The sequence below is a fragment of the uncultured Pigmentiphaga sp. genome (assembly GCF_937950555.1).
Classification (GTDB): domain Bacteria; phylum Pseudomonadota; class Gammaproteobacteria; order Burkholderiales; family Burkholderiaceae_B; genus Pigmentiphaga.
The window spans coordinates 1-55,040 of sequence record NZ_CALFCW010000071.1; the positions used below are offsets into that span (position 1 = coordinate 1).

The window sequence follows — 55,040 nt, forward strand, 5'->3', positions numbered from 1 at the left end:
GCTTCAATCCGCTGGCGGAACTGCACGCGCGCGAGTTGGCATCGCTCGATCGCGTGCAGCGCCTTCAGGGTGGACAGCGTTTTCTGCAATGGTTCGAGGCGGTAGATGTGCCGGGCCACACGCCGGGCCACCTGGCCTATTACTTCACCGGCAACCCGCAGCACCTGTTGTTCACAGGTGACGCGGCGAAGAACCGCGCCGAACTGCTGTCCCAGGATGTGGCCATGACCTTCGATGCCGTGCAGAGCGCCCGGAGCATCGAGACGATCTGGCGCTACTGGCGCGCACACCCGGAGACGATCCTGATCCCGGGCCACGATCTGAGCATGCGGCTCGATGCCGAAGGACAACCTGAGTACCTGGGCACGCGCCGCGCGGGCATTGAGGCCTGGTTCTCGGAGACGTTGGAGTCCACGACCTTCTTTGACCTCACGGGAGGCGGAAAGGTGGGCGTGGGTTACCGCGATGCGTGACGTAGCGGCCCGCGCCACGTCACTCGTATCACAGGAGAAGGAGACAAATATGAAGATGATCCTCAAATCGCTGGTGGCCGCCGTGCTGGGGGCCTCCGGTTCCGCTGCGATCGCGGACTACCCCGTCAAGCCGGTCACATTGGTGGTGCCCTTTGCCGCGGGCGGCCCGAGCGACAAGATCGCACGCGATCTCGCCGAGGCGCTGCGCGAGCCGTTGGGCGTGGCCGTAGTGGTGGAGAACGCGGGCGGAGCGGGCGGTACCATCGGTTCCGCCAGAGTGGCGCGCGCCGCGCCCGACGGCTATACCTTGCTGGTGCACCACATTGGCATGGCGACGGCGCCCACGCTGTACCACAAGCTGAGCTCCAAGGTGCCCGGACCCGAGGATTTCGAAATGCTTGGCCTGATCAACGAAGCGCCATCAGTGGTGATCGGCAAGACCACGCTGGCTCCCAACAGCTTCAACGAACTGCGAGGCTGGCTCAAGGACAACGCCAGCAAGGTGAACCTGGCGCACGCGGGCCTGGGCTCGGCGTCGCATCTATGCGGGCTCATGCTTCAGAACGCCTTGAATCAGAAGCTCACCGCGGTTCCTTACAAAGGCACGGCTCCGGCCATGACGGACCTCATGGGCGGCAGTGTCGACCTGATGTGCGAACAGGCCACGAACGCGGTACCCCAGATCGAGGGCAAGCGCGTCAAGGTCTACGGCGTGACCAGCACGCAGCGCCTGTCCATCCCTGCGCTCAGGGGTACGCCAACCCTGGACGAGGCCGGCCTCAAGGGATTCAACGTGCAAGTCTGGCACGGCCTGTACGCCCCCAAGGGCACGCCGTCTGCAGTGCTGAGCAAGCTCAATACTGCGCTGCGCACGGCGCTGAAGGGCCCGCAGCTCATCCAGCGCCAGGAAGCTCTTGGCCTCACCGTGGTCAGCGATGATCGGCTGTCGCCCTCGGGGCACCGCAAGTTCGTCGAACAGGAGACGATGCGCTGGGCCAAAGTTATCCAGGAGGCCGGCGAGTACGCCGAATGAGTTGCGGCTCTGTGCTGTGCCAGATGCTGCCGGCACAGCACAGAGCGCATGCCGCTACCCGCAATGGGTACCTCAGTGGCGAATCAGGGTGCCATCCGAGGCGCGGCTGTACTTCGACAGCATCTCATCCCACATCTTGCGCGCCTGACCCGGATGCCAGAAGTGCGGCACATTGTCGGTGACCTGCCAGCGGTACTCGGCCAGGCCATCGTTCCAGATCTCCGTCTTGCGCCGGCCATCGACCTGCAGGGTGAAGGGGCCCATGTTGCGGTTCACCGTCTCGCGCCAGAAGTTGCGTGCGGCCGTTTCCCCCGCCGTGCCACCCGGGAAACTGGTGGGCGGTTCATCTTCACCGCGGCATTGCCAAACCGGCAGCGGCACATTCGTTTTCACGATCGGATTCTGGTAGCTCGCCGGGCTCAGGTGACCTGAATAGCAGGGCGCAATGGCCGCGAACAACTCGGGGTATTGGACTGCGATGCGGTTGGTCATCGCCGTACCCGCAGATGAGCCATTGAGGAACAAGCGCGTGCTGTCCACTGCGTAGGTAGCCTGGATGTGAGCAAGAAGGTCCAGGAAGAAGCGCACGTCGCGGGCGTCCGGGTCCATCGGTACGCTCCAGGTCGCGCCGATGCCCTGTGGGTACACGACGATGAATCCCTCCTCCTCCGCTACCTTGTTCCAGTCGGTGATTAAAGCCTGGTAGCGCGCCGATCCGTTACGGCCATGGAAGGAGAAAAGCACAGGCAGCCGTTGGCCGCGTGCCACCAACGCGTCGTAGTTGGACGGCAGGTAAGTCAACCAGCGCCGCGGACCGCCCGAGAATTCCTTGGTGGTTTCGATGAGCTTCATCGACGTGATGGACTCGTTGCGGTGCAGGGTTCCGTTGGTGCCCGTGTGGTCCAGGAAACGAATGGTGCGATCGAACATCTGCGTCCAGATCTGTTCGCTCACCGCCTTGGAGTCGCCTTTCGAACCCGTACGCAGGTTCGACACCTTGACCGCCTGTACTTCGTTGCCGGGATGCGCGTACGTAATGGTGTCCAGCGCTGCCGACGAGTCGGTACCGGTGGCCGTCGACGCGCCGTTGGCAGTGCTCCAGTAAGCGACCTGCTTCATCTCGTTCAAGCTGAGCGACGAACTGCTGTCCCGGATGATCCACGCGGCCATCGCCGAAACGGGGCGCCGGTCGGCTGGCAGCTCAAAGGTCGAGGCAGGAGCAACCTCGCCAACGCCGGCCACGGCCGCGGCGAGTTCCGGCGCAACGATCGCCAGATGATGCGCATAGGCTGCACCCGCGCCTATACCCGTCAGGTACATCTGGGCATTGGAGGCAAGCGAGAACTTCGTCTTGACCGCGGCGGATGCGGCCTTGATATAGTCCAGTTCCTCGATCCCGCCGATGTTCCAGGTATTGCCCACAGCGTTGGGGAAGAGAACAATGAAGCCGTACGCATCGGCGACCTCGCTCCAGCCCGTGCGATCGGCGTTCTCTTGACCGTCCTGGCCGTTGTCGTGCAGAGAGATCACCACGCGCACGCCGCGCGCATCATATTCCCTGAGTTCCGCAATGTTGGCTGGCGCATAGACGAAGTAATCGCGTTCCACGCCATTGACCGTCACCGTGGCCCGTTCGAGTGCGACGTGACTGGCTGGGCTGTCCGGTTGCGCTCCAACCGGCGGCGGGTCGCTGGCCGGCGGTTCGGCGCCACCGCCTCCGCAAGCGGCCAGAGCGATTGCGATGGCCAGCGGGCCAAGGCAGGTAACTCGATGCCAGTGATTCGAATGGGTGCTTCTCATGTCTGTCTCCAGTGGTTTTTCTGTCGTGGCTACCCACGCGCCTGGATCGGCGATGCGATAGGCCGCGCGCGTTAGTCGTAGTTGGATGCGATCGGCACGTTGTGGCGTGGCGTGCCGGTTGTTACGGCTCACTTCACGAGTGTCGAGGTCTTCTGCGGCTCCTGTCTCGTTGAGTCTGGAGGCGCATCGTCGCAAACCGGTTTCTGCTTGGACAATGCCGTTTTTCTTGCTTTTGATGCTTTGAAAGCATTGACGTCGATCTGCTGTGGCTCAATGTTTCCTGGCGCTCGCTGCGGGCTGCCAGTGCGGCGCGCCGACCCTGCTGGGACGGGTCCAGGCTGTTGATGCTGCAGCCAGCCGCGATTCCAAGCGAGGGTGAAGATGATCTGCGTCTGTTGCGAGATAACGAGAAATTCCTGAGCGTATTCACCTGAAGCGGGAGCCGGCATGGAAGACTGGACGCGCATCACGCGCGAGCTGACCCTCGATGCCGTCCGCACGGCGCTGGACGCGGTGCGGGAAGGTCGGTGCAGCTTCTCATATGCATCGATGGTCCATATACCGGACCAAAGGCGCCCAATTCTGAAAGAGCCCGAATAACATCTGTGAATCGTTCATCACGGATGTTCCGTTTTCCGGACTCGTTCAGATCATGCCCACCATCCCCCGCCTTCCGGCCGCACTTTCATGACCGGCCCCGCGCTTTACCTCATGTACGCCGAGGACGTGGACCACAGCGAGGCGCTGCGCGCCCCCTTGCGCGAGGCGCACATCCGCCGCCGCTCGGAGCTGGCCGCACAAGGCCGCGTGGTCGTGTCGGGTCCCTTGCGGGACTCGGACGCCGCGCAAGGCGACTACTGCGGCAGCCTGCTGGTGGCCGCCTTCGATTCCCTGGCAGAGGCGCGGGCCTGGGCCGACGCCGACCCGTACGCGCAGGCCGGCATCTATCGCCGCATGGTCGTGCGCCGTATCAATACCCACTTCCTGGGCCGGGAGTCTTCGCCATGATCACGCGCCGTGCCTTTGGCCTGGCTTCCCTGGCCACGCTGGGCCTGCCCGCGCTCGCCGCTTTTCCCGACAAGCCGATCCGCACCCTGGTGGGCTTCGCCGCGGGCGGCCCGGCGGATACCTGCGCGCGCCTCGTCGCGCGCCTGCTGGGCGAGAGCCTGGGCCAGCAAGTGGTGGTGGAGAACCGGCCAGGCGCCGGCGGGGCGCTGGCGACCCGGGCGGTGAAGAGCGCGCCCCCCGATGGCCATACCTTGCTGCTGTGCGCGTTTGCCGACGTGCTCAATCCCATCATCAATCCCGCGGAGACCGGCTACAGCCTGGTGGACGATTTCGCGCCCATCACGCGCATTACCGGCGTGGGCAACGTGCTGGTCGTGCATCCCTCGCTGCCGGCGAAGACGGTGTCCGAACTCGTGGCGTATGCGCGTGCCCGGCCGGGAGAGTTGAACTACGGCTCGGCCGGCATAGGCTCGGCCAGCCACCTGGCCGGCGAATTGTTCGGCGGGCTGGCGCGGATCAAGTTGACGCACGTGCCCTACAAGGGCACGGCGCAGGCGCAGGTAGACATGCAGACTGGCACGTTGGCCTTCATGTTCGACAGCCTGATCAGCGCGCTGCCCAACATCCAGGCGGGCAAGTTGCGTGCGCTGGCGGTCACCACCGCCGTGCGCTCGCCGGGCGCGCCCCAGGTGCCGACGATGGTGGAGGCCGGCGTGCCGGAGTATGACCTGACTTCCTGGTTCGGCCTGGCGGTGCCCAAGGGTACGCCGGCGCCCGTGGTCGAGCGGCTGGCCCGCGCGGTGCGCCAGGTGCTCAAGCGGGACGAGGCCGCCGAAGCCTTGCTGCGGTTGGGCGGCGAGCCCGACGACATGGACAGCGCCGGTTTCGAGCGCTACCTTCGCAGTGAAGATGCGCGGTGGAAGAAGCTGTTCGCAGCGGGCACGGTTCGCATCGACAAATAAAGGAAGTCCGCAAGGAAATACCCCGGGGGGCGGACCGTCGCCATCGTTCCAAAAATGGAACTCTGATGGCAAATAAAGCCGTCTAGCGGCGCCATTGTGGCTTATTCATACTCTATTCCACGCCACGTTGGAACGCGTGAGCGGCACTTCCCCCGGCCTTCGCCGGATTTCCAAGGAGAAGGCATCATGAGCACACCTGCCAACTTCAATGGCCAGAAACCCGCCATCAACCCGTCCGATGCGGCAATGCTGCTGATCGACCACCAGAGTGGTCTTTTCCAGACTGTCGGCGACATGCCCATGCCCGAGCTGCGGCTTCGCGCGGCCGCGCTGGCCAGGATGGCGACGCTGGCGAAGATTCCCGTCATCACCACGGCGTCGGTGCCGCAAGGTCCGAACGGCCCGCTCATTCCCGAGATTCACGAAAATGCGCCGCATGCCCAGTATGTTGCGCGCAGGGGCGAGATCAACGCCTGGGACAATCCGGATTTCGTCGCGGCGGTGAAGGCCACCGGCAAGAAGCAGCTGATCATCGCCGGCACCATAACCAGCGTATGCATGGCCTTCCCCTCCATCAGCGCGGCCCATGACGGCTATCAGGTCTTCGCCGTGGTCGATGCCTCGGGCACCTACAACAAGATGGCGCAGGAAATCACGCTGGCCCGGGTCGTGCAGGCCGGCGTCGTGCCGATGGACACGGCGGCGGTGGCCTCGGAACTCCAAGGCTCGTGGAACCGTCAGGATGCGGCGGAGTGGGCCCAGGTCTACACCAAAATTTTCCCCGCCTATCAACTGCTCATGGAAAGCTACGCAAAGGCGCAGGCCGTGGCCAAGAACAACGAAGTGCTGGATTCCCAGCGCAAGTGAAGGGTTTTTCCCTCCGCCTTGAATTTCCGGCTGGAGTCGCGCGTTTGACGGGCGATTCCAGCCGGTTCGCGGGCCTGGATCGTTTGAAAAGGGATTTCTTTCTCCGAAAATGGAAACGGGAAAAGGATCTTCTTGCCAGGGAGCCGTACGACCCATAAAAAGCAAGGCTATTTCCGCCCTCCTGGAAGATACTATCGGTCGTATCCGTATCAGCATCACCACACTCAGGAGCGGCTCATGGGGCGGCAAGACGACAACAAAGCGAAAGTGGCGATCATCGGCTCGGGCAATATCGGCACGGACCTGATGATCAAGATCCTGCGGCATGGCAAGTACCTGCAAATGGGCGCCATGGTCGGGATCGATCCCAATTCCGATGGCTTGGCGAGGGCCCAGCGACTGGGCGTGCCCATCACGGCGGAAGGCATTGACGGCCTGCTGGCCATGCCCAATTTCGACGAAATCCGGATCGCCTTCGATGCGACCTCGGCCGGCGCCCACAAGCGCCACAACGAGCTGCTGCAAGCCAAGGGCGTACAGGTGATCGACCTGACGCCGGCGGCCATCGGGCCTTACGTCATCCCGGCCATCAACATCGACGAGCACCTGGATTCGCCCAACATCAATATGGTGACCTGCGGCGGCCAGGCGACGATTCCCATCGTCAAGGCCGTCTCGCGCGTGGCGAAGGTGCACTATGGCGAAATCATCGCGTCCATCGCCAGCAAGTCGGCCGGGCCGGGCACGCGCGCCAACATCGACGAGTTCACCGAAACCACCTCCAAGGCGATCGAAGTGATCGGCGGCGCGGCGCGCGGCAAGGCCATCATCATCCTCAACCCGGCCGAGCCGCCCCTCATCATGCGCGACACGGTCTACACCCTTTCCGACATGGCTGACACCAAGGCCATCGAGGACAGCATTGCCGAAATGGTGGCCACGGTCCAGAGCTACGTGCCTGGCTATCGCCTCAAGCAACGCGTGCAATTCGACGAAATTTCCCCGAACGCGCCGCTGAACGTGCCGGGCCTGGGCAAGCTGTCGGGCCTGAAGACCTCCGTATTCCTGGAGGTGGAGGGCGCCGCCCACTACCTGCCCGCCTATGCCGGCAACCTGGACATCATGACCTCGGCCGCCCTGGCGTGCGCCGAACGTTTCGCCCAGACCCACCTGATGGCCGCCGTCTAAGGATCGCATCATGAGCAACAAGAAACTCTATATTTCCGACGTGACGCTGCGCGACGGCAGCCACGCCATCCGTCACCAGTACAGCATCCAGAACGTCCGCGAGATCGCCAAGGCGCTCGACGAAGCCCGCGTAGACAGCATCGAGGTCGCCCACGGCGACGGCTTGTCCGGTTCGAGCTTCAACTACGGCTTCGGCGCCCACACCGACCTCGAGTGGATCGAAGCGGTGGCCGACACCGTCAAGCACGCCAAGGTGGCGACCCTGCTGCTGCCCGGCGTGGGAACCGTGCACGACCTGCGCAACGCCTATGACGCCGGCGCCCGCGTCGTGCGTGTGGCCACTCACTGCACCGAGGCCGACGTCTCCAAGCAACATATCGAGTACGCCCGCAACCTCGGCATGGATGCCGTGGGCTTCCTGATGATGAGCCACATGAACACGCCGCAGAAGCTGGCCGAACAGGCCAAGCTGATGGAGAGCTACGGCGCTACCTGCGTGTACGTGGTGGACTCCGGCGGCGCGCTCAACATGAACGACGTGCGGGATCGTTTCCGCGCCTTCAAGGACGTGCTCAAGCCCGAGACCCAGACCGGCATCCACGCCCACCACAACCTGAGCCTGGGCGTGGCCAACTCCATCGTGGCGGTGGAAGAGGGCTGCGACCGCATCGACGCCAGCCTGGCCGGCATGGGTGCGGGTGCGGGCAACGCCCCGCTGGAAGTGTTCATCGCCGCGGCCGACCGCATGGGCTGGAACCACGGCTGCGACCTGTACAAGCTAATGGACGCTGCGGACGACATCGTGCGTCCGCTGCAAGACCGTCCGGTGCGCGTGGACCGCGAGACGCTGGCACTCGGTTATGCCGGCGTGTATTCCAGCTTCCTGCGCCACGCTGAAGCCGCCGCCGCCAAGTATGGCCTCAAGACGGTCGACATCCTGGTCGAGCTGGGACGCCGCAAGATGGTGGGCGGCCAGGAGGACATGATCGTTGACGTCGCGCTCGACCTGACCAAATAAAAGCAGATAGGCGAATCAGCTGTGCACGTGGCGCCGAAAGGCGCATTGACAGCCCGGGACGGGGTACCGTCCAGGGCTTTTTTGTTTTCGCTTTCCGGTGCCGGCCGGGTGCCCGGCTCGGACTCAGATGCCTTGCCCGCCCGAGGGCGTCCCGGGCGCAGGCTCGGACGGCCTCTTCTCCAGTGCCGCGAGCCGCGCCTCGAGCGCCTGGACTTGCGCCTCCAGCGCATCGACCTTGGCGCGGGTGCGCGCCAGTAGCTCGGCCTGGATGTCGAACTCTTCCCGGGTAATCAGGTCCAGCCGGGAGAAGGTTTGCCCGAGGAATCCCTTGACGTTGCGTTCGATATCGGCCGCCGGGCTGCGGGCGATTAGGTCGGAGATGTTTTTCTGCAGGTCTTCGAACCAGTCGGAGCGGTTGATCATGATGCTGTTCCTCTTGAGCGGCTGGCCTCCAGTGTAGACCGGCGGCGCGAAATCCGCCCGCCGTCCGATGTGGTGCGCGAGATGGTGCGTGGCCCGCACATGGTGGCGGCGGCCGCACCAAATTGGTTCGAAACAGTCCCAGGCATGGTGCACTGATCGGGATTGCAAGCTGGCACGGGAAATGCTCAGTAACAGGTGGAGCCGCTGTTCGTGGCTCTTGGCACAGGTTTTTGTCGATGCCACGACGTACTGGCTGATAACCCCGCTTCGGAACGAACCATGAAAAAGACCTTGCTTGCGATCGCTCTGGCCTTGTGCGCAACCTCGACTGCCCTGGCGGCAGAGCCCGACTTCACCATCACCGGCAACGCTGGCCTGTTCAGCGACTACCGGTTCCGTGGATTCAGCCAAACCAACCTGAAGCCGGCTTTCCAAGGCGGCTTCGACTTTGAACATAAGTCCGGCCTGTACCTGGGCAACTGGAACTCCAACGTCGATAGCGGCCTGTTCAGCGGCGGCAGCCTGGAGATGGATTTCTACGGTGGCTATAAGTTCAATTATGGCGATTTCAATTTCGACGTGGGCGGCCTCTATTACTACTACCCTGGTTCCAAGCTGAACGGCAGCACGATTGACAACTTCGAGCTGTACGGCGCCGTGGGCTGGGGCCCCTTCACGCTGAAGTACTCGCACGGCTTGACCGATTTCTTCGGCACGCCGGACAGCAAGAACAACTACTACCTGGACCTGGGCGCTGACTTCGACCTCGGCAACGGCTGGGGCGCCAACGCCCACGTCGGGTACCAGAAGCTCAAGAACGACCCCTCGGGCTTGGGGCACTACTACGACTACAAGGCCGGCGTCACCAAGGACGTAGACGGCTGGATCTTCGGCCTTTCGCTGGTCTCGACCAGCAAGAAGGACTGGATCGTTACGAACAGGGGCAAGAACGCCGGCCGCTTTGGCGCGGTGCTCAGCGTCAGCAAATCGTTCTAACCCCGGTGGCGGCCCCCGGCCGCCTGCCGGCAAGCCATTTCGTTTCAACAACATGTGGGGTTCGTCATGAAACTCATCACCGCAATCATCAAGCCCTTCAAGCTTGACGAGGTACGCGAAGCCCTCTCCGGCATCGGGGTCCAGGGGATTACCGTCACCGAGATCAAGGGCTTTGGCCGCCAGAAGGGCCACACCGAGCTCTACCGGGGCGCGGAATACGTCGTCGATTTCCTGCCTAAGGTCAAGGTTGAGATCGCGCTCGACGACGATCTCGTGGATCGCGCCATCGAAGCGATCGAGAATTCGGCCCGCACCGGCAAGATCGGCGACGGCAAGATCTTCGTGTTCCCGCTCGAACAAGTCATTCGTATTCGTACTGGGGAAACCGGCAAGGATGCCCTCTGATAGGACGACTCAAAAATGAAAAGAATGCATTCTCTTTCCATGAAGAAGGCACTTGGGGCGGTGCTGGCGCTCGCGCTGGCCTGGTTCGCCGGCCCCGCGCTGGCTGAAGAAGCGCCTGCGCTGGTCGGCGCCGACTTGGCCTGGCTAAGCACCTCGACTATTCTCGTGCTGCTGATGGTGGTGCCGGGCCTGGCGCTCTTCTACGGCGGCCTGGTTCGCAGCAAGAACGTGCTCTCGGTCTTGATGCAGGTCCTGGTCACGTTCTCCCTGATCGTGGTGCTGTGGTTCGTCTACGGCTACTCGCTCGCCTTTACGGAAGGCAACGCCTTCTTCGGGGGCCTGGACCGCCTGTTCCTGAAAGGCCTCTTCGATGCCGAGACGGGTGAGTTCCCGCTGTCGGGCACCGTTCCTGAACTCAGCTTCGCCGCGTTCCAAGCGACCTTTGCCGGCATTACCTGCGCGCTGATCGTGGGTGCCTTCGCGGAGCGTGCCCGTTTCTCCGCCGTGCTGCTGTTCATGGTCTTGTGGTTCACCTTCGCCTACATTCCCATCGCGCACATGGTGTGGTTCGGCGGCGACGTGAACGGCTTCCTGTTCGAGCGTGGCGCGCTGGACTTCGCGGGCGGTACCGTGGTGCACATCAACGCCGGCGTTGCGGGCCTGGTGGGCGCTTATGTGATCGGCAAGCGCCTGGGCTTCGGCAAGGAAGCGCTGTCGCCCCACAACCTGCCCATGACCCTGATCGGCGCCTCGCTGCTGTGGGTGGGCTGGTTCGGCTTCAACGCCGGTTCCGCGCTGGCTGCCAACAACATCGCCTCGCTGGCCTTCATGAACACGCTGGTTGCGACCGCTGCCGCGGTGCTGGGCTGGGTGGCCACCGAATGGGCCGTCAAGGGCCGTCCCTCCATGCTGGGTGCTGCGTCCGGCGCGGTGGCTGGCCTGGTGGGCGTGACCCCGGCTGCAGGCGTGGTCGGTCCTGTGGGCGCGCTGGTCATCGGTCTGGCTGCCGGCGTGATCTGCGTCTGGGGCGTGAATGGCCTGAAGCGCATGCTCAAGGCGGATGACTCCCTGGACGTGTTCGGCGTCCACGGCGTGGGCGGTATCGTCGGCGCGCTGCTGACCGGTATCTTCAACGCCAAAGTGCTGGGCGGCCCGGGCGTCGACGGCATGACCATCATGGGCCAACTGTGGGTCCAGATCGAAGCCGTGGTCATCACCATCGTTTGGACCACGATCGTCGCCCTGATCGCGTACAAAATCGCCGATGCCCTGCTTGGCCTGCGCGTCTCCGAAGAGGACGAGCGCGAGGGCCTGGACATCACGACCCACGGCGAAAGCGCGTATCACTCGTAACTCGGCCTTGCATCGCCTTCTCGGGGGCGATGACGAGAACCGCCGCACCTCTCTTGGGGTGCGGCGGTTTTTCTTTGCGCGTGGCCGGCGACACGGGTGCGGGCGCTGCAGGGCGAGCTACGCGAGGCTGTATACCTACCCTGGCGTTTTCCCTAGTGCCGCGGCGCAGCTCTTGTTAATGTCGAGCTATTCTGTATACAGTTTGTATCCAGAATAATTTCCCTAGCCACCTAGACGGAGACATGATTCGCTTTTGCCGTTCTGCCGGACGCCCAGGGTGTCTTGCACGCGCCGCTTCGCCGGCCCGCCGGAATTTTCCAGAGGTGGCCCCATGACCGAGCGTACCCCAACAGTCGTTCGCGTTGAAAGTAACAAGACCAAGTCGGGCGGAGCGCAGACGATCGCGGCGGAGCTGGGCTTGCGCGAACTCATCCTCTCGGGCGAGCTCACGCCCGGCGCGCGGCTGTCCGAACCTAGCGTGGCCGAGCGGCTCGGCATTTCCCGCACGCCCATACGCGCTGCGATGGCGAGACTGGAAGACGAAGGGCTGCTGGAGCTCATTCCTTCGGGGGGCTATGCGGTCAAGGCGTTCACGGAGGCGGACATCCGCGATTCCATCGAGGTGCGCGGGACCATGGAAGGCCTGGCCGCGCGCATGGCCGCCGAGCGGGGCGTGTCTTCCACCGATCTCGACGCGATGCGCGATTGTCTGAACGACATCGACAAGGCCCTCAAGGGGCGGGACAAGGGCGTGGCCGACCTGTCGCGCTACATCGAGCTCAACGATCGCTTTCACCGCATGCTGCATTGCCTGCCGGGCAGTCCTGTCTTGGAGCGGCAAATTGCGCGCGCAACCAATCTACCCTTCGCTTCGCCCAACGGCTTTCTGCAGGCGCAGGCCGAAGACGAGACGGCCTGGGTGAGCCTGACGGTCGCACAGGACCAGCACTGGATGGTGTTGACCGCCATAGAGAATCGAGAGGGCGCGCGCGCCGAGGCCATCATGCGGGAGCACGCACGCATCGCCTTCCGCAACATGCAGTTGGTGCTGCGCAATCAGCACATGTTCGAGCAACTGCCCGGGGCGCGGCTGATACGCCGGCGCATGCCGCGGTGAGCGCGAGTTCCGGGCTGTCTTTTTTCGGAGTGGCTGCTAACGATCAAGCATGACCCATGGCGGCGGGTTGGCCGCTAAAGAAGGACGACACTGAAGTGATCAGTGAGATGGCAAGGAGACACGCATGAACAAGAAACGCTATTTGCTCAAAATGACGGTCGCGATGGTGCTGGCGGGCGCTTCGGCGCTGCCGGTGCAGGCGCAGGACGTCGTGAAGATCGGGCTCATCCTGCCCATGACCGGCCCCTTCGCCTCGACGGGCCGGCAGGTCGAAGCCGCGGCGCGGTTGTATATGGCCCAGCATGGCACGACGGTCGCGGGCAAGAAAATCGAACTCATCGTCAAGGACGACACCAACGTCGCCGACATGACCAAGCGCTTGGCGCAAGAGCTGGTCGTCAACGACAAGGTGGCCGTGCTGGCGGGATTCGGCCTGACGCCGCTGGCATTGTCGACGGCCCCCATCGCTACCCAGGCGAAGGTGCCCATGGTGGTGATGGCCGCCGCGACGGCGATGATCACGGAACAGTCGCCGTACATCGTGCGTTCGGGCTTCACCCTGCCCCAGGTCACCCTGGGCATCGGCAAGTGGGCACCGCAGAATGGCATCAAACGCGTCGTAACCCTGGTGTCCGACTACGGCCCGGGCATCGATGCCCAGAACTCCTTCAAGAAAGTGTTCACGGAAAGCGGCGGCGAGGTCGTGCAAGAGTTGCGCGTACCCGTGCGCAACCCCGATTTCGCGCCCTTCCTGCAACGGGTGCGCGACGCCAAGCCCGATGCCGTGTTCGTGTTCGTTCCCTCGGGTGTGGGTTCCGTGTTCATGAAGCAATTCGCCGAGCGCGGCCTCGACAAGGCGGGGATCAAACTCATCGGCACGGGCGACGTGACCGACGACGACATCCTCAACGACATGGGCAACGTGGCGCTGGGCGTCGTGACCTCCATGCACTACAGCGCGGCGCTCGACAACCCGGCCAACAAGAGCTATGTCGCCGGCATGGCCAAGGCCAACAACGGCCTGCGCCCCAATTTCCACAGCGTAGGTGGCTACGACGGCATGCACCTCATCTATAAGGCGCTGGAGGCGACCAAGGGCGACACCAACGGCGACAAGTTGGTGGCTGCGATGAAGGGGCTGAAGTGGGATAGCCCGCGCGGCCCGGTCATGCTCGATCCGGAAACGCGCGAAATGGTGCAGAACGTCTACATCACCAAGGTCGAGCGCGTGAACGGCGGGCTCTATAACGTGCCCTTCGATAAGATCGAGGCCGTCAAGGACCCCGCGAAGATCAAGTAGTCGTCCGCTTGCCCGCGCGCCGATGCGCTGCCTTGCGGCCGCCCCGATGCGGGCCGCAAGGCAGGCGTCTCTGGCGGCCCTCAGGCGGGCGGGAGCGTTCAGGGAGAGCTTTCCTTGTTGACCATTCTGTTTGACGGTATCGCATACGGTATGCTGTTGTTCGTGCTGGCCTGCGGGCTGGCCGTCACGCTGGGGTTGATGAACTTCATCAATCTTGCGCACGGCGCTTTTGCCATGGCGGGGGGCTATGTCACGGTGCTGGCCATGTCGCGCCTCAACGTGCCGTTCCTGCTTTGCCTGCCTTTGGCATTCGTGGTTTCCGCGTTGTTGGGCGCCATCCTCGAGCGCACGCTGTATAAGCGCGTGTACGGCCAATCGCACCTGAACCAGGTGCTGTTTTCCATCGGGCTCACCTTCATGGCGACGGCGGCCGTCGATTACTTCATGGGGTCGCAGCAGCAGTTCCTGCAGTTACCCGAATGGCTAACGGGGCGGTCCGAAATCGCCGGCATAGGGGTCGGGCATTACCGGCTCTTCGTCATCGTCATCTGCCTGGTGCTGGTGGTGGCCTTGCAGCTGATCCTGAGCAAGACCCGTTTCGGCAGCCGCCTGCGTGCCGCAGTGGATGATCCCCGCGCGGCCAGCGGCTTGGGGATCAACATCAACCTGGTTTTCCTGTCGACCTTCGCCTTCGGTTCCGGGCTTGCCGGCTTGGGCGGTGCGCTCGGTGCCGACCTGCTCGGGCTCGACCCCACCTTTCCGCTGAAGTTCATGATTTATTTCCTGGTCGTAGTCGCCGTGGGTGGCACGACCACCATTACCGGGCCTTTGTTGGCCTCGCTGCTGCTGGGCATCGCCGACGTTGCCGGCAAGTACTACATCCCGACCTTGGGAGCCTTCATTATTTATTGCGTCATGATCATCACCTTGATGCTGCGCCCGCAAGGGCTGTTCGCCAGGGCAGGGGGTAAGTGAAAATGGCCGTTGCGACGCAAATCCCCCGGCAGGAAGCGGCAGCGGCGCCCTCGGCGATACGCGCGTTGGGCGCACGGTGGTCGCGCATCCGTTGGTTCGAAATCGTTTTCTGGGTGGTGGCGATCGGCGCCGCCTTCGTCTTGCCCCGCGGCTTCCTGCTCTTGAACGAGTTGGCCATTTTGGCGTTGTTCGCGGTGTCGCTGGACCTGATCTTGGGTTACGCCGGCATCGTGTCGCTGGGGCACGCCGCTTTCTTCGGCCTGGGCGCATATTGTGCAGCCTTGCTCGCCAAGCACTTCGGCATGGATCCTTTGCTGGGGCTCGCGATATCGGCCCTCGTGAGCGCGCTGCTGGGGTTGGTGACCAGCGTGCTGGTCATGCGCGGGTCCGACCTGACCCGGCTGATGGTGACGCTGGGCGTGGCGCTCATACTTTACGAACTCGCCAACAAGCTCGACTGGCTCACCGGCGGCGCCGACGGGCTGACCGGCGTCACCATGGTGCCGCTGTTCGGCCGGTTCGAATTCGACCTGTTCGGTCGCACGGCATACCTGTATTCGATCACCGTGCTGGCCGTCCTCTTCTTCATCGCCCGGTTCATCGTGCATTCGCCCTTTGGCATGTCTTTGCACGTCATCCGCCAGAATCCCTTGCGGGCCGCCATCATGGGCGTGCCGGTGAACCGCCGGCGGGCCGCGGTCTACACGCTCGGGGCGGCGTACGCCGGCGTGGCGGGAGCCCTGCTGGCGCAAACCACCGGATTCGCTTCGCTCGACGTCCTGGATTTCCACCGCTCGGCCGACGTGATGCTGATGCTGGTCATGGGCGGTGCCGGCTATTTGTATGGCGGCATCATCGGTGCCGTGGTCTTCAAATTCATGCAAGACTGGCTGTCCAGCATGACGCCACAGTACTGGCAGTTCTGGATCGGCCTGCTGCTTGTCGTCATCGTCGTCGTGGGCCATGAAAAGCTGGTGCGCCCGTGGACCTGGTTCCGTCGCGGACACGGAGGCAAGCGATGACAACGGTGCTGCAAACCTTCGACCTCACCAAGCGATTCGGTGGCCTGGTCGCGACCGACAAGGTCTCGCTCAAGGTCGAGCGTGGCGCACGGCAAGCCCTCATCGGCCCCAACGGCGCGGGCAAGACCACGCTCATCAATTTGCTCACGGGGGTGATCGCTCCCACTTCGGGCCGCATCGAGCTCGAGGGTGAGGACATCACGGGCCTGCCTGTCCATGCGCGGGCGTCGAAAGGCCTGGTCCGGACGTTCCAGATCAATCAGCTGTTCGCCGAAATGACGCCGGCCGAAGCCATGGCGGTGGCGATTGCCGAGCGGGAAGGGCAGGGCTGGCGCTTCTTGCGGCCGCTCGGGCGTCGCGGCGAAATCATGGACGAATGCGCGGCAGTGCTCGAACAATGCAACCTGCTCGATGTGATGGACCGCAAGACGGCAGTCTTGCCTTACGGCAAGCAGCGCCTGCTGGAAATCGCCCTGGCGCTTGCAGCCAAGCCGCGCGTTCTCCTGCTGGACGAGCCCGTGGCCGGCGTGCCCGATGGGGAGCGGCGCGAGATTCTCCAGACCGTCGGCGCCTTGCCCGATGACGTCACCATTCTGTTGATCGAGCACGACATGGACCTGGTTTTCAGCTTTGCCGACCGCATTTCGGTGCTGGTCAATGGCGGGCTCTTCGTGGAGGGGCCCAATGCCGAAATTGCGCGCGACCCACGCGTGAAGGCTGTGTACCTCGGCGAAGAAGCGGTGGGAGGGGCGCATGCCTGAGCTGTTGAAACTCGAGGGCATCGTCGCCGGATATGGCGAAGCCAAGGTGCTGGCGGGCATCGACCTCGCCTTGGACGAAGGGCGCGCCCTCGCGCTGTTGGGGCGCAATGGCACTGGCAAGACGACCCTCATCAACACCATCGTCGGGCATACCCGCCGCTTTGCGGGCCGCATCACGCTCGGCGGCAGGGACCTGACCACGCTGCGTCCCGACCAGCGCGCCGCGGCGGGCATCGGCTGGGTCCCGCAGGAGCGAAACATTTTCAAGTCGCTCACGGTGGAGGAGAATCTGACGGCGGTGGCCCTGCCCGGTCCCTGGAATCTGCAGCGCGTCTACGACATGTTTCCCCGGTTGCGGGAGCGCAGGGCCAACATGGGGAATCAGCTCTCCGGCGGAGAGCAGCAAATGCTGGCCATCGGCCGGGCGCTGATGTTGAATCCGCGGGTGCTGCTGCTGGACGAGCCGCTGGAAGGCCTGGCGCCCATCATCGTCCAGGAGTTGATGAACGTCTTGCAGCGCATCATCCGCGACGAAGGCATGTCGGCCATCCTCGTCGAGCAGAATGCGCGCAAGGCGCTCGGCATCACCCACGACGCCATCGTGCTGGAGCGGGGAAGCGTCGTGCACCGCAGCCCTGCCCGGGACCTGCTGGCCGACGGTCCGACGCTCGACCGCCTGTTGGGGGTGGCCAAGCACTGACGCCATGACCGACGCCACGACGTTATTCGCCCGTCTGCGGCCGCGCCTGCACGCGATCGCCTATCGGATGCTAGGCACCGTGGCAGACGCGGAAGATGTGGTCCAGGAGGCGTGGTTGAGGTGGAATGAGGTCGATCGGCCCGCGCTGGACAGTCCCGAGGCCTGGTTGGTAACGGTGGCGACCCGCCTGTCCATCGATCGCCTGCGCAAGCTCAAGGCCCAGCGCGAGAGTTACGTCGGCGTGTGGTTGCCCGAGCCCATCCTGACCGAATCGCCCGAGACGCCGGAGGAGATCCGCGAGCGGCGCGACGACGTCTCCCTGGCGTTCCTCATGCTGCTGGAACGCCTTTCTCCCGATGCCCGCGCGGCCTTCTTGATGCGCGAGGTATTCGACGCGGATTATGGGGAAGTCGCCCGCATCCTCGGGAAGACCGAAGCGGCCTGCCGTCAGCTCGTGCGCCGCGCGAAGCAACAGCTGCGGGAAGCGCGGCCGCGGCGGGCCGTGCCGCAGGAGATCCATCGGCGGCTCCTGGGCGCATTCGCAGATGCCATGCGGCGAGGAGATTTCCACGAGCTGCGCGCCTTGCTCAGCGAAGATGCCGAGCTGATCGGTGACGGCGGCGGCAGGGTGCCGGCTTTCGCTCGCCTGGCGGGCGGCAAGCGTCTCGCACAACTGTTCTACGCGGTCAAGCGGCGCCATGGCGAGGGCTTGCGGGTGGAGGTCGCGCAGGTCAATGGGGAGTGGGCGCTCCTGCGTTTCATCGACGGCGTGCTGGAGTCGGTCCAGGCCTTCGAGACCGATGGCGAGCGCATCGTCCGCGTGTTCGTGCAGCGCAATCCGGACAAACTGGCGGTCGTCGCTACCGCCTGGGGCAAGCGATAAGGCGGCGCGCCGGGGCCGTGTCACAAAACGGCTACTTCGTTCGTCTTATGGGCATGGACGCGAACATTTTTTCCGGCGGGGCTGCCAGGGCCCTGCCCATGCGTGTCGGCCCACCCGACGCCCTGGCTTCCAATTTCGCTGCGAGCCATGCCGGCGTGCTGGCGTTCATCGCGGTCGCGATGGAAGGCAGTTTCGCCAAGGCGGGCGAGCGCCTGGGCATAGGCCGCTCGGCCGTCAGCCGCTCCGTCAGCAAGCTGGAAACCCAATTGGGCGTGCGGCTTTTCGTGCGCACGACGCGCCGGACCACATTGACTTCCGAAGGCGAACGATTCTACGAAAAGTGCCGCGACGGCGTGGAACGGATTGCGCAGGCGGTCGAGGAAATGCGGGAGCTGCGCGCGGGTCCGCCGTCGGGGCATTTGCGCGTGGTCTGCCCCACCGGGTTCGGGCGTAAGGTCGTCGCGCCCCTGCTGCATGGGTTCCGCGCCGCCCATCCGGCGGTTTCGGTCGAGCTGCTGCTCGACGATAGGCCTGCCGACTTCACTGCAGGCCGCATCGACGTGGCGTTTCGCAATGGACGCATGGAAGACAGCTCGATCATCGCCCGGCAACTGATGCCCATGGCGATGTTCCTGTGCGCCGCGCCCGCCTACGTGGCTGCGCATGGACTGCCGCGGAACCTCGAGGACCTCTCGAACCATCGTTGCGTGGGCTTGAGATTGCCATCCGGACACGCATGCGAATGGGAATTCAAGGTCGACGGCGGGGTCCGCAGGTTGGCACCGCGCGCCATGCTGTCCTTCAACGACGAAGACCTCGTCTTGCAGGCGGTGCTTGCCGGGGAAGGCATCGCGCAGCTGGCGGGTTACCAGGTGGACGAGCACTTGCGCACGGGTGCGTTGGTGGCATGCTTGTCGCAGCATGCACCCGCGGACCGCGGGCATTACCTTTGCTATCCGAGCCGCCAGCATTTGCCGGGACGCATACGTGCGTTCGTCGACTACATGATCGAGCACATGGGCGCGCGTGGGCGGCCGCGACGGGATGGCCCGCGCTTGCATTTACCGTCTTGCGGACAGTCGGCAGATGCCTGGCCGCGCGCCGGGGCTACCTGGGGCGCCAGGGCTGCCTGACAGCGCGGTCACGCGAGCCCGGCCTTGTCGAGGCCGTAAGCCTTGTCCGCCGTGCCGTGCAGGGTACGAAAGCCCACGTTTAGCCGGTTCCAGGCATTGATGACCATGATCGCGAAGCTCAGGTCGGTGATTTCTTTTTCCGAGAAGTGCTCCCGCACGTGCTCGTAGATTTCGTCGGGTACGCCCTCCGCGGGCAGGCGCGTCAGGACTTCGGTCCAGGCCAGCGCTGCGCGTTCACGCGGGGAGAACAGCGTGGACTCGCGCCAGACCGCGACGTGGTGCAGCCGCAACTCGCGCTCGCCATGGATCTTGGCTTCCTTGACGTGCATGTCCAGGCAGAAGCCGCAGCCGTTCATCTGCGACGCGCGGATGTCTACCAAGCAAAGCGTGGAGCGCTCGATGGAACAGGTTTTCAAGAAAGCGCTGAGATCGACGAGTTTCTTGAACAATTCGGGCGATTGCTCGAAGGCATTGATGCGTTGGGTCATGCGATTGCCTCATTCGGAAAAGGTCTGTCCGGAACCTCCGGAAGATCGGGAGCCGCATGGCGGCTGACGATGGGACCATCCTAGGCTCAGGGCACGCTTGGCGGTAGATACCCGAGAGTGAACAGCGTGTTGCGTGGGAGGAAGCAATGCCGGGATGGGAGTATCTGGAAAAGCCAAAAAAATCGCGGCGCTTGGCACGCCGCGATTCATCTTCATTTCCAGGCTACATGGCTTCAGGGGGAGCGTTGTCGGGCCGGTTGGCGCGCGGCGATTCAAACGGAACGAAGAGAGGCTCCGAAGCAGGGATCAGCTCCTTGGCCCGGGCATTCATGGCATCAGGACTCAGGTCGGGCCAGATGCCGGTGTTGATTCGCGACAGTAGGGCGTCGACGGCGGCAGCGGACTCGGAGGGATCGAATGAGCAATGTCCCGGCCGGTCCACTACCGTGGTTCGGTAGAGGGCGGTGTTCCCGCCATTAGCCTCCATTTTTTGTACATAAGCATCCATGATGGTGGGCGGCACAAGACTGTCTCCGGTAGTGTGGAACCGCAACACAGGAATCGTCGGTGTTCCATGCACGGTCCTTCCCGGTGCAGCCCAGAATGCGATTGCCTCAGGATCTGCTTCGATGCGTTCGGCGGTTGCCAGCTTGTCGAGATCTTCTTTCATATCGAGGCCGGCATCTGCGTACAAGGCCTGCACGAGCGCGCCCAGCATGGGTTCCGCGTTACCAAGGAAGTCTTCGTAATGGATTCCCTTGTTCCAAGAAAGTTGTCTTGGCACCGGGGAGCCGCCCGCGTGTTCGGACATAAATCGGGATTGTCCGCCTGGTTGACCGGCGTTGAAAAGGACGGTCTCGAAAATCGCCTCTTGTAGTGCCGCCTTATCTTCGGGGTCTGGCTTCGGAACGGAGGTGGTTCCCCACGCCGGCCATTGGCCTATGGCTGCTGCCAATGCAATTCGAGCCCGGCCTTCAGGCGTCTCTTGTGCGGCACTGAGCGCTTCTTTCCATTTCGCGGATTGTTCGCTCACGGTATCGAGATCATCAAAGCCTACGATTTTCAATTCAGGTGCAATCAGGGTTTTTAGGACGAACCACCCATCCATCATCATGTTCATTAACGGGACTTGCTCATGCGCACAGCCGGCCACCACGCCGTCGACGCGATCCCCAAAGCGTTCGGCGATATTGAGGGCGTCAAACCCGCCGCCGGAGTGCCCGTACTGCACGACGGTCTTCGGTTTGCCGTACCGTTCCGCGAACATGTCGATGAGTTGCATCAGTTCATCTTGCTCCCTCGCGGGGTCGTAGTTGTATGTCCTCTGGGGGTTGCGCGCCGTCCCCGAGAGCCCATAACCATTCATGAGCCAATAGCAGCTTCGGGCACTGTCTTTGGCGCCCACGTAGTCCAGGTCGTTGATGAGTACGCCGTTCCACTTGGTGGGGCGCCGCATGTTCCACGGTGTTCCGCTGGCGAAGGTGCCTTCCGTTTCAGCGAACGTAACGGTACCGTCGCAACCGGCGATTTCCTCTTCTTGCGCCGGGGGGCCGTCATTGTCACTGCCGCACGCTGCGAGGAGCCCCATCGCCAATGCGCTGGCAGCAAGAGAAACTCTCTTTCGCGAACGAAGCAGGCCATAAGCACGCGGACGCTGTTGGGGTTTGGGCATGGTCGTCTCCTCGACATGTTTTGGGGATGTGGTCCTTGGCTATTCGTTCGCCATAGCGTTCGGACTCTGCTTAGCCGCCAAAATAATTAGAGCGCTAAGTATCGAGGATCCTATAGTTGCCCAGGGGTCGCGAGCAACGAAGCAAAGATAAGAAACGTAAGGGCTTGTGTGCGCATGGGACGAGATGCTAGCCGCGGGTGCCCGGGGTGCTGAACGCGCCGGTGAAGCGGTCATCCCCGTTTCATTTTGTTGCCTTGTCTTGACTGCAGAACCGTTGCAAAGGCACGGCCTCGCAAGGCTTAGTCGTCGCAGGCTACTGTCAGAAAAGGAGCGAGGGACAACCCATTGCCCGGAACGTCCGAATGCCTTAAAAGCGATCCATGCGTGTGCTCTGGACTTACCTCACTCCCCACCGCACCCTGGCTTGCGTTGCGCTGTTGCTGGCCGGTGCTTCTCAAATCCTGGCGCTCGTCGACCCGATCATCTTCGGCCGGATCATCGACGAATATGCCCTCAACCGGGCCGGGAAGACCGAGCGGGAACTCGTGACCGGCGTCATGGCCCTGCTTGGGCTGGCGGTGCTGGTCGCCGTTCTTTCGCGCCTGGCCCGGGCGATCCAGGAGTACCTCACCCGCTTGGTGGTGCAGAAGCTGGGTACGCAGCTGTTCAATGACGGCTTGCGCCAGGTGTTGCGCCTGCGATTCCAGGAGTTTGAAGATTTGCGCAGCGGCGAGGTCCTCTCTTTGCTCCAGAAGGTCCGGGCGGACAGCGAACGGTTCATCAATACCTTCATCAACACGGTTTTCGCGGCCGCGGTGGGCGCCGGTTTCCTGACCTGGTACGCCGTGACGAAAAACTGGCTGCTGGTGCCGGTGTTCTTGGTGGGCGTCGTGCTGCTGGGCGGCCTGACGGGGTGGCTCAGCCGGGAGATCAAGGCCCAGCAGCGCTCCATTGTGCGCGAGACCAACCGCAATTCGGGCTTCATCACCGAATCGCTGCGCAATGTAGAGCTGATCAAGAGTCTTGGCCTGACTTATCCGGAGATACGTAGGCTGCAGGCGCAGACGGAGGCGATCTTTGCCATGGAGATGGAGAAGGTCAAGCGGATAAGGGTGCTGTCGTTCCTCCAGGGGATGACGCTCAGCCTGCTGCGCCTTTCCATATTGTTTGCGCTGTTGTGGCTCATTTTTCGCGACGTGTTGAGCCCGGGTGAGCTGATCGCGATGCAGTTCATTTCCGTGGCGATATTTGCGCCGCTCCAGGAGCTCGGCAACATCATTCTTGCCTACCGCGAAGTGGACGCCTCGTTGGCGAACTTTGCGGCGTTGATGAAAAAGCCGGTCGAGCGCAGGCCTCCCGGCGCGGTGGACGTCGGGCCGGTGAGCGACGTTCGGTTCGACCACGTCAGTTTTCGCCACAAGGGGGCAGCGGATTACGCGCTCGAAGACGTGTCGTTCGAGGCCCGGCTCGGGGATACGATCGCCTTCGTCGGCCCGTCGGGTTCCGGGAAATCGACGTTGGTCAAATTGCTGGTGGGCTTGTATCCGCCCGCCGAAGGCACGGTTTCGTACAACGGCCAACCGACGACTTCGCTGCGCTTTAACCGCGTGCGGCGGCAGATTGGGTTCGTGACGCAGGAGGCTCACATGTTTGCCGGCACGATCCGGGAGAACCTGCGCCTGGTCAAGCCCGACGCCACCGACCAGGAAATGATCGCCGCGATGGAACAGGCATCTTGCGCTTATTTGCTGGAGAAGTCGCCCGACGGGCTGGATACGGCCATAGGCGAGATGGGAATGAAGCTGTCGGGCGGGGAAAAGCAGCGCCTGTCCATCGCGCGCGCCCTGATCCGCCAGCCGCGGCTGCTGATATTCGATGAGGCGACCTCGGCGCTGGATTCCCTCACGGAAGAGCAGATCAACGAAACGGTGCGCCGCATCTGCGCCCGCCGCACGCAGATCACGGTCTTGATCGCGCATCGCTTGTCCACCGTGATGCAGGCCGACGTCATTTTCGTGCTGGAGAAGGGCCGCATCGTAGAGCGCGGCAGCCATGCCGAGCTGCTCGAGCGCAAGGGCCTCTATTACGCCATGTGGAGGCAGCAGATCGGTGAGCGGCCCGGCGTGAAGGCCGAGCCGGCGACGCCTTTACCGGAAGCCGCTGCAGACCTCTAGCGCGGGCGGTCGCCCTGGGGAGTCATGCAGGCGCTGCCATGAATTCGAGGACCTGGCGCCCGAGGTACTCTTCGGCCGTATTGAAATGCGCGACGATCGACGTGTGGTTGTGGCCGGCCAGCCAGACGAACCGCGGCGCGCGCCGCCTCAGGCGGGCCAGGGCGTGGAAGAGTTCCGCGCAGTGCACGTCGATGAGCGGATTCTCGTATTCCGCCACCGCGATCATCGTCGGCGGGACGGCTGGCGTGACGTGGTTCACGGCCGAGCCGTCTTCCATGACCTGCGGATCCTTGCCGTAGTAGGCCTCGACGCGGCTGGCGTTCGGGTTCTCCGGCGTGTTTTCCGCCCGTACGCGCCCGGACACCACGATCAACCCCGCCAAGCCGTGCCCGTCGGCGGGTTGGAAGCGGGCATCGTAGGCGTAATGCGCTGCATGGGCGCCGCCGGCGGAATGCCCCATGAGGAAGATCCGGTTCGGGTCGGCGCCGAGTTCGGCCGCGTTGCGGCGTACCCAGGCGACGGCCGCGGCGATGTCTTGGGTTCCGCTGGGATAACGGTGCTCGGGTGCGAGCCGGAATTCGACGTTGACGCCGATCACGCCATGGCGGGCGAAATACCAAAGCACATTGCCGTAGATTTCCTCCGTGCGGTCTTTCTCGCCTTCGACGAAGGCGCCGCCGTGCACGAACATCAGTACGGGGCGGGGTTGGTCGCTTGGCTGCTGCGGGAAGTAGACGTCCACGCACTGGCGAGGGTCCGTCCCATAGGGAAGATTGCGCCGGACGGTGCCGAGCTTGGGCGCGTCGCGCAGCACTTGGGTGAAGCCGTCGACCATTTGCTTGACGTGCGCCTGGACGCTGGTGCCCCAGCGGGGGCCGACCTCCGCCATGGACTGGCGGAGCCACGCGGGAATCTCGGGCAGCGCGGGAGAGGAAATGGTGCTCACGGTCTATCCTCGCAACGATGAGCGCATGCAGCGCGCGGGCAGGGAACGGGGGCAGGGGCGCCGCAGCGTCTTTCGTCGCCCCTTTCCCTCATCGGGAAAGCTGCCATTATGATGCGGGTTGCGGCAGTACGCGATAGTCTTGCGGCCGCATCCGTATTCCCGATGCCCGAGGACGCCCATGACGCCATGTCCCCCAACGGCTTCCGACCCCGCCAGCCCGCGTTTCGCGGCCGGGCGGCACGCCCTGCGCGGCGGGATGCTCAGCTTCCACGCCGACCCGTTCCTGGCCGAGCCGGCCGAATCGTTCGTCCATTTGCCCGATGCGCTGGTGGTGATCGAAGACGGCAAGATCCTCGAGGCCGGGCCTTATGACGGGCTGCGGGCGCGGGTGGAAGGGTCCATGCCCGTCGCGCACTATCCCGACGCGCTTATCCTGCCGGGCTTTATCGACACCCATATCCACTACCCACAGACGCAGATGATCGGCGCCTGCGGCGAGCAATTGCTGGAGTGGCTGCACAAGTACACCTTCGTGACCGAGCAACAGTTCGCCCATCGCGCCCACGCCGAAGTGGTGAGCGAGCTGTTCTTGCGGGAGTTGCTGCGCGCGGGCACGACGACCGCGGCCGTGTATTGCACGGTGCACCCCGAGTCGGTGGATGCGTTTTTCGAAGTTTCGGAGCGCTTCGGGACGTGCATGATCGCCGGCAAGGTGCTGATGGACCGGAATGCACCGCCTGCCCTGCTCGATACCGCGGAGTCCGGGTACGCGCAGTCCAAGGCGCTGATAGAAAAATGGCACGGCAAAGGGCGGCAGCTCTATTGCATTACGCCCCGCTTCGCGGGGACGTCGTCCGAGGCGCAACTCGCGGCAGCGGCCCGTCTCTGGCGCGAACATCCCGGGACTTACGTCCAGACCCACCTGAGCGAGAACCCAGGCGAGGTGGAGTGGATCGCGTCGCTTTTTCCAGAAGACGAAGACTACTTCGGCATCTATCGGCGCGCCGGCTTAGCCGGCCCGCGCGCCATCTTCGCCCATGCCGTGCACGTGTCCGAGGCCGAGTTGTGCGCCTGCCACCACTGCGGCGCGGCACTTGCGCACTGTCCGACCTCGAATCTTTTCCTCGGCAGCGGGTTGTTCCGGCTGTTCGACGCCAAGCGCGCGGATCGGCCGGTACGGGTCGGCCTGGGCACGGACATTGGCGCAGGCACGGCATTCTCACCCCTGCAGACGCTGAACGAGGCATACAAGGTCGCGGCCATGAACCGGACCAGGCTGACCGCTGCACACGCTTTCTACCTCGCTACCCGGGGCGGGGCACAAGCCTTGTATCTGGACGATAGGCTCGGTGCCGTGGAGCCCGGATACGACGCGGACCTGGTCGTGCTGGATTTGAAGGCCACGCCCCTGATGGATTTCCGGATGCGCTATTGCACGGATGTGATGGAACGCCTGTTCGTGCTGATGACGTTGGGCGACGATAGGGCGGTGCGTGCCACCTACGTGGCCGGTCGACCGGTGTACGACCGTGCGCGGCAACCGCAGCCTTTCTGCTACGCCGACGGCATGCCGGTGCGTGCTGATGCGTGATCCAGGGTGCCGTGCGGCCTGTTGCCGCGGGAGGAAACGCGACGGCAGCCCGCCAGATTTGTTACAACGCGACTTATCGGCCCCTGCGCACCAGCCGTCATGCGGCTGTCGCGGGGCTTGCTAGAATCGACCTCCTTTCCGCGCTCGCCTTTCGCGGGCAAACAAGGCCATCATGCACGTACTTTTCATCATTGACCCACTTCCAGCGCTCAAGGCCTACAAGGACACGTCCGTGGCTATGATGCGGGCGCTCGTGGCGCGCGGCCACAGGCTGAGCGTCGCCATGCAGGGGGATCTCTACGTCATCGACGGCGTGGTGCGCACGGCGTCGCGGCCCATCGAGCTTGTGCCCGGTGCGGACCTGCGCGGACACGCGTGGTGGCAGGAAGGCCCCGAGGGCGACCAGCCGCTCACGGCGTTCGATGCAGTATTGATGCGCAAGGACCCGCCGTTCGACATGGAATACGTGTATTCCACGCATCTGCTCGAACGGGCCGAAGCGCAGGGCGCACGGGTGTTCAATTCCGGCGCGGCCATACGCAACCACCCCGAGAAACTGGCGATTGCGGAATTCCCCCACCTGACCGTGCCCACGCTGGTGACCCGGGACATGCCACGGCTGAAGGCTTTCCACCGGGAGCATCACGACGTCATCGTCAAGCCGCTCGACGGCATGGGCGGCACGGGCATTTTCCGCATCGGGCCCAAGGAACCCAACCTGAACGCCATCCTCGAAATGCTGACCGACAACGGCCGGCGCAGCATCATGGCGCAGCGCTACATTCCCGAGATCGTCCACGGCGACAAGCGGGTGCTGCTGATCGGCGGCGAGCCGGTGCCCTATTGCCTGGCGCGCATTCCCCAGGCGGGCGAGACGCGGGGGAACCTGGCGGCAGGCGGGCGCGGGGTGGCGCAGCCTTTGTCCCAGCGCGAGCTCGCGATCGCGCGCGAACTCGGCCCCAAGCTGGCCGCGCGCGGATTGCTGCTCGTCGGGCTGGACGTGATCGGCGACTATGTCACCGAAATCAACGTGACGAGCCCGACGACCTTCTGCGAAATCACTGAACAGACCGGATTCGACGTCGGCGCCATGTTCACGCAGGCGCTGGAGGAGGCCGTCGCTGCGTCGCAGGGAGCGCGCTAGGCATGGCCGGAATCGTCATCGTTGCGCACGAGCCGCTCGCGTCCTCGCTGTTGTCGTGCGCGTCGCATATCTTCGGCGAACTGTCCGGCGTGCAAGTCTACGACGCGGGGGCGGACGAGGATCCCGACCACATGTATCGCGCGGTGCTCGAGCGCATCCAGGCCTTGTCCGGAGAGGGCGGAGTCCTGGTGTTGACCGACGTGGTGGGGGCCACCCCTTCCAACCAGACCCATCGCGCCGCGCGCGAGGCCGCCCGCCTGGGAACGCCGACGACCGTGCTCGCGGGCGTCAACATCCCGATGCTTTTGCGTACCTTGCCGTATAGGCACCTTTCCTTGGAAGATTTGGCGCAGCGCGCGCTATCAGGCGGCGCACAAGGTGTCTTGCGCGTCGAAGGCGACTCCGAAGACCACTGAACATGCCGAGTATCGACATTATCGTTAGTAACAAGCTGGGCCTGCACGCGCGGGCGTCCGCCAAGCTCACCCAGCTCGCCACCAAATTTCGCAGCGAGATCCACATCAGCCGGGGCTCGCGTCGCGTCAACGCCAAGAGCATCATGGGGGTCATGATGCTGGCCGCCGGCATGGGCAGCAAGGTGACGATCGACGCCGAGGGCGAGGACGCCCAAGAGGCCTTGGACCAGATCCAGGCCCTGTTCGAGCAGAAGTTCGGCGAGGCGGAGTAGTCCATGGAAACCTCGATGTTGGCTTTGCACGGACTGGGAGTGTCGCGCGGCTATGCCATAGGCCGCGCCGTCATCATTGGCGCGGCTGCACTCGAGGTGACCCACTATCGCATTGCCGAGGAGGACGTCCAGGCCGAATGCGCCCGCCTCGAAGCTGCCATTCGCGCCGCCTCCGACGAACTGGCCCAGCTGGCCGCCCACCTGCCCGCGGACGTGCCCCGCGAACTCGGCGCCATCCTGCAGGTTCACAGCATGATCCTGGCCGATCCGATGATCTCGCAGGAGCCGCTGCAGATCATCCGGAGCAGGCATTACAACGCGGAATGGGCGTTGACTGCACAAGGACAGCTCCTGGCAGAGCAGTTCGAGCAGATGGACGACGAATACATGCGCGAACGCGGGGGGGACGTCCGGCAGGTGATAGAGCGCATCCTGCATGCGCTGGCCGAGGCCGACGGCCGTCCGCGCAAGCTCAAGAGCGAGGCGATCCCCGACAACGGCGACCCTCTCATCGTCGTGGCCCACGATATTGCCCCGGCGGACATGCTCAAGCTGCGGGGCGCGCGCTTTGCCGCCTTCACCACGGACCTGGGCGGTGCCACCTCCCATACCGCCATCGTTGCGCGCAGCATGGGCGTGCCGGCCATCGTGGCGCTTGGCGTGGCGCGCACCTTGGTGCGCGACGGCGACATGGTCATCGTCGATGGCGAAGCAGGGGTACTCCTGGTCAATCCGCCCGCCGCGGTCATTGAGGAGTACCGGGTCCGGCAGGCCGATTATGTGCGGGAGCGCGCCACGCTGGCGTCCTTGCGGGACGTGCCGGCCATCACGCTGGATGGCGTGGCGATCTCCATGCTGGCCAACATCGAGCTGCCCGAGGAAGCACAGGCCGCGGTCGATGCCGGGGCGGAGGGCATTGGGCTGTTCCGCAGCGAATTCCTCTTCATGGGGCGCGACGACCTGCCCAGCGAGGACGAACAATATGAGGCCTACGCGTCCGTCGTGCGTACGCTGGGCGGACGCCCTGTCACCATTCGGACGCTGGACATCGGCTCGGACAAGGCGCTCGACGGCGAAGCCACCGTGGCCACCAACCCGGCCCTCGGCAAGCGCGCCATCCGTTATTGCCTGGCGCATCCCGAGCTGTTCGCGACCCAGCTGCGCGCCATCCTGCGGGCTTCCGCACATGGGCCGGTGCGGATACTGGTCCCCATGATCGCCCACTTGCGGGAGGCGCGCGCGGCGTATGCGGCGCTCGCGGCAGCCCGGCAGGAGTTGGACGCGCGCGGGCAACCTTATGGCAAGGACATTCCGGTGGGGGCCATGGTGGAAGTGCCGGCGGTCGCCATCGCGATCGAGCCCTTCGTCGATGCGTTCGATTTCCTGTCGATCGGGACCAACGACCTCATCCAGTACACGCTTGCGATAGACCGGGCTGACCCGGAGGTGGCGGACTTGTACGATCCCCTGCATCCGGCCGTACTGCGCCTGGTCGCCAATACGATCAACGCCGGCGCGCGGGCCGGCAAGCCTGTGTCGGTGTGCGGGGAAATGGCCGGGGACACCGAGCTGACGCGCCTGCTGCTGGGCTTGGGCCTGACGCAGTTCTCCATGCACCCGCAGCAGTTGCTGGACGTCAAGCGCGAGATCCTGCAGGCGCATTCCAATGCGTTGCGCACCAAGGTGGCAGCCGTCCTGAACCGCGCAGCCGAGATGGACCTTTCTCTGCTGCGTCAATAGGCAATAAGTGCGCCCTTTTGAGCGCAGTCCGTGCTATTCCCCACCCGGTGAGTATGTCATATTAAGTTACAAAACTTACATCGCCAGGTGGAATGAAAGGTCCCGTGCACACCTCGAAGCCGCCGCGTCGCGGGGCGGTCCGGGGCCCGGAGAGCCAGGAAACGGCGACCCGTGCGCTCAGTACCCTGCGACCTCTTTTCGAGGCTTCGTCCGTCGCGGATCTCAAAAAGGTGGTGCAGGAATTTACGGACGAACTCGGCGCGCGGCGCCATGCATTCAGTGTGATCGAACGCGCCCAGGGCGGTCCCTCGCTGCGCTGGTTGTGCGAAGACGTGCCCAGGTGGTGGAGCGGCTTCCGGTCCGAGCTGCTGCCGCTGGTCACCCGCAGTGGCAGCCGGCCGGGCCACATCCGGACCCTGCGCTGCGCGTTGGACGATACTCCGCCTTCCTCGCCGTTCCACCGGGAGCTGCGCCGCCTCGGCGCCCATAGTGCGTTGTTCCTCGTCGCCGAGGCCCAGCATCCTGGCGCCACCGCGGCCTGCTTTTCACTCTTGTTCGGAGCAGGTAGCGGCTACGCGCCGCCGCTGGGGCCGGGCCAGTTGACGAGCCTCTGCCATCATGCCGCGTCGCTCCTGCTTGACGCCTACCTGAGGTTGCCCCCGCCCACGCCCAAGTCGGCCCGGCTCTCGGCGCGCGAGCTCGAATGCCTGCGCTGGGCTGCGGTCGGGAAAACGAGTTGGGAAACAGCGCACATCCTGGGCGTTAGCGAGCGCACCGTGAACTTCCATTTCAGCAACGTGTTCGGCAAGCTCAAGGTGAACAACAAGCAGGCCGCCATCGCCCAGGCCATCTTCCGGGGGCTGTTGTAGGGGGAGCGTTTTCCGGCGGAGTCGGGGCCTTAGTCGGCAACGATGTTGGCCGCCTTCACGACCTTCGTCCAGCGAGCGAGCTCTTCTTGGATGAGCGATCCCAGATCCTCTGGCGTGCCGCCGCCCGGTATCAGCCCTTGGTTCTGAAGCGCCGCGATGATTTCTGGCGACCGCAGCAGCTCATTGAGTTCCCGGTTCCACTTGGCGATGATGGCGTCGGGCGTGTTTGCGGGCGCCAGCATGCCGTACCAAGTATCGACGACAAGGTCGGGATGCCCTTGTTCGACGACGGTCGAGGAGTCGGGAAGTTCGGGTACGCGCTTCTTGCTCATGACGGCGAGCACCTTGAGCTGTTTGCTCTGCAGGAAAGGTGTGGCCGCGCCAAGGCTGGTGACCATCGCCTGGGCATGGCCCCCCATCACGTCAGTCAGTGCGCCAGCCGTTCCCTTGTACGGCACGTGGACCATGTTGATGCCGGCGCTTTGCTTGAGGAGCTCCATGGCCAAATGCTGGGCCGTTCCCACCCCGGGTGAAGCGTAGTTGAGCTTGCCTGGCTGGGATTGGGCGAGTTGGATCAAGTCCTGCACGGAGTTGGCGGGCAGTTTGCTTGGCGCCACGAGCGCCATGACGCTCGTGGCGGCCAATCCGACCGGGCGAAAGGACTTGATGGGATCGAAAGGCGTGTTCTTGTTGAGCACCGGGGTCGTCCCGAATGCGGTGGCGGTCATGAGCAGGGTGTACCCGTCCGGCGCCGCGCGTGCCACATATTCTGCGCCAATGTTGCCGCCGGCACCGGGGCGATTTTCCGTCACCACTGCGACTTTCCACCGTTCCGATACCTTGGGCCCGATCAGGCGCGCGAAGATGTCCGCGCTGGTGCCTGGGGTAAAGGGAACGACCAACGTAATCGTTCGCTGGGGATAGCCGCCAGGGTTTTCCGCCGCATGGACGAGCGAAGGCGCTGCCGCGGAGGTGCCGGCGGCCAGGAGCGCGCATCCGGCGAGAAATGCCCGCGGCCGTGCGGGCGAGTGGATTCCAAGCATGGGTGTCTCCTTTGGGGGTGGAGCCACTGGCGTCTTGCGCCCAGCGGCCGACGAATAGTTCTTATGGTCCCAAAATATGGGATGAATAGATTACTCTGCAACGATCGAAATTCCAGATTCAATACGTCGAATCTAGGGATATCCATAATCAAGTATCGATACTGTCCCAAATAGTGGGTTTATGTGATTGAATACGTTTGAGCACTGTCTGCTGTTATGGGAAAAGAATGCAATACATCATCGACGATGTCGAAAACCAACGCTTCCTGCTGCACCGGGGAGCGCTGGTCTCCCCCTCGGTCCTCGCCGAGGAGATGGAGAAAATTTTTGCGAAGTGCTGGATCTACGTCGGGCACGCCTCGGAAATCCCCAACCCGGGCGACTTCGTGACGCGGAAAGTGGCGGGGCGTCCCGTGATCTTCGTACGCAACGAGCAAGGCAAGATCGATTGTTTCTTCAACACCTGCCGCCATCGCGCGGCGATCGTCGAAACCAAGCGCGAGGGCAACGCCCGCCGGTTCTTTTGCGTCTACCACGGATGGAGCTACGGCATCGACGGCAAGCTGGCGCGCATTCCCGGGGAAGAGGCGTACGCCGCCTCGTTTGATCGCAATGAGTACGGCCTGAAGCGGCCCCCGCTGCTCGATCACTACCGCGATTTCTGGTTTCTGTGCCTGGACCCGAACGGGCCTCCGCTACGGGACTACCTGGCACGGGCCGTCGAATACATAGACCTCGTGATCGACCAATCACCTTCCGGGGTCATGCAAGTGATATCCGGCACGCAGGAATACGACGTTGCGGCGAACTGGAAGCTGATGGTGGAAAACAGCGTGGATGACTATCACCTGCCCACCACGCACTCCACCTGGTTGAGGTTCATGGCCAATTCCGGCGTCACGATCGAGCGGACACCGCGCGAATCGGGGCAAGTCCTTCCCACCAAGGGCTACGCGATCAGCCTAGGCAACGGTCATTTCACGACGGATAACGTCAACTTCCGCGGGCGGCCCGTCGCACATTGGATTCCTCTCTATGGGGAAGAGGCGCGCGAGGAGATCGCCGAGATACGGCGGGAGCTGGAAGAGCGCCTCGGGCCCGAACGTGCGGAACGCGTGGCCAACACCAATCGGAACTTGGTGATTTTCCCCAACCTCGTGATCAACGATGGCTCGTCGGTCACCATACGGACCTTTTTCCCGGAGGGTCCGGAGCGCATGCACGTCACGGCCTGGGCGCTGGGGCCCGCGGACGAGAGCGAATCCGCGCGGGCGCGTCGGCTGGATGCCTTCCTGACGTTTTATGGACCGGGAGGATTCGCCACGCCGGATGACGTGGAGGCGCTCGAGCTCGTTCAACAGGGCTTGGCCAACTGGCGCAGCGACGAGTGGTCCGAGATGTCACGGGGCATGGGTAAGCCCGAATCGGACCAACTCAACAGCGACGAGCACCATTTGCGCACGTTCTGGCGCCACTGGAACAAACTGATGCAGGAGAACGCATGAGCCAGACGACTGCGGTAGGGCGCCTGACCAGAGCGGAGGCGGAGGATTTCCTGTATTACGAAGCGGCGTTGCTGGACGAATGGCGGCTCAAGGAGTGGCTGGAACTATTGACCCCGGACGCCAGGTACCTCATTCCCCCCAACGACAAACCGGATGGAGAACCGCACAACACGCTCTTCATCATCGCGGACGACGCCGAACGCATCCGGCAGCGGGTGATTCGGATCCTGGATCCCAATTGCCATGCCGAGGCGCCGAAATCGCGCCTTCGTCGCTGCATCAGCAATGTCCGGGTGCTTGGCCAGGAGGGCGACCTCGCCACGGTGGCGGCCAACTTCGTTTGTTATCGCTTTCGCCGGTATGAACGGGTTCGCGAATACGTTGGCGGCTTGACCTACCAGTTGCGCCTGACCCCGGAAGGCCTGCGCATTCGGGAGAGAAGGGTCGTCATCGACGCCCATGAGCTCGGTTCGCTGGGGTCGGTGAGCTTCATTCTCTAAACCCACCGTTCTAAGAGGAAAGCATGGCCACACCGCAAGCGTTGCTAGAGGAGCTGGTCACCGCCAACCACATTCTCGCCTCAGAGGGAGTGGTTGACGCGTTTGGGCACATCAGCGTGCGAAGTCCAGACAACTCGGAGCGTTATTTCCTGTCCCGGGCGCGCTCCCCCGAGCTAGTGGAGCTGGACGACATCATGGAGTTCACGCTCGCGGGGGAGCCCATCGATGCGCGAGGGCGGAAACCCTACCTCGAGCGCTTCATCCATGGCGCCATCTACCAGGCGCGGCCCGATGTCCAGTCCGTGGTGCACAACCACAGCCGCAGCGTCGTGCCTTTTGCCGTGACCGGAGCGCCGCTGCGCCCGATCGTCCATAGCTGCGCGACGATCGGCTTTCATATCCCGGTCTGGGATGCGCAAGACAAGTTTGGCGATACGACGCTGTTGGTCAGCGACATGGAGATGGGGCGCGACCTGGCGACTGTGCTGGGAAGGAACCGAAGTGCGCTGATGCGCGGGCACGGCTGCACGGTCGTTGGGAATTCCATCAAGGAGGCCGTGTACACGGCGGTCTACCTGGAGGTGAATGCGAACCTGCAGTTGCAGGCCAGCCGGCTCGGGCCGATCACATTCCTCACGGCAGGGGAAGTCGAAAAGATTAGTTCCCGCCTGCGCGACGCCAAGCCGGGCGAGGGGTATGACCGGGCATGGGAGTACTGGCGCAGCCGGGCGTACCGCACAAAAAACAACGCAAATGAAACCAGTCAGGGGAGCGTCTGAGCCATGTCCGGCGATCGAGTCATACACATAGGAACCACGCAGTCTTTCCATGCGCAGCCCCTTCTTTCCGGGCAAGTGGCGGTGCCGGGCCTGCAATACCGCGCCACGCCGACGAAGACGATTGACGAGTGCACGCTGAAGGCATTGCGCGGGGAATTCGATGTGGCGGAAATGTCGCTCGCCACGTTCTTGAAAGTGCGGGAGCGCGACGAAACCTTGGTCGGCTTGCCGGTCTTCGCGCGCAAGCTTGTGTCGCAATATGCGTTTTGCCGCGAAGGCGCACCGTTGTCCGGTTACGAATCCCTCGCGGGCAAGCGCGTGGCAGTTCCCCAATACTGGCTGACGGCCGCGGTGTGGCATCGCTGGTATATGGCCTTCCACGGCGTCGATCCGGCTTCCGTGGTGTGGTGCCCCTTGGCCGACGACAGGTTGGAAGGCATGCCGTATCCCAAGGAAGTGCAAATCGATTGGTCGTTGAAGGGACGCGCACCTGCCGAAGTGCTGCGTTCGGGCGCGGCCGATTGCTTCATCTTCGCTCGCCGGCCGCTGGAGATGGGCGGCCTGCGCTATCTATCGCCGGATCCGGCCGGGCAGGCCCTGGACCTGGCGCGGCAGACCGGGTTTGCGCCCGTCACGCACGTGGTTGCCGTGCGGGAGGCGCTGCTCGATGAGCATCCAGGCCTGGCCCAGGCGTTGGTCGACCTCTATGCGCAAGCCCTGCGCCACGGCTCTCACGAGGTTGCGCACGAAGCCGCGCAGTACTTGCCGTTGGCGGACCTGGAGCAAGACAAGATCCAAGCGACGCTTGGGCGCGGATGGAACGGCTACGGGTGGGACGCGAGCGAGCGCGCCGTGCGCAGGTTCTGCGAGGCTGCCCTCCAGCAGGGCATGGTCAAGGAAGTCGACATCGACAGGGCTTTTCTGCCCCTGGAACCCAAACAGTAAAGAGGCGAGCCGTGTTGCGATTCAAGAAACTGAGCCATTTGGCATTGAATGTATCGGACCTGGACCGTTCGGTCGCGTTCTACCGGGACATGGTAGGCCTGGACTTGGTCGAACAGGCAGGAGACACCGCTTTTCTTTCCTGTGATGGAGATCATCACAATCTCATGCTGCACGCGGCATCCGCCCCCAGCCTCAAGCGCATCGCTTTCGAATTGGAGTCCCCGGCCCAAATCGAGGTTGCGCGGCGGGTGCTGGATGAGGCCGGGGTGCGCCACCGCAGGATCGACGCCGGCGAATGCGCTGCCATGTACGTCGAGGATGGGGTTCGGCTTGCGGATCCGGACGGCATCACGCTCGACCTCGTGGTCGGGATGACGCGACGTACCAGCGCGTTCGTTCCTCATCCGATTCGTTTGGTGCGGCTGAGCCACGCCGTCATACGGGTGCCGGATTTCCAGCGTAGCTTGAAGTTCTATACGGACGTCATGAATTTCCGCGTTTCGGATTTCCGCCATGAAGACGAAGGCGCGCCGTATTTCGCCTTCATGCGCTGTTTTCCGAACCCGTACCATCACTCCTTCGCCATCCAGCAGGGAGCCAAGGCTGCGTTCTTTCACGCCGCTTATACGGTCGAGAGCCTTGACGACCTGATGATCGGTCGCAACCGCTTGCTGGAGGTGGGGGCCATCGTGGCGCCGGCGCCCGGGAGGCACAAGGCGTCTGGCAGCATCTTCCAGTATTTCGCAGACCCGGACGGATTCACGGTCGAATTTACGGTCGGCATGGAAGAGTTCCCGGAGACCTCGCCGCGGCCGCCGCGCAACTTGGACAAGCGCTACAGCACGACAGACATTTGGAACGGGCCGAAGCCCGTCAATTTGCCCAATTTCGGCGCGATCGAACCTGCGACGATTTGAGCCGGGAGGCTGTCGAGGGTAGCTCGGGCCAGCGCTATGTCCGACGTGCCCGCGAATGGGAGGGAACGGTGCGCAGCGCCAAGTCGCGCGCGCGTGGGCTGTCGCTCGCGATGGTCTTGCTGACGATGCCGGCGCAGAAAACGATGCGATCGGCTGCCGCCGCGGTTTCTTCGGCGCCCAGCCGAGGACGGCCGATGGTCACGCTCAGGCTGCCGATGACGTTTTCATGGCTATCGAAGATCGGCGCGGCAATGCCGGTCACGCCGTGGGTGACCTGACCGCTCGTCGCGTCCCAGCCGCGTTGGCGTATGGCGGCGAGAGAAGCCTTGACCGCCTCGAGCGTGTCTCCCAGGCCGGCGTCGGCGAAGGCCGCCGGATCGGCCTCGTAGAGCTTGGCGACGGTGCGCGCGGGGCTGTACGCCAGGATGATGCGCGACGCTGAGCCGCGCACGAGCGGCCGGGCATATCCGCGCTCATAGCTGCTGTGGAACGCGTCAGTGCCGGATTCTTGGTGAACGCAGAGCACCTTGTCTTTGTATTTGCGGCAAAGCAAGGCAATGCCCGGAATCGCCTTCACCAGTTCGACCATGACGGGGCGGCTGGCGATGATCAGCGGATCGCGCACCCGCATTTTGTAGTCGAGTTCGGAAATCCTGGGGCCCAACGTGTAACCGACGTTGGGGAGCGAGGTCAGTAGTCCCGAATCGGTCAGGACTTTGAGGTAGCGATAGAGCGTCGATCGGGTGAGCTGCAGTTTTTCCGAGAGCTCTTCATACGTCAGGCCGCCGTCGCTGTCTTCGACCAAGTCGAGGATGTAGAGCATTTTCTCGAGACTGGTGGCCGGCAGATCGGATGGCATGGCTTTGTGGAGGAGCAGGGACGTATTTCAGGACCAGGACTAGATCATAAATGCAAACCCAAGCCGGACGGCAGGTCCGGGACGATAGGAGGAGACATGAGCGATATCCTTTGCAGTAAGGAGGTCCAGAACGTTGCAGCCGTGCCCGGGCGCAGGGCGTTCATGGGGTGGGCCTTGGCGACGGTGGGGATGGTGGCATTCGGCGAGACCCAGGCCCAGGGATTGGCAGACAGGCCTGTGCGAATCTTTGTCCCGCAGACTCCGGGCACGACGCCCGATTCTGTCGCGCGCATCCTGGCACCTCACCTGAGCCGCGAGCTGGGCGTGCCTTTCGTCGTCGAGAATCGGGCTGGCGCCTCGGGCATCATCGGGATGGAAGCCGCAGCGAAGTCACCGCCGGATGGACATACCCTGCTGAGCAACGTTTCGACGACGCTGACGCTCCCGTACTTTTACGACAAGGTTCCGTTTGACGTGCTGGGCGACTTTACGCCAATCGGCCTGGTGGGTTCCGGGAACTTCGCGCTGGTGGTCAACCAGGCGCTGCCGGTATCCAGCTTGGATCAGCTCCTGGCATATGCCAAGGCGCACCCCGGACAGCTTCGCTATGCCTCCCCGGGCTTGGGGACTCACCACCATTTGTGCATGGAGCTGTTGATGGCGAGGACGGGCATCCAATTGGAGCACATCCCCTACAAGGGGTCGGCGGGCGCGACGACCGATGTGCTGTCGGGGCAGGTACAGGTGATGTTTCTTCCCATCCAGGTCGCGATGAATCATGCTGCCAGCGGGCGGATCCGGGTGCTGGGAGGAACGCGCCTGCAGCGGCATCCTCCGTATCTGGACCTGCCGACCCTGGACGAATTGGGGGTCACCGGCTACGACGTGGACCCTTGGTACGCCCTGTGGGGGCCCAAAGGCATGGCGGAGCCGCTGGTGCGGCGCTACAACTCCCTGTTGCAGGCCCTGCTTGCCCGGGATGATGTCAAGAATGATCTTGCTGCGGTAGGGTTGGCGACGCGGCCCGGCGCGCCGGAGGAGCTGGCCAAGGTCGCCCGGGCCGAGCAGCAACTGTGGGCGGGATTGCTCAAGGGCAAGATAGGTCCCTCCAAGGCAGGTTGACGGGAGGATGCAGGGAGGGGCGGCCTTGCCGCCGGCCTCTCCCTACCTACCCGGGTGCTACAATCCTCGCACCTCTTATTGGCGCCGATTTGCCTGGTCCGCTTGCGGGCGCCTCATAAATCCTGCTAAAGAGCTCCGTCCACCGTGTCTTCCGATTCGCACCTCGAAGAGGCGTTGACCGCCTTCCTCGACACTCCCGCCGCACCTTCCATCGGTCCTGATTCCGTCGGCATCGTCAAACCCCAGTCCATGGACTTCGACGAGCCGCTGCAGTTGGCCAACGGCTCGTCCTTCGGCCCGTATTCGCTCACCATCGAGACCTATGGGACGCTCAATGCCGAGCGGAGCAACGCCGTGCTGGTCTGCCACGCCTTGAATGCCTCGCATCACGTGGCCGGGATTTCGGCGGACGATCCGTCGGACGTGGGCTGGTGGGACAACATGGTGGGGCCGGGCAAGCCGCTCGACACCAACCGGTTCTTCGTGATCGGGATCAATAACCTCGGCTCGTGTTTCGGCTCGACCGGTCCGGCGAGCATCAATCCCAACACGGGCCAGCCGTATGGCGCTTCGTTTCCGGTCCTGACGGTGGAAGACTGGGTCCACGCCCAGGCCAGGGTGGCGGACCGCCTCGGCATCCGGCGCTTTGCGGCCGTCATGGGCGGGTCGCTGGGCGGCATGCAGGCGTTGAGCTGGGCCATCACTTATCCGGAGCGGGTGGCGCATTGCATCGTCATTGCCAGCACTCCCCGCCTGTCGGCCCAGAACATCGCGTTCAACGAAGTGGCCCGGCGTGCCATCATCACCGATCCGGAGTTTCACGGCGGCAATTTCTATGCGCATGGCACGGTGCCGCGCAATGGTTTGTCGGTTGCCCGGATGATCGGCCACATTACGTATCTGTCGGGCGACGACATGGCCGCCAAGTTCGGCCGTGCCCAGCGGTCGCCCGGCGCGGACGGCGCGTTCCGCTACGGTTATGACGTGGAATTCGAGGTGGAGTCTTATTTGCGCTACCAGGGCGAAAAGTTCTCCAAGTATTTCGATGCCAATACGTATTTGCTGATTACGCGCGCGCTCGATTATTTCGATCCGGCCAAGCAGACCGGCGGCGATCTTGCCAAGGCCTTGGCGCCGGCGCAGGCAGAGTTCCTGCTCGTCTCGTTTACCACCGACTGGCGCTTTCCGCCGTCATGCTCGCGGGAAATCGTCCAGGCATTGCTGCGCAACGATCGCCCGGTAACCTATGCCGAGATCGAGGCGCCGCACGGGCATGACGCCTTCCTGCTCGACGATCCGCGCTACCATGCCGTCGTGCGCAGCTACTACGATCGCGTGGCCCGCCAACTAGGCATCGCGGAAAATGGAGGTGCGCAATGAGCCGGCCAGGCCTGCGTCCAGACCTCGCGCGAATCGCCAGTTGGATCCCCCATGGGGCCCGCGTGCTCGACCTGGGGTGCGGCGACGGCACCCTGCTCGCTCACCTGCGGGATGCGCAGCAGGCGCGCACCGTAGGCGTGGAGATAAGCGACGAGCATGTGATCGAATGCACGCGCAAAGGGGTCAACGTCATCCAGCAGAACCTGGAGGACGGCCTCGCCTTGTTCGACGATGGCCAGTTCGACACCGTCGTGCTTTCGCAAACCCTCCAGGCGGTGCATAACACCGAACGCATCCTGCTCGAGATGGCGCGCGTGGGTCGGGAGGGCATCGTGTCTTTCCCGAACTTCGGTTATTGGACCCACGGATTGTCGATCCTGCTCGGCCATATGCCCGTTACCGGCCAGATGCCTTACGAGTGGTACAACACGCCCAACATTCATCTGTGTACGCTGAAAGATTTCGAGGCGCTGGCGGCAAAGTTGAACCTGCGCATCCTCGCGCGTGCCACGTTTGCCAACGACAGGGAAATTTCTTGGCTGCCGGGATGGCGCAGCACCTTGGCGGTTTACCGCTTTGCCTCGCCGATGGCGCGTTGAAGCCACCCGTGCCGCCCGGGGGGGGGCGGCTCGTCCTGCCGGCGGGCGGGGTACCGCCGCGGCGTGATCGGAATCACTTCAAGGAGCGCTCATGATGTGGAAAGTCTTCACGGCTATGATGCTGATGGGAGCGGCCGCGGGCTGCGCCGCGCCGGCGCCGTCCGGCGCCCCGCAGCCTTCCGCGGCGGAGCCCAGGCAGGAAGGGTGCAATGCCGAGTCCGCCCAGCATCTGGTGGGACAAAAGCTCAGCTCGGTGTTGGTCGAAGAGGCGCGCCGGGCCACCGGCGCCAAGAGCGCGCGGGTGCTGCGCCCCGGACAGGCCGTCACGATGGAATTCAATCCCTTCCGGGTGAACGTCGACGTCAACCGTAGCGAGCTCGTCACCGCGATACGCTGCGGCTGACCCGTCGGGCCGTGCTGGCTCAGGGGCTATATCCGCCGTCGCTGCTCCAGTCGCGCTTGGCATCCGGCGGGGGCGTCGTCGCGGCGGGCGCCGCGGGCGCGCGCGCCATCCAAGCGATCAGGGACGACCGCATGGCTTCCTCTACCGACATGTCGATGGGCGTCACCCAGGAAGTGGGCACGAATACGGTATAGCCCCCGATCATATAGCCCATGGGAAGGTAGACTGCCACCCGTTCTCCCTCCAGGAAGCCTTCGGGCAGCCCGGCGGTGCTCCTGCGCGTGACCAGCCCCACCAGTTCGATTTCCTGGCCGGGCGGCCGCAGGATGACGACCTGCTGGCCCCCTTGTGCAGTGGTCGGTGAGAAGTAGTCGGCAAAGCTCTTGAGCGAGGAATAGATGCTCTTGATGACCGGGATGCTGGTGAAGGGCAGTTCGACGTATGAAAGCAGGCGCCGCACCCGGTGCTTGGATACCAGCATGCCGACCGCGATGATGCCCAGTACGCCCAAGACCAGGCCCAGGCCGGGAAAGTAGAACTTGCCGATGAAGGGGTGCAGCACGGCGAGCGCCAGCGCTTCCATCCATGCGATACAGACGTAGAGCAGGTAAATGGTGAGCGCCAGCGGGAGGATGGTGATCAGGCCACGAAAGAAAAACTTGTACATGGGCTTCATCGCAGACTCCTGCGGCCAGGGGAAGGCCGTCGTAAGGCGGCCGGGGCGCACAGCATAGCAGCAGAATGGGCGCGGCTGGGACCGCGCCCGGCAGGGTCAGGCCGCGCGGAAGCGGACGATGCCGTCGGCGCCGGTTTCCCGCTGCAATGCCCCTTGGTAATAAAGCATGTGCAGGTGGGCGAGCGCCTCGCCCAGCGCGAAGGTCATTTGGTGCAGGTCGAGCTTGCGCCTGAACAAGACCGGCACGATGTCGTGCGCGGACCGGGCCTGTTCGGCGCAGGCCTGCTTGACCCGCGCCAAGTGATCGGCATGGTGCGCATGCTGTTGGGCAATGCGCCTGTGCAGGCCCACGAAGGGCCGGCCGTGCGCGGGAAGCACCAGTGCGTCTTCCGGCAGGTGGGCGTAGCTGCTGAGCGAATCCAGGTAAAGCTGCAGCGGATTGCTTTCCGGATCCGTGTCGGTGACGCTGACGTTGGTGGAGATGCGCGGCAGTACCATGTCGCCGGAGATGAGGATGTTCAGCGCCTGGCAGTGCAGAGAAATGTGCTCGGGCGCATGGCCGTAGCCGGCGATGGCCCGCCATTCATGCCCGCCTATGTGCAGCGCGTCGCCGTTCATGATGCGGTTGAAGTGCGCCGGCACCTTGGGTACGAGCTGGGGATAATAGCGGGTGCGTGCGCGCACGCCAGCCAGCGATTCCGGATCGGTCACGCCGTTGCGAGCGAAGTGCTCGGCCATTCGCTCGCCGCCCGAGATGGCCCTGCCTTCCACGAAAAGATGGGCCGTGAGGAAATCGGTTGCGCTCATTTGCAGCGGCACGTTCCACTTCTCGGTCAGCCAATGGGCCAGGCCGATGTGGTCGGGGTGCATGTGGGTCACGATCACGCGCACCACGGGTAGTCCGTCCAGCTGCGTGGCGAAGATCTGCTCCCACAGCGCCTTGACCTCATCGCGCGCGACGCCGCAGTCCACGATGGTCCAGCCATCGCGTCCGCCGAAATGGTCCCGCAGCAGCCAGAGGTTGATGTGATCCAACGCAAAGGGTAGCGGCATGCGTACCCAACGTATGCCGGGTGCGACCTCGATCGCCGAGCCGGCTCCCGGAAGGGTGTCGCCCAGCGGGTATTTCAATTCGTGTTCGAGAGGGTTCATGACGGTCCGGGAGTGCCTGGCCGGTTTCGGCCGGCCCGCGAGCGGGAGACTAAAATGGCAGGCAAACTTGTTGGTAAAGTACAGCTTAGTGTACCCATTGCCCGGCAGGCGTCGCTTCGACCGGTCCGCTGTGCGTCGCATGCGTCGCCGCGGCCGGCTGGCGCCAGCCATCTTCCAGAACTAGGAGTCGAAGATGTCGGATCCCGTAGTCATCGTATCGGTTGCCCGAACCCCCATGGGGTCCATGCTGGGCGAACTCGCCGGTCTGACGGCCAGCCAGTTGGGGGCGGTTGCCATCAAGGCGGCGGTCGAGCGTGCAGGCCTCAAGCCCGAGCAGGTCCAGGAAGTCATCATGGGCAACGTGCTGCAGGCCGGACAAGGTCAGGCGCCTGCCCGCCAGGCTGCCTTGGGTGCGGGACTGCCCTTGCCGGTGGGGTGCACCACCGTCAACAAGATGTGCGGCTCGGGCATGAAGGCCGCGATGTTCGCGCATGACCTGCTCCTGGCGGGCAGCATCCAGGTGGCCGTGGCCGGTGGCATGGAGAGCATGACCAACGCTCCCTATCTCGTGCCCAAGGGTCGCCAGGGCTATCGCTACGGTCATGCCACCATGTATGACCACATGGCGCTCGACGGCCTGGAAGACGCGTACGACCGCGGCCGTGCCATGGGCGTGTTCGCCGAAGATTGCGCGGCCAAGTACAGCTTCACCCGGGAACAGCAGGACGCCTATGCGCTCGAGTCCCTGCGCCGCGCGAAGGCCGCCAACGAGGATGGCAGCTTCGAGTGGGAGATTGCACCCGTGACGGTGGCCGACCGCAAGGGGGAAAAGGTCATCACGCGCGACGAGGCGCCTTTCAAGGCGATGCCCGAAAAGATTCCTACCCTCAAGCCCGCATTCAAGAAAGACGGCACCGTGACGGCCGCGAACGCTTCGTCCATTTCCGACGGCGCCGCCGCGTTGGTGATGATGCGCGCCTCGACGGCGGAGAAGCTGGGCGTCACGCCCCTGGCGCGGGTCGTCGCCCACGCCGAACACTCGCAGGAGCCCCAGTGGTTCACCACGGCACCCGTGGGCGCGCTGTCCGCGCTGTTCGCCAAGACGGGCTGGAAGGCGGAGGACGTGGATCTCTATGAGATCAACGAAGCATTCGCCGTCGTGACCATGGCCGCCATGGCCGAGCACAAGCTGCCACACGAGAAAGTCAACGTACACGGTGGGGCGACCGCCTTGGGCCATCCCATCGGTGCGAGCGGCGCGCGGTTGATCGCCACGCTGATCGGCGCGATGCGCAAGCGGCAAGCCAAGCGCGGCGTGGCGTCGCTGTGCATCGGCGGCGGCGAGGCCACCGCCATGGCGATCGAGTTGATCTGAGCGACGGGCCTGCATGACGCAACACCCAGCGGCCGGCGGCAAGCAGGCCGGCCCCGGCTTGAGCGCGAGTCCGCCGGCCCGTCCTGCGGCGGGCGCGAGCCAGTCCGGCGAAACGGTCAAGCCCAGCGACGCCTATGTGCAGTCGTTTGCGCGCGGGCTCGCGGTCATCCGTTCTTTCAGTGCAGAGCGGCCGGCCATGACACTGACCGAAGTGGCCGACGCCGCCGGGCTCACGCGCGCGGGCGCGCGCCGCATCCTGTTGACGCTGGTGCAGCTGGGGTACGTGGCAACCGAGGGGCGCCTGTTCCGGCTTACCCCCCGCATCCTCGAGCTGGGGTTTGCTTATCTCACCTCCATGCCTTTTTGGGATCTTGCCGAGCCCATCATGGAGGAGCTGGCCAACGAAGCGCACCAGTCGTGTTCGGCCACTGTGCTGGACGGCACGGATATCGTCTACGTGCTGCGCATTCCGTCCGGCCGCATCATGTCCATCAACCTCGGCATAGGCAGCCGGTTGCCCGCTTATTGTTCCGCCATGGGGCGCGTGCTGTTGGCGGGCCTGCCCGACGATGAGATCGACGCAGTGTTGGCCCAATCGGACCTGCGTGCGCACACCCCCCTGACGGAGACCGATCCCGTGCGCCTGAAACAGGCCATCCTCGCCGTGCGCGAACAGGGGTGGGCATTGGTGGACCGGGAGCTCGAGACTGGCTTGGTGGCCATCGCCGCGCCCATCCGCGATCGCAGCGGACGCACTGTCGCCGCGTTGAACCTGAGTGGGCAGGCACACCGGATCACGGCCGAGCAAATGCGGGAGGAGTTATTGCCCCTGCTGTGCCGCGCGGCCGAGCGCATTAACGAACTCATGAAGCGCGTGTAACCTTGGAAGACTCTTCCCACGCCTTGCTCCCGGGGGAGCCGATGAAAGAGTCATTTGCGTGCGCACCTTTGATACGCGAGATCGGGCGGGGCAAGAACGGCTCCCGCGCCCTCCCGCGCGAACATGCGCGGGAGTTGATGGGGGCCATGCTCGACGGAAGAGTCTCCGACCTCGAGCTCGGGGGCGTGCTGCTGGCCTTGCGAATGAAAGGCGAGGCGGTCTCCGAGGTCGCGGGGTTCCTGGACGCGGCCGAAGCCCGTCTTGTGCGCGTGGCGCCGCCGACCGGCGGCCCGGTTGTGATCCTGCCAACCTACAACGGGGCGCGGCATGCACCCAATCTGGTGCCGCTGCTGGCGTGGTCGCTGGCCGAGGCCGGCGTACCGGTGCTGATGCACGGCCAGGCTTCGGAGCCGCGGCAGTCCGGCATTGGCTCGAACGTGGCCCGGGTACCGACCCTGGACATCCTGGAAGCGCTCGGCGTTTCCGCGTCCGGCGATGCCGAAACGGCCGCGCGCGGGCTGCGCGAACGCCGGTTGGCTTATTTGCCGCTGGAGGCCGTGAATCCCGGGCTGGCGCGGCTCGTCGGCTTGCGCCGCATCTTGGGTGTGCGCAATGTGGCGCATACGCTCGCTAAGTTGCTACGGCCCGTGCAGGGGCCGAGCCTGCTGCTGGCGGCCTACACGCATCCGGAATTCGGCGCGATGCTGTCGGAGCTCTTCGCGTTGCGGCGCGAACCCGCGTTGCTGATGCGCGGCACGGAAGGGGAGGCCGTCGCCAATACGCGGCGCCCGCAGCGCATTGCGCGATGGTTGGACGGCGTGGAGGACACGGCAGTGGAAGGCGCTCCCGGCCCCGTCGCGCAGGTGCCTGCGCTTCCGCCGCGCGATGCCACAGCCACTGCGGCGTGGATGCGTGCGATCCAACAGGGGCGGGAGCCGCTGCCCCGCGCCATTGCCGCGCAACGGGATGCCGTCCTCGATACGATCGCGCGCATGGGGCGGCGCACATGACGGCGCGAGGCATCGTCCTGTTCGCCCATGGCTCGCGCGATCCGCGGTGGGCGGAGCCGCTGGATCGGTTGGTGCAGGCCATCCGGGCGCGCGATCCGGGCGTCGCGGTCGCGACGGCATTCCTCGAACTGCATCCGCCGACGCTGCAGGCCGCGGTGACCGGGTTGGTGGCCCAGGGAGTGGCCGATATTACGGTGTTGCCGGTATTCTGGGCGGCAGGCGGGCATGTGAGGCGCGATCTGCCACAATTGCTTGCTCAGGCGCAGGCCGCACATCCCGGCATCCGGCTCGCGGCGTTGCCGGTATTGTCCGAGCTGCCCGGAGTGCTGGAGGCCGTGGCGAGCGCAGCCGTCCAGCCCGGCGCGCACGGGCCGGACTGACGTGGCGCCGCGCGACAAGGAAAACATGGAATCGACGCATCTAACAGGGAGACCATCGTCATGATGAAAATCTGGGGCCGCATCACATCCATCAACGTAGCCAAGGCGGTTTGGGCCGCCCAGGAGCTGGGGCTGCAATTCGAGCGCATCGACGTGGGCGGCCCCTTCGGCGGCCTGGACACGCCCGAGTACGGAGCCTTGAACCCCAATCGCAAGATCCCGACACTCGATCACGACGGCTACATCCTCTGGGAATCGAATTCCATCGTGCGCTATCTCGCCGCGACCTATGGCGCCGGGACCCTGTGGCCCGCCGATCCCCGCGAACGCGGGCTGAGCGACCGCTGGCTCGATTGGCAGGCTACCGAGTTCGCCCCCGCCATGGGGCCGGCCTTCCTCGGGCTGATCCGCACGCCGGAAGGGCAGCGGAACCAGCAGGCCATTGCCGATGCCATCACTCGCACCAATCGGCTGCTGAGCGTGCTCGAGGGCGTGATGGCCGACGGCCGGCAATACGTGGCCGGAGACCGCTTCACCATGGGTGACATCGCCGTGGGATGCGCCGTGGACCGCTGGCTCCGGATGCCCGTCGAACGCCCGGAGACGCCTGCTGTCGCGGCTTATTACGAGCGCGTGAGCAGCCGGCCGTCCGCGCAGGGCGTGCTGAAGCAGAAGCTCGTATGATCCGGGACATCCTCAAGATGGGCGACCCGCTCCTGCAGCGGGTCGCCAAACCAGTCGAGCGCGTCGGGACGCCGGGGCTCGATGCGCTCATCCAGGATATGTTCGACACGATGGAGGCTGCCGGCGGCGTGGGGCTGGCGGCGCCTCAGATCGGGGTGGAGCTGCAGGTGGTCATTTTCGGCTTCGACCGCAGCGAGCGCTATCCCGATGCGCCGGCCGTGCCGCGGACGGTGCTCATCAATCCGGTGATCACGCCCTTGTCGGACGAGCGTGAAGAGGGATGGGAAGGCTGTCTGTCGGTGCCGGGCCTCAGGGGATCCGTGCCGCGCTACGTCTCCATCCGCTATACCGGCATCGATCCTGCCGGCAAACCCATCGACCGCATCGCCGAAGGCTTCCACGCCCGCGTCGTACAGCATGAGTGCGACCATCTCATCGGTCGCCTGTATCCCTCGCGCATCGAGGATTTCTCCAAGTTCGGCTTTACCGAAATCCTGTTTCCGGGCCTGGATCCGCGCGGCGACGACTGACCATCCCCCAGTCCGTGCCGCGGGCACCGTTGGCGCCATGAGAACGCTATAACATACGGCCGGGCAACAACGGAGATCGGCCATCCATGGCGGAAACTTTGCTGTCGATCGGTTTGGAGGTTGCGGCGATCCACATATTGGGGATCATCGCCGCGTGCCATGCCGTCATGAACACGCGCACTTCACAAGGTGCGGTGGCCTGGGCGGTGGCGCTCGTTTCCATTCCGTACCTGACGCTTATCCCTTATCTGTTTCTCGGCCGCAGCCGTTTCGCGGGCTACGTGGACGAGCATCGCTTCAATAGCGCCCGCGCGCGGGCCCGCACGGAGGCGGAGGTCAATCAATCCCGCGTGACGGTGAATGCACGCTGTGACGCCGCTGCAGATCCGGAGCTGCGCCGCTTCGTTGCATTGGACCGCCTGGTCGGTCGCCGCTTCTTGGCTGGCAACGATGTTTCCCTTCTGTGCAACGGGAAGGCAACTTTCGATGCGATCTTCGAGACCATCTCGCGGGCCGAGCATTACGTGCTGGTGCAGTTCTTCGTGGTCCGCAACGACAGGCTGGGGCGCGAGCTGCAGAAACGCCTGCTCGAACGTGCCGCTGCCGGCGTCAAGGTCTACTTTTTGTATGACGGCATCGGCAGTCATGCACTTGCGCGCAGTTATGTGGAAGCCCTGCGTGCAGGAGGCGTCCAGGTCCACGCTTTTGCAATACGGCGCTTTAGCAATCGCTTCCAGCTCAACTTCCGCAATCACCGCAAGATCGTCGTGGTGGACGGGCAGGTCGCGTTCGTGGGTGGACACAACGTGGGCGTGGAGTACCTGGGCGAGAATCCCAAGCTCTCGCCCTGGCGCGACACCCACGTCCGGCTGTCGGGGCCGATCGTTGCCCAGGTCCAGCGTACCTTCAGCGAAGATTGGTATTGGGTCACGGAGGAGCTGCCGGAAACGCGGATGCCCGACTCCACCCCGGGCGACATGAAATGCTTGGCCGTGGCGAGCGGGCCTGCGGACAACCAGGAAACCGGGTCGTTGTACATCGTGCAGGCCATTCATGCCGCACGGCGCCGCATCTGGCTGGCTTCCCCATACTTCGTGCCCGATTCTGCCGTGCAATCGGCGTTGCGCCTGGCGGTCCTGCGCGGCGTGGACGTGCGGGTGCTGGTGCCCTGCCGTCCAGACCACTTCATGGTCTACCAGGCTTCGCTGTTCCATACCTACGAAGCCGTGCGTGCGGGCGTCAGGATGTATCGTTACCAGCCCGGCTTCATGCACCAGAAGGTGGTGCTGATCGATGACGATACGGCCGCCGTGGGGAGCGCCAACCTGGACAACCGCTCCTTCCGGCTCAACTTTGAGCTGACGGTGCTGACCGTCAGCCAGGCGTTCGCGGCGCAGGTGGAGGCGATGCTCGTCGCCGATTTCGCCCGGGCCGAGGAGGTCAAGCCGGACGAGTGGGCGCGCATTCCTTTGCTGCCCCGCGTGGTGATGCACGTCGCGAGAATGTTCGCCCCAGTCCTGTGAAGCCGGCTTTGCCCGGCGCAGGCTAGCGGCGGGCCAGGATGTGGGGCCCGATGTCCTCGATGGTGCGCGTTCCCGTCAGCGCCATGCTGACGTCCAGCTCGCGCTGGATGATGCTCAATGCGGCATCGACCCCGGGGCGTCCCATCGCGCCTAGGCCGTACAGGAAGGCACGGCCGATCATCGCGCCGCGCGCGCCTAGCGCCAGCGCCTTGAGCACGTCCTGGCCGCTGCGCACGCCACCGTCGAAGAGCACTTCGGTTTTATGGCCGACGGCGTCCACGACCGCCGGCAGGGCGGCGATGGAGGAGAGCGCCCCGTCGAGCTGGCGACCTCCGTGATTGCTGACCACGATCGCATCGGCGCCGCAAGAGACGGCCATGCGCGCGTCTTCCGGATCCAGGATGCCTTTCATGATGAGCTTGCCGCCCCACTGCGCCTTGATCCATTCCACGTCCTTCCAGCACAACGTCGGATCGAACTGGCGGGCGGTCCAGCGCGCGAGGCTGTTGATGCCCTCGGCGTCCTTGACATGGCCGGCAAGGTTGCCGAAGGTCTTGCGCTTGGAGCCGAGCATGCGCAGCGCCCATCCGGGCTTGGTCGCGAGGTCCAACAGGTTTGCCAGGCTGGGGCGAAGCGGCACGGTCATGCCGTTTTTCAGGTCTTTGTGGCGCTGGCCCAGGATTTGCAGATCGAGCGTCAGCACGAGGGCCGAGCACTTGGCCGCCTTCGCGCGCTGAATCAGCGACGCGATGAACTCGCGGTCGCGCATCACGTACAGCTGGAACCAGAAAGGCTTGGTCGTGGCCGCCGCCACGTCTTCGATGGAGCAAATGCTCATCGTGGACAGGGTGAACGGAATGCCGAAGTTTTCTGCGGCCTGGGCACCCAGGATTTCGCCGTCGGCCCATTGCATGCCGGCGAGGCCCGTGGGGGCGATGGCCACCGGCATACTGACTTCCTGGCCAAGCAGCGTGGTTTTGGTGGAGCGTTCGTCGACGTTGATCGCGACGCGCTGGCGCAGTTTGATGGCCGCTAGATCTTCCGAGTTGGCGCGATAGGTGCTTTCGGTGTAGGAACCGCTATCGGCGTAGTCGTAGAAAGCGCGGGGCACGCGCCTCTTGGCGAGTTGCCGGAGGTCTTCGATGCAGGTGATGACAGGCATGGAATTCGAGGGATCAGAATGGGCGGCGCGAGGTCGCCCGTGCCCTCTATTGTGCTACAGATGAGCACTCGCGGGGATTGTCGCGTCAGCCCCTCGACATCGCGCAGGTATGAAAGGTGCTGCGGCCGCCGCGGCGGGTAGCGGGCTCGGGTCGGCCGGGTGGCCGGGCATGACGGTGGGTTTTCGGTTCGCGGTCGATCGATGGAGTTGTCATGAAAAGCGAGCGCTTGGCGGAGGTGACATGGACACCTTCGATGCTTTTTCGCTGGGCTGGCTGGTTGCTGGGCCTCGCATTGGGCGGATTTTTCGATGGCATTCTCCTGCACCAGATCCTGCAGTGGCATCACTTGCTCAGCGGGGTGGAGGGCGCACCATGGACCGATTTGCGTGCGCAGGTCTTGGCAGACGGCCTTTTCCACTTGGTGTTGTACATCGTTGCTATAGCCGGTTTGTGGGCGTTGTGGCGAACCCGCACGCAATACGGGTTGCCTGGAGCCGGAAGGTCGTTGTGGGCAGATGTGCTGATCGGGTTCGGAGCCTGGCACGTGGCAGACGCCGTGCTGTCCCATTGGGTGTTGGGTATCCATCGCATACGCATGGATGCCGCGAATCCGCTGCTCTGGGACGTGGCGTGGCTGGCGGTATTCGGCGCCGGGGCGCTGGCTGTTGCCTATTGGTTGCGACGGCATCGAGGAGGCGGGACGCCCCGCAACGGGCGCGCGGGCTGCACGGCGCTGTTCGCTGCCGTAGTCATCACCATGGCTTGGTCGATGCGCTCGTCTCCCGAGGCAAACGCCGTCCTAGTGATGTTCAAGCCCGGCGTGGCCGCACCGGAGGCGTTGATGGCGTTGGCGAGGATCGATGCGACGCTCTTGTGGAGCGATGCTTCCGGGCAGCTCTGGGCAGTCAGGCCGGGCGCAGGGCATCGCGCCTCGGCGCATTACCGCCACGGAGCATGGTGGGTAAGCGGAACGCTGGTGCCGGCGGCTTGTCTCGGCTGGTTCAAGGCGTGAAGCCTACGCAGGCCGCGGCGTGGAAGGGATGGCGCATCGGCGCTTCGCGAGCGAAGGTCGATGCATTGAGCGCTCAGCGAAGGAGCTTATCCAGCGCCTCGTCGATGGACGGGGGTTCGGATGCGCCTTTGTAGACGTCCAGCCGCCGGTAGATGTCGGCCGCCGCGAGATGAAAGCCCGGGGGCAGCCCCGCCGCTTCGAAGGTGGCGGCGATCTCTTCCATTTCGCCGACCCAGCGCCAGGCCTTCTCCGCCTTTTGGGCGACCTCTTCCGAACGGGCCGGCGTCTGCGGGCTCGATTGGTGCCATTCGGCCAGCAGCGCGGCTTCTACGCCCTGGTGGCGGGCCAGCGCCCGGATGCCCGCGAGCAAAGCCGTCGACCCCTTGCTCCAGGCGGCATAACAGATCTTGAGCGCCGAGGCGGCGCCCGGCGGGCCGTCTAGCGCGATGGCGCCCAGGGCGCTGCCGGCGAACAGCGCGGCGGCTTCGGCTGCGCGGTTCCCGGAAAGATAAAGGCGCGTGGTGCCGGGCTTGCGCGGCGGAAGGCCAATGATGCCGCCATCCACGAAATCTGCACCGGCGGCGCGTACCGTTTCTTCGATCTCGCGGGCCGTAGCGGGAGAGACGGCATTGGCATCGATGAACAGGCCCCCGTATTTGTGCTCGGCCACGGCTTGTGCCAGCTCGAGCGCATTGTGCGGGGGACAGACCGAAATGGCGATCTCTGCTTCGCCCAGCGCCATCTCGAGGCTGAGCGCGTCTTCCAAACGGGCCTCGCGCGCGCGGGCGGCGCTCGCGGCGCTGCGGCCGGCGGAACACCAGAGCACGCGGTGCCCGCGTGATACCAGGCAGGCGCCCAGGGCCGCGCCCATGGCGCCGGGGTGAAGGAGAGCGATGGTACGACTCGACATGGCAGGTCCTCGATGCAGGGAAAGCAGGCGAGACGCCGTTGGACGGGATGGCTGACATGTTACCGCCGGAAGGCCCTGCGCGGCGGCCGGTCGCTAAAATGGGGCGGTTCCTTTGCCAGTGAGGGGCCGCCATGAACGACTCCCAGCACAAACTATCCATGACGATTCTCATGACGCCCGACATGGCGAACTTCTCGGGCAATGTTCACGGCGGCACCATTCTCAAGTACCTGGACCAGGTCGCCTACGCCTGCGCCAGTCGCTATGCGGGATGCTACGTCGTGACGCTGTCGGTGGACCAGGTCGTGTTCCGCCAACCCATACACGTCGGCGAGCTGGTGACCTTCTACGCCTCGGTCAATTACACCGGCCGGACTTCCATGGAGATCGGGATCAAGGTCGTGACGGAAGACATCCGGACCAAGACCGTGCGCCACGCCAACAGCTGCTACTTCACCATGGTGGCGGTCGACGATGCAGGCGTCCCGGTGCCGGTACCGCCGCTAGAACCCCAGACCGAAGAAGAGCGCCAGCGTTTCGAGGCTGCCCAGCTGCGGCGCCAGTTGCGGCAGGAAATGGAGAAGCGGCACCAGGCGATCAAGGTGCGCACCGGGGGGTAGGGGCTTTCCCTGCGCTGCGGCTGCACGTCACCGTCGAGCCCCGAAGCGCCGCATTCAGCGCCATTTGGAGCGCCTGCCGGAATCCCCTACTATTTTCTCCTTCGAGGGTTCGTCTTGTTGGAGAAATTCATGGCTTATCGCGCGCTCGGCACTACCGGACTGCAGGTATTTCCCATCGCTTTCGGCGGCAATGTGTTCGGCTGGACGCTCGACGAGGCCGCCTCCTTCCGCATCCTGGATTCGCTGGTGGCCCGGGGGATGAATTTCATCGATACCGCAGACACCTATTCGCGCTGGGTGCCTGGCAACCAGGGCGGCGAATCGGAAACCATCATTGGCAATTGGCTCCGGCGCAGCGGCAAGCGTAGCGAAGTGATCATCGCGACCAAAGTGGGCAAGCCGGTGGAAGGTAGCGCCGGAGGGTTGTCGGCGGCCTACATCGAAAAGGCGGTGGAAGGTTCGCTGCGTCGCCTGCAGACGGACTACATCGACCTCTACCAGGCCCACGAGGACGACCAGAGCGTCCCGCTGGAGGAAACGTTGGAAGCCTTCGACAAGCTGGTACGGGCCGGCAAGGTCCGCGCCATCGGGGCTTCCAACTATGGGGCCGCGCGCTTCCAGCAAGCGTTGGACGTGAGCCGGGCGAACGGCTGGGCCGCCTACGCCACCCTGCAGCCCGAGTACAACCTGGTCGAACGCCAGGCGTTCGAAACCGAGCTCGCGCCGGTGGCCCTGAAAAACCATGTCGCTGTCATCAATTACTATGCGCTGGCGAGTGGTTTCCTCAGCGGCAAGTACCGGACGGCGGCCGACCTGGAGGGCAAGGCCCGGGGCAGCAAGGTCGGTGCCTATTTGAACGATCGCGGGGCCCGCATCCTGGCGGCCCTGGATGAGGTGGCTGCGCAATATCGTTCCACCCCCGCCACGGTCGCCCTGGCCTGGCTGCTCCACCAACCAGCGGTCACTGCCCCCATCGCGAGCGCCACATCGGAGGCGCAACTCGACTCGCTCGAGGCCGCTGCTTCACTCAAGCTGGAGCAGGACGCCCTGGACCTGCTGACCCAAGCCAGCGCTTATTAATCCATCCGCCTGCCTTTCTTCCACGCTTGGAAAGCCCTGCCGGCGCGGCAGGGCTTTTTGTTTTCGGCCGCGGCGCCTTCGCCACGCTTGCGCCCATGCGTTATGTATTGTTTGCGAAATACAAAGTCAACGAAACGCATACTGGCGGGGTCATTTTTTCGCGGGGATGCTATGGCAGACCGTGCGCGCGAATCGGCCAGGGGCGTCGCCTCGGCCCCACTATGCGACCTAGGCTTGATCGCCGAAAATGTGGTGGATACGCATCAACTCTCGCCGGAGGCGTATGTACGCCACGTCGATGCGGATCTGCCCCGCCATCCTTTGCTCGTGCGAGGGCATGCGGATGACGTGGCGTCGCTCGTTGCATCCGCGATCGAGTGTGTTGCACGCTGGCCCGGTGTAAACCGGCGCATCGTGGTGAGCGCCCGCCTGGTTGGCGAGCGGGTAGAGCTGTTGGTCGTGCACGGCAGTACGGCGAGCGTTCATCCAAGCGTTCCCATGAGCCTGGACGAATTGGGCCGGTGCGGCGACGCCTCATTTGAGAGCCTGCGGCAGCACATGTTGCGGTTGCTGATGAGGCTCGGAGCCACCTTGGTCGCTGGCCGCGACGCTGCGCTCGATGGGTTGGCCTTGTCTATCGTTTTCCCCGGTGTTTCCGGAGCGCCCTTGCATCGCCCCTATCGGAAAGCTTCCGGCGGTCGGCCTTCCTAGTCATGGTTCAGCGTGCAGCCGCCGTTTGCAGGACGGCGGCGGGGGCCTTGCGCCGTTACGCCTGGATGGGCGTGAAATTCAGGCAGTTCTCGGCGCGCCATCCGTAGAGCCATTGCACGGCGTCGTAGTACTGGTCCTGCGTGCGGCCGGCCCACAGGGAATTGCGCACCAGCCGTTCGATGCCCTTCGCGTGGTAAAGCGTGCCCATGGCGCGGGTAGAAAGTACGACGCGCGCAGTACGCGTGATGCGCGAGTTTTCATAGAGGCGGAACGCGGCTTCGAGGTCGCCTTCGCAATGACGCACTGCCGCGCCAAGCGTGGCCGCATCTTCGAGCGCCATGCACGCCCCTTGAGCCAGGTATTGCGTCATGGGGTGCGCGGCGTCGCCCAGGACCGTGGCCCGGCCGCGGCCCCAGCGCAATTGGGGGTCGCGGTCGGCGGTTGACCAGCGCTTCCACGAAGTGGGGCGGTGGAGCATCTGGTGCGGGCGGGGGTGGATGCCTTCGAAATAGGAAAGCACCTCCTCCTTGCTGCCTTCCCGCACGCCCCAGAC

Annotated in this window: 57 protein-coding genes, 1 pseudogene and 1 riboswitch (1 of these 59 running past the window's edge); of the genes and pseudogenes, 45 read left to right on the top strand and 13 right to left on the bottom strand. The window is 64.3% G+C overall.

Annotated elements, in window-relative coordinates:
* Both Q0319_RS17070 and Q0319_RS17075 read left to right on the top strand, forming a co-directional pair.
* Positions 1-473 (top strand): annotated as a pseudogene (locus Q0319_RS17070) (N-acyl homoserine lactonase family protein); the annotation flags it as partial.
* A 49-nt stretch (positions 474-522) separates the two neighbouring features.
* On the top strand, positions 523-1,506 hold the full coding sequence (locus Q0319_RS17075; RefSeq protein WP_299454694.1) for a tripartite tricarboxylate transporter substrate-binding protein: 984 nt from the start codon (positions 523-525) through the stop codon (positions 1,504-1,506).
* 72 nt (positions 1,507-1,578) lie between these two features.
* Here the strand turns inward: Q0319_RS17075 and Q0319_RS17080 are convergent, their stop codons facing one another.
* Together Q0319_RS17080 and Q0319_RS17085 are read right to left on the bottom strand one after the other, a co-directional pair.
* Complete coding sequence (locus tag Q0319_RS17080; protein WP_299454696.1) at positions 1,579-3,438, bottom strand: PHB depolymerase family esterase; 1,860 nt, start codon at positions 3,436-3,438, stop codon at positions 1,579-1,581.
* A complete protein-coding gene (locus Q0319_RS17085) occupies positions 3,435-3,755 on the bottom strand; it encodes a hypothetical protein (protein WP_299454698.1) in 321 nt (106 codons plus the stop codon). The genes Q0319_RS17080 and Q0319_RS17085 overlap by 4 nt, the downstream gene beginning before the upstream one ends.
* A gap of 238 nt (positions 3,756-3,993) precedes the next feature.
* On the opposite strand from Q0319_RS17085, the gene Q0319_RS17090 reads away from it, so the two are divergent.
* From Q0319_RS17090 to dmpG, 5 genes are all read left to right on the top strand, one after another.
* Positions 3,994-4,314: a YciI family protein gene (locus Q0319_RS17090; RefSeq protein ID WP_299454700.1), complete on the top strand. Its 321-nt coding sequence runs from the start codon at positions 3,994-3,996 to the stop codon at positions 4,312-4,314.
* The gene (locus tag Q0319_RS17095) at positions 4,311-5,276 is read left to right on the top strand and encodes a tripartite tricarboxylate transporter substrate binding protein (RefSeq protein WP_299454701.1); all 966 of its coding nucleotides are present in this window, start codon (positions 4,311-4,313) and stop codon (positions 5,274-5,276) included. The genes Q0319_RS17090 and Q0319_RS17095 overlap by 4 nt, the downstream gene beginning before the upstream one ends.
* A 186-nt stretch (positions 5,277-5,462) precedes the next feature.
* Complete coding sequence (locus tag Q0319_RS17100) at positions 5,463-6,143, top strand: isochorismatase family protein (protein ID WP_299454704.1); 681 nt, start codon at positions 5,463-5,465, stop codon at positions 6,141-6,143.
* A gap of 237 nt (positions 6,144-6,380) precedes the next feature.
* The gene (locus Q0319_RS17105; RefSeq protein ID WP_296468164.1) at positions 6,381-7,331 is read left to right on the top strand and encodes an acetaldehyde dehydrogenase (acetylating); all 951 of its coding nucleotides are present in this window, start codon (positions 6,381-6,383) and stop codon (positions 7,329-7,331) included.
* Between the two features lie 10 nt (positions 7,332-7,341).
* Positions 7,342-8,349, top strand: a complete 1,008-nt coding sequence (dmpG, locus tag Q0319_RS17110) for a 4-hydroxy-2-oxovalerate aldolase (protein WP_296468165.1) — start codon at positions 7,342-7,344, stop codon at positions 8,347-8,349.
* A gap of 123 nt (positions 8,350-8,472) precedes the next feature.
* Here dmpG and Q0319_RS17115 read toward each other — a convergent pair whose 3' ends face one another.
* Positions 8,473-8,772, bottom strand: a complete 300-nt coding sequence (locus Q0319_RS17115) for an accessory factor UbiK family protein (RefSeq protein WP_299454708.1) — start codon at positions 8,770-8,772, stop codon at positions 8,473-8,475.
* A 279-nt stretch (positions 8,773-9,051) separates the two neighbouring features.
* Here Q0319_RS17115 and Q0319_RS17120 point away from each other — a divergent pair, with 279 nt between their 5' ends.
* From Q0319_RS17120 to Q0319_RS17170, 11 genes are all read left to right on the top strand, one after another.
* Positions 9,052-9,768 (top strand): TorF family putative porin, encoded by a 717-nt coding sequence (locus Q0319_RS17120; RefSeq protein ID WP_299454710.1) that lies wholly within the window; start codon positions 9,052-9,054, stop codon positions 9,766-9,768.
* A 66-nt stretch (positions 9,769-9,834) separates the two neighbouring features.
* On the top strand, positions 9,835-10,173 hold the full coding sequence (gene glnK / locus Q0319_RS17125) for a P-II family nitrogen regulator (protein ID WP_296468171.1): 339 nt from the start codon (positions 9,835-9,837) through the stop codon (positions 10,171-10,173).
* A gap of 120 nt (positions 10,174-10,293) precedes the next feature.
* Positions 10,294-11,526 carry an ammonium transporter gene (amt, locus tag Q0319_RS17130; RefSeq protein ID WP_299454857.1) on the top strand — a complete coding sequence of 411 codons (1,233 nt, stop codon included), beginning with the start codon at positions 10,294-10,296 and terminating at the stop codon, positions 11,524-11,526.
* Positions 11,527-11,857: 331 nt separating this feature from the next.
* The gene (locus tag Q0319_RS17135) at positions 11,858-12,643 is read left to right on the top strand and encodes a GntR family transcriptional regulator (protein WP_299454712.1); all 786 of its coding nucleotides are present in this window, start codon (positions 11,858-11,860) and stop codon (positions 12,641-12,643) included.
* A 124-nt stretch (positions 12,644-12,767) separates the two neighbouring features.
* Complete coding sequence (locus tag Q0319_RS17140) at positions 12,768-13,943, top strand: ABC transporter substrate-binding protein (protein ID WP_296465699.1); 1,176 nt, start codon at positions 12,768-12,770, stop codon at positions 13,941-13,943.
* Between the two features lie 114 nt (positions 13,944-14,057).
* Entirely contained in the window at positions 14,058-14,918 is an 861-nt protein-coding gene (locus Q0319_RS17145) for a branched-chain amino acid ABC transporter permease (protein WP_299454715.1), read from the top strand.
* Between the two features lie 2 nt (positions 14,919-14,920).
* Entirely contained in the window at positions 14,921-15,940 is a 1,020-nt protein-coding gene (locus Q0319_RS17150; protein WP_296465706.1) for a branched-chain amino acid ABC transporter permease, read from the top strand.
* Entirely contained in the window at positions 15,937-16,701 is a 765-nt protein-coding gene (locus tag Q0319_RS17155) for an ABC transporter ATP-binding protein (protein WP_296465709.1), read from the top strand. The genes Q0319_RS17150 and Q0319_RS17155 overlap by 4 nt, the downstream gene beginning before the upstream one ends.
* On the top strand, positions 16,694-17,401 hold the full coding sequence (locus tag Q0319_RS17160) for an ABC transporter ATP-binding protein (protein WP_087782780.1): 708 nt from the start codon (positions 16,694-16,696) through the stop codon (positions 17,399-17,401). Before Q0319_RS17155 ends, Q0319_RS17160 begins: the two co-directional genes overlap by 8 nt.
* Before the next feature lie 4 nt (positions 17,402-17,405).
* Positions 17,406-18,284: an RNA polymerase sigma-70 factor gene (locus Q0319_RS17165; protein ID WP_087782781.1), complete on the top strand. Its 879-nt coding sequence runs from the start codon at positions 17,406-17,408 to the stop codon at positions 18,282-18,284.
* A 98-nt stretch (positions 18,285-18,382) separates the two neighbouring features.
* Positions 18,383-19,417 carry a LysR family transcriptional regulator gene (locus tag Q0319_RS17170; protein WP_087783100.1) on the top strand — a complete coding sequence of 345 codons (1,035 nt, stop codon included), beginning with the start codon at positions 18,383-18,385 and terminating at the stop codon, positions 19,415-19,417.
* 8 nt (positions 19,418-19,425) lie between these two features.
* Here Q0319_RS17170 and Q0319_RS17175 read toward each other — a convergent pair whose 3' ends face one another.
* Positions 19,426-19,905, bottom strand: a complete 480-nt coding sequence (locus tag Q0319_RS17175; RefSeq protein ID WP_087782782.1) for a carboxymuconolactone decarboxylase family protein — start codon at positions 19,903-19,905, stop codon at positions 19,426-19,428.
* Positions 19,906-20,128: 223 nt separating this feature from the next.
* Positions 20,129-21,577: an alpha/beta hydrolase gene (locus Q0319_RS17180; RefSeq protein ID WP_296465727.1), complete on the bottom strand. Its 1,449-nt coding sequence runs from the start codon at positions 21,575-21,577 to the stop codon at positions 20,129-20,131.
* Positions 21,578-21,957: 380 nt separating this feature from the next.
* On the opposite strand from Q0319_RS17180, the gene Q0319_RS17185 reads away from it, so the two are divergent.
* On the top strand, positions 21,958-23,751 hold the full coding sequence (locus Q0319_RS17185; RefSeq protein WP_087782785.1) for an ABC transporter ATP-binding protein: 1,794 nt from the start codon (positions 21,958-21,960) through the stop codon (positions 23,749-23,751).
* 22 nt (positions 23,752-23,773) lie between these two features.
* Here the strand turns inward: Q0319_RS17185 and Q0319_RS17190 are convergent, their stop codons facing one another.
* A complete protein-coding gene (locus Q0319_RS17190) occupies positions 23,774-24,697 on the bottom strand; it encodes an alpha/beta hydrolase (RefSeq protein ID WP_087782786.1) in 924 nt (307 codons plus the stop codon).
* A gap of 178 nt (positions 24,698-24,875) precedes the next feature.
* Between Q0319_RS17190 and guaD the strand changes: the two genes are divergently transcribed.
* The 6 genes from guaD (at position 24,876) to Q0319_RS17220 (ending at position 30,729) form a co-directional block, all read left to right on the top strand.
* Entirely contained in the window at positions 24,876-26,288 is a 1,413-nt protein-coding gene (guaD, locus tag Q0319_RS17195; protein ID WP_296465738.1) for a guanine deaminase, read from the top strand.
* A gap of 172 nt (positions 26,289-26,460) precedes the next feature.
* Positions 26,461-27,432, top strand: a complete 972-nt coding sequence (gene gshB, locus Q0319_RS17200; RefSeq protein WP_296465740.1) for a glutathione synthase — start codon at positions 26,461-26,463, stop codon at positions 27,430-27,432.
* 2 nt (positions 27,433-27,434) lie between these two features.
* Positions 27,435-27,848 carry a PTS mannose transporter subunit IIA gene (locus tag Q0319_RS17205; protein ID WP_296465743.1) on the top strand — a complete coding sequence of 138 codons (414 nt, stop codon included), beginning with the start codon at positions 27,435-27,437 and terminating at the stop codon, positions 27,846-27,848.
* A 2-nt stretch (positions 27,849-27,850) separates the two neighbouring features.
* A complete protein-coding gene (locus Q0319_RS17210; RefSeq protein WP_296465745.1) occupies positions 27,851-28,120 on the top strand; it encodes an HPr family phosphocarrier protein in 270 nt (89 codons plus the stop codon).
* A gap of 3 nt (positions 28,121-28,123) precedes the next feature.
* A complete protein-coding gene (gene ptsP, locus Q0319_RS17215) occupies positions 28,124-29,860 on the top strand; it encodes a phosphoenolpyruvate--protein phosphotransferase (RefSeq protein ID WP_296465748.1) in 1,737 nt (578 codons plus the stop codon).
* A 104-nt stretch (positions 29,861-29,964) separates the two neighbouring features.
* The gene (locus Q0319_RS17220; RefSeq protein ID WP_296465751.1) at positions 29,965-30,729 is read left to right on the top strand and encodes a LuxR C-terminal-related transcriptional regulator; all 765 of its coding nucleotides are present in this window, start codon (positions 29,965-29,967) and stop codon (positions 30,727-30,729) included.
* Positions 30,730-30,758: 29 nt separating this feature from the next.
* Here Q0319_RS17220 and Q0319_RS17225 read toward each other — a convergent pair whose 3' ends face one another.
* Complete coding sequence (locus Q0319_RS17225; RefSeq protein WP_299454725.1) at positions 30,759-31,772, bottom strand: tripartite tricarboxylate transporter substrate binding protein; 1,014 nt, start codon at positions 31,770-31,772, stop codon at positions 30,759-30,761.
* A 227-nt stretch (positions 31,773-31,999) separates the two neighbouring features.
* On the opposite strand from Q0319_RS17225, the gene Q0319_RS17230 reads away from it, so the two are divergent.
* From Q0319_RS17230 to Q0319_RS17250, 5 genes are read left to right on the top strand one after another with little or no spacing between them, the layout of a single operon-like run.
* The gene (locus Q0319_RS17230) at positions 32,000-33,277 is read left to right on the top strand and encodes an aromatic ring-hydroxylating dioxygenase subunit alpha (protein WP_299454728.1); all 1,278 of its coding nucleotides are present in this window, start codon (positions 32,000-32,002) and stop codon (positions 33,275-33,277) included.
* Positions 33,274-33,777 carry an aromatic-ring-hydroxylating dioxygenase subunit beta gene (locus Q0319_RS17235; protein WP_299454731.1) on the top strand — a complete coding sequence of 168 codons (504 nt, stop codon included), beginning with the start codon at positions 33,274-33,276 and terminating at the stop codon, positions 33,775-33,777. Before Q0319_RS17230 ends, Q0319_RS17235 begins: the two co-directional genes overlap by 4 nt.
* Positions 33,778-33,800: 23 nt before the next feature.
* Positions 33,801-34,556: a class II aldolase/adducin family protein gene (locus Q0319_RS17240; protein ID WP_299454734.1), complete on the top strand. Its 756-nt coding sequence runs from the start codon at positions 33,801-33,803 to the stop codon at positions 34,554-34,556.
* Between the two features lie 3 nt (positions 34,557-34,559).
* Positions 34,560-35,501 carry an MqnA/MqnD/SBP family protein gene (locus tag Q0319_RS17245; protein ID WP_299454736.1) on the top strand — a complete coding sequence of 314 codons (942 nt, stop codon included), beginning with the start codon at positions 34,560-34,562 and terminating at the stop codon, positions 35,499-35,501.
* An 11-nt stretch (positions 35,502-35,512) separates the two neighbouring features.
* Positions 35,513-36,418 (top strand): VOC family protein, encoded by a 906-nt coding sequence (locus tag Q0319_RS17250; RefSeq protein ID WP_299454737.1) that lies wholly within the window; start codon positions 35,513-35,515, stop codon positions 36,416-36,418.
* Between the two features lie 34 nt (positions 36,419-36,452).
* Here the strand turns inward: Q0319_RS17250 and Q0319_RS17255 are convergent, their stop codons facing one another.
* The gene (locus Q0319_RS17255; protein WP_299454740.1) at positions 36,453-37,277 is read right to left on the bottom strand and encodes an IclR family transcriptional regulator; all 825 of its coding nucleotides are present in this window, start codon (positions 37,275-37,277) and stop codon (positions 36,453-36,455) included.
* 96 nt (positions 37,278-37,373) lie between these two features.
* Here Q0319_RS17255 and Q0319_RS17260 point away from each other — a divergent pair, with 96 nt between their 5' ends.
* From Q0319_RS17260 to Q0319_RS17275, 4 genes are all read left to right on the top strand, one after another.
* On the top strand, positions 37,374-38,399 hold the full coding sequence (locus tag Q0319_RS17260) for a tripartite tricarboxylate transporter substrate binding protein (protein WP_299454742.1): 1,026 nt from the start codon (positions 37,374-37,376) through the stop codon (positions 38,397-38,399).
* Between the two features lie 71 nt (positions 38,400-38,470).
* A riboswitch (SAM riboswitch) is annotated at positions 38,471-38,549 on the top strand.
* Positions 38,550-38,573: 24 nt separating this feature from the next.
* On the top strand, positions 38,574-39,779 hold the full coding sequence (locus Q0319_RS17265) for a homoserine O-acetyltransferase (protein WP_296468669.1): 1,206 nt from the start codon (positions 38,574-38,576) through the stop codon (positions 39,777-39,779).
* Positions 39,776-40,378: a methionine biosynthesis protein MetW gene (gene metW, locus Q0319_RS17270; protein ID WP_299454745.1), complete on the top strand. Its 603-nt coding sequence runs from the start codon at positions 39,776-39,778 to the stop codon at positions 40,376-40,378. Before Q0319_RS17265 ends, metW begins: the two co-directional genes overlap by 4 nt.
* 91 nt (positions 40,379-40,469) lie before the next feature.
* Positions 40,470-40,781, top strand: a complete 312-nt coding sequence (locus tag Q0319_RS17275) for an I78 family peptidase inhibitor (protein ID WP_296468662.1) — start codon at positions 40,470-40,472, stop codon at positions 40,779-40,781.
* A 19-nt stretch (positions 40,782-40,800) separates the two neighbouring features.
* Here Q0319_RS17275 and Q0319_RS17280 read toward each other — a convergent pair whose 3' ends face one another.
* Together Q0319_RS17280 and Q0319_RS17285 are read right to left on the bottom strand one after the other, a co-directional pair.
* Positions 40,801-41,457, bottom strand: a complete 657-nt coding sequence (locus Q0319_RS17280; protein ID WP_296468661.1) for a DUF502 domain-containing protein — start codon at positions 41,455-41,457, stop codon at positions 40,801-40,803.
* Positions 41,458-41,553: 96 nt separating this feature from the next.
* Complete coding sequence (locus Q0319_RS17285) at positions 41,554-42,609, bottom strand: MBL fold metallo-hydrolase (protein ID WP_296468658.1); 1,056 nt, start codon at positions 42,607-42,609, stop codon at positions 41,554-41,556.
* Between the two features lie 193 nt (positions 42,610-42,802).
* Here Q0319_RS17285 and Q0319_RS17290 point away from each other — a divergent pair, with 193 nt between their 5' ends.
* The 7 genes from Q0319_RS17290 (at position 42,803) to cls (ending at position 48,991) form a co-directional block, all read left to right on the top strand.
* The gene (locus tag Q0319_RS17290; RefSeq protein ID WP_296468656.1) at positions 42,803-43,984 is read left to right on the top strand and encodes an acetyl-CoA C-acetyltransferase; all 1,182 of its coding nucleotides are present in this window, start codon (positions 42,803-42,805) and stop codon (positions 43,982-43,984) included.
* 13 nt (positions 43,985-43,997) lie between these two features.
* Positions 43,998-44,864 (top strand): IclR family transcriptional regulator, encoded by an 867-nt coding sequence (locus Q0319_RS17295; RefSeq protein WP_299454748.1) that lies wholly within the window; start codon positions 43,998-44,000, stop codon positions 44,862-44,864.
* Positions 44,865-44,905: 41 nt separating this feature from the next.
* Positions 44,906-45,874, top strand: a complete 969-nt coding sequence (ybiB, locus tag Q0319_RS17300) for a DNA-binding protein YbiB (RefSeq protein WP_296468652.1) — start codon at positions 44,906-44,908, stop codon at positions 45,872-45,874.
* On the top strand, positions 45,871-46,254 hold the full coding sequence (locus Q0319_RS17305; RefSeq protein ID WP_296468650.1) for a CbiX/SirB N-terminal domain-containing protein: 384 nt from the start codon (positions 45,871-45,873) through the stop codon (positions 46,252-46,254). The genes ybiB and Q0319_RS17305 overlap by 4 nt, the downstream gene beginning before the upstream one ends.
* 60 nt (positions 46,255-46,314) lie before the next feature.
* Positions 46,315-46,938, top strand: coding sequence for a glutathione S-transferase family protein (locus Q0319_RS17310; RefSeq protein ID WP_299454751.1), 624 nt, complete (start codon positions 46,315-46,317; stop codon positions 46,936-46,938).
* Positions 46,935-47,468, top strand: coding sequence for a peptide deformylase (gene def, locus Q0319_RS17315; protein ID WP_299454753.1), 534 nt, complete (start codon positions 46,935-46,937; stop codon positions 47,466-47,468). The genes Q0319_RS17310 and def overlap by 4 nt, the downstream gene beginning before the upstream one ends.
* 86 nt (positions 47,469-47,554) lie before the next feature.
* Positions 47,555-48,991 carry a cardiolipin synthase gene (cls, locus tag Q0319_RS17320; protein WP_299454756.1) on the top strand — a complete coding sequence of 479 codons (1,437 nt, stop codon included), beginning with the start codon at positions 47,555-47,557 and terminating at the stop codon, positions 48,989-48,991.
* Positions 48,992-49,013: 22 nt separating this feature from the next.
* On the opposite strand, the gene Q0319_RS17325 is transcribed toward cls, so the two are convergent.
* Positions 49,014-50,153, bottom strand: coding sequence for an alpha-hydroxy acid oxidase (locus tag Q0319_RS17325; protein ID WP_299454759.1), 1,140 nt, complete (start codon positions 50,151-50,153; stop codon positions 49,014-49,016).
* Positions 50,154-50,365: 212 nt separating this feature from the next.
* Here Q0319_RS17325 and Q0319_RS17330 point away from each other — a divergent pair, with 212 nt between their 5' ends.
* Positions 50,366-51,166 (top strand): DUF2243 domain-containing protein, encoded by an 801-nt coding sequence (locus Q0319_RS17330; protein ID WP_299454762.1) that lies wholly within the window; start codon positions 50,366-50,368, stop codon positions 51,164-51,166.
* A 73-nt stretch (positions 51,167-51,239) separates the two neighbouring features.
* Here the strand turns inward: Q0319_RS17330 and Q0319_RS17335 are convergent, their stop codons facing one another.
* A complete protein-coding gene (locus tag Q0319_RS17335) occupies positions 51,240-52,076 on the bottom strand; it encodes an NAD(P)-dependent oxidoreductase (RefSeq protein ID WP_299454765.1) in 837 nt (278 codons plus the stop codon).
* A gap of 131 nt (positions 52,077-52,207) precedes the next feature.
* Here Q0319_RS17335 and Q0319_RS17340 point away from each other — a divergent pair, with 131 nt between their 5' ends.
* The 3 genes from Q0319_RS17340 (at position 52,208) to Q0319_RS17350 (ending at position 54,487) form a co-directional block, all read left to right on the top strand.
* A complete protein-coding gene (locus Q0319_RS17340; RefSeq protein WP_296468762.1) occupies positions 52,208-52,696 on the top strand; it encodes an acyl-CoA thioesterase in 489 nt (162 codons plus the stop codon).
* 129 nt (positions 52,697-52,825) lie between these two features.
* Complete coding sequence (locus Q0319_RS17345; RefSeq protein ID WP_296468764.1) at positions 52,826-53,776, top strand: aldo/keto reductase; 951 nt, start codon at positions 52,826-52,828, stop codon at positions 53,774-53,776.
* Between the two features lie 171 nt (positions 53,777-53,947).
* Positions 53,948-54,487 (top strand): hypothetical protein, encoded by a 540-nt coding sequence (locus Q0319_RS17350; protein WP_299454769.1) that lies wholly within the window; start codon positions 53,948-53,950, stop codon positions 54,485-54,487.
* 55 nt (positions 54,488-54,542) lie between these two features.
* On the opposite strand, the gene Q0319_RS17355 is transcribed toward Q0319_RS17350, so the two are convergent.
* Positions 54,543-55,040, bottom strand: the end of a protein-coding gene (locus Q0319_RS17355; RefSeq protein WP_299454772.1) for a 3-hydroxybenzoate 6-monooxygenase. It continues 714 nt past the right edge of the window; only the last 498 of its 1,212 coding nucleotides appear in the window; the start codon falls outside the window, past its right edge; its stop codon occupies positions 54,543-54,545.

Excerpts from the sequence above, each read along its gene's own strand:
- Q0319_RS17075 (WP_299454694.1), top strand. The coding sequence starts at position 523 with ATGAAGATGATCCTCAAATCGCTGGTGGCCGCCGTGCTGGGGGCCTCC.
- Q0319_RS17085 (WP_299454698.1), bottom strand. The coding sequence starts at position 3,755 with ATGCCGGCTCCCGCTTCAGGTGAATACGCTCAGGAATTTCTCGTTATC.
- Q0319_RS17090 (WP_299454700.1), top strand. The coding sequence starts at position 3,994 with ATGACCGGCCCCGCGCTTTACCTCATGTACGCCGAGGACGTGGACCAC.
- Q0319_RS17095 (WP_299454701.1), top strand. The coding sequence starts at position 4,311 with ATGATCACGCGCCGTGCCTTTGGCCTGGCTTCCCTGGCCACGCTGGGC.
- Q0319_RS17100 (WP_299454704.1), top strand. The coding sequence starts at position 5,463 with ATGAGCACACCTGCCAACTTCAATGGCCAGAAACCCGCCATCAACCCG.
- Q0319_RS17105 (WP_296468164.1), top strand. The coding sequence starts at position 6,381 with ATGGGGCGGCAAGACGACAACAAAGCGAAAGTGGCGATCATCGGCTCG.
- dmpG (WP_296468165.1), top strand. The coding sequence starts at position 7,342 with ATGAGCAACAAGAAACTCTATATTTCCGACGTGACGCTGCGCGACGGC.
- Q0319_RS17115 (WP_299454708.1), bottom strand. The coding sequence starts at position 8,772 with ATGATCAACCGCTCCGACTGGTTCGAAGACCTGCAGAAAAACATCTCC.
- Q0319_RS17120 (WP_299454710.1), top strand. The coding sequence starts at position 9,052 with ATGAAAAAGACCTTGCTTGCGATCGCTCTGGCCTTGTGCGCAACCTCG.
- glnK (WP_296468171.1), top strand. The coding sequence starts at position 9,835 with ATGAAACTCATCACCGCAATCATCAAGCCCTTCAAGCTTGACGAGGTA.
- Q0319_RS17135 (WP_299454712.1), top strand. The coding sequence starts at position 11,858 with ATGACCGAGCGTACCCCAACAGTCGTTCGCGTTGAAAGTAACAAGACC.
- Q0319_RS17140 (WP_296465699.1), top strand. The coding sequence starts at position 12,768 with ATGAACAAGAAACGCTATTTGCTCAAAATGACGGTCGCGATGGTGCTG.
- Q0319_RS17150 (WP_296465706.1), top strand. The coding sequence starts at position 14,921 with ATGGCCGTTGCGACGCAAATCCCCCGGCAGGAAGCGGCAGCGGCGCCC.
- Q0319_RS17155 (WP_296465709.1), top strand. The coding sequence starts at position 15,937 with ATGACAACGGTGCTGCAAACCTTCGACCTCACCAAGCGATTCGGTGGC.
- Q0319_RS17160 (WP_087782780.1), top strand. The coding sequence starts at position 16,694 with ATGCCTGAGCTGTTGAAACTCGAGGGCATCGTCGCCGGATATGGCGAA.
- Q0319_RS17165 (WP_087782781.1), top strand. The coding sequence starts at position 17,406 with ATGACCGACGCCACGACGTTATTCGCCCGTCTGCGGCCGCGCCTGCAC.
- Q0319_RS17170 (WP_087783100.1), top strand. The coding sequence starts at position 18,383 with ATGCGTGTCGGCCCACCCGACGCCCTGGCTTCCAATTTCGCTGCGAGC.
- Q0319_RS17175 (WP_087782782.1), bottom strand. The coding sequence starts at position 19,905 with ATGACCCAACGCATCAATGCCTTCGAGCAATCGCCCGAATTGTTCAAG.
- Q0319_RS17180 (WP_296465727.1), bottom strand. The coding sequence starts at position 21,577 with ATGCCCAAACCCCAACAGCGTCCGCGTGCTTATGGCCTGCTTCGTTCG.
- Q0319_RS17185 (WP_087782785.1), top strand. The coding sequence starts at position 21,958 with ATGCGTGTGCTCTGGACTTACCTCACTCCCCACCGCACCCTGGCTTGC.
- guaD (WP_296465738.1), top strand. The coding sequence starts at position 24,876 with ATGACGCCATGTCCCCCAACGGCTTCCGACCCCGCCAGCCCGCGTTTC.
- gshB (WP_296465740.1), top strand. The coding sequence starts at position 26,461 with ATGCACGTACTTTTCATCATTGACCCACTTCCAGCGCTCAAGGCCTAC.
- Q0319_RS17205 (WP_296465743.1), top strand. The coding sequence starts at position 27,435 with ATGGCCGGAATCGTCATCGTTGCGCACGAGCCGCTCGCGTCCTCGCTG.
- Q0319_RS17210 (WP_296465745.1), top strand. The coding sequence starts at position 27,851 with ATGCCGAGTATCGACATTATCGTTAGTAACAAGCTGGGCCTGCACGCG.
- ptsP (WP_296465748.1), top strand. The coding sequence starts at position 28,124 with ATGGAAACCTCGATGTTGGCTTTGCACGGACTGGGAGTGTCGCGCGGC.
- Q0319_RS17225 (WP_299454725.1), bottom strand. The coding sequence starts at position 31,772 with ATGCTTGGAATCCACTCGCCCGCACGGCCGCGGGCATTTCTCGCCGGA.
- Q0319_RS17230 (WP_299454728.1), top strand. The coding sequence starts at position 32,000 with ATGCAATACATCATCGACGATGTCGAAAACCAACGCTTCCTGCTGCAC.
- Q0319_RS17235 (WP_299454731.1), top strand. The coding sequence starts at position 33,274 with ATGAGCCAGACGACTGCGGTAGGGCGCCTGACCAGAGCGGAGGCGGAG.
- Q0319_RS17240 (WP_299454734.1), top strand. The coding sequence starts at position 33,801 with ATGGCCACACCGCAAGCGTTGCTAGAGGAGCTGGTCACCGCCAACCAC.
- Q0319_RS17245 (WP_299454736.1), top strand. The coding sequence starts at position 34,560 with ATGTCCGGCGATCGAGTCATACACATAGGAACCACGCAGTCTTTCCAT.
- Q0319_RS17255 (WP_299454740.1), bottom strand. The coding sequence starts at position 37,277 with ATGCCATCCGATCTGCCGGCCACCAGTCTCGAGAAAATGCTCTACATC.
- Q0319_RS17260 (WP_299454742.1), top strand. The coding sequence starts at position 37,374 with ATGAGCGATATCCTTTGCAGTAAGGAGGTCCAGAACGTTGCAGCCGTG.
- metW (WP_299454745.1), top strand. The coding sequence starts at position 39,776 with ATGAGCCGGCCAGGCCTGCGTCCAGACCTCGCGCGAATCGCCAGTTGG.
- Q0319_RS17275 (WP_296468662.1), top strand. The coding sequence starts at position 40,470 with ATGATGTGGAAAGTCTTCACGGCTATGATGCTGATGGGAGCGGCCGCG.
- Q0319_RS17280 (WP_296468661.1), bottom strand. The coding sequence starts at position 41,457 with ATGAAGCCCATGTACAAGTTTTTCTTTCGTGGCCTGATCACCATCCTC.
- Q0319_RS17285 (WP_296468658.1), bottom strand. The coding sequence starts at position 42,609 with ATGAACCCTCTCGAACACGAATTGAAATACCCGCTGGGCGACACCCTT.
- Q0319_RS17290 (WP_296468656.1), top strand. The coding sequence starts at position 42,803 with ATGTCGGATCCCGTAGTCATCGTATCGGTTGCCCGAACCCCCATGGGG.
- Q0319_RS17295 (WP_299454748.1), top strand. The coding sequence starts at position 43,998 with ATGACGCAACACCCAGCGGCCGGCGGCAAGCAGGCCGGCCCCGGCTTG.
- ybiB (WP_296468652.1), top strand. The coding sequence starts at position 44,906 with ATGAAAGAGTCATTTGCGTGCGCACCTTTGATACGCGAGATCGGGCGG.
- Q0319_RS17305 (WP_296468650.1), top strand. The coding sequence starts at position 45,871 with ATGACGGCGCGAGGCATCGTCCTGTTCGCCCATGGCTCGCGCGATCCG.
- Q0319_RS17310 (WP_299454751.1), top strand. The coding sequence starts at position 46,315 with ATGATGAAAATCTGGGGCCGCATCACATCCATCAACGTAGCCAAGGCG.
- def (WP_299454753.1), top strand. The coding sequence starts at position 46,935 with ATGATCCGGGACATCCTCAAGATGGGCGACCCGCTCCTGCAGCGGGTC.
- cls (WP_299454756.1), top strand. The coding sequence starts at position 47,555 with ATGGCGGAAACTTTGCTGTCGATCGGTTTGGAGGTTGCGGCGATCCAC.
- Q0319_RS17325 (WP_299454759.1), bottom strand. The coding sequence starts at position 50,153 with ATGCCTGTCATCACCTGCATCGAAGACCTCCGGCAACTCGCCAAGAGG.
- Q0319_RS17330 (WP_299454762.1), top strand. The coding sequence starts at position 50,366 with ATGAAAAGCGAGCGCTTGGCGGAGGTGACATGGACACCTTCGATGCTT.
- Q0319_RS17335 (WP_299454765.1), bottom strand. The coding sequence starts at position 52,076 with ATGTCGAGTCGTACCATCGCTCTCCTTCACCCCGGCGCCATGGGCGCG.
- Q0319_RS17340 (WP_296468762.1), top strand. The coding sequence starts at position 52,208 with ATGAACGACTCCCAGCACAAACTATCCATGACGATTCTCATGACGCCC.
- Q0319_RS17345 (WP_296468764.1), top strand. The coding sequence starts at position 52,826 with ATGGCTTATCGCGCGCTCGGCACTACCGGACTGCAGGTATTTCCCATC.
- Q0319_RS17350 (WP_299454769.1), top strand. The coding sequence starts at position 53,948 with ATGGCAGACCGTGCGCGCGAATCGGCCAGGGGCGTCGCCTCGGCCCCA.